Below are 57,671 nucleotides of genomic sequence, written 5' to 3' on the forward strand. Positions count from 1 at the left end.
ATCACCACCGAAGCAAGGGGCAACGCGGCGAACCATGCCAAGGACATGGGAGAGACGGTTCAGCGACTAAAAGCGGCACAGGACCAGCACGACGCACTGGCCGAAGCAGCTCAAGTGCACAAGGCGCAAGAGCAAGGCACCGATCAAGACATCGTGCAGAAGGCCTTGAAGGCGCAGAACGACGCGATTCAAGGCAAGGAAGGACAGGACGAGGATGGCCGCTTTCCTGAACTAAACGAACCACACCTCGTGCTCGCCAGCCCCGCGGGCATCGAGGCCAGCACGCCCGGCAGCATTCACTTGCACACCGGAGAGCACACAGCCTTCACGAGCCAGGGGCACACCTCCATCGGCACCGCCAAGTGCTGGCTGGCCAGCGCAGCCGAGGGCATCCGCGCGTTCACGCACAAGAAGGGCGTCAAGCTCATCGCGAGCGAAGACCCGATCGAGATCCAGGCGCACAGCGACGAGGTGGTTCTTGTTGCGCACAAGGACGTCGTCATCAAGAGCGTGGAGGGCGAGCTACACATCGCCGCCAAGAAGAAGGTCGTGATCATCGGCGGGGGCAGCTACTCGGAGTGGAGCGAGAGCGGCATCAAGCATGGCACTGCCGGCACCTGGCAGGAGCATGCGGCGCTGCATGCGCAGGTCGGGCCTATGAGCCTCGACGCGCTGTATCCGGTATTTCCCCAGGCAGGCTTTGCCGAGAAACAGAATCTGATCGAAGAGCACTTCGTGTTGATCGAGCACGCGGGTGGACTGCGCTTGCCAGAGCAAAAATACCGCATCACCTTCCAAGGCGGCAGAACCATCGAGGGCAAGTCCAACGACCAGGGCGAGACCGAGGTCGTACAGAGCATGGTGCGTCAAATCACAACCGTGGAGGTGCTGCGAAATTCAGAAGATGGCGTGCTGGCCAGCTACACGCCCTTTGTGCAAACGCCCGCGACACAGACCTACGAGCACGATGGTGGTATGGTGGCCGAGCAGCGCACGCCAAAGAAGAAAATTGGGGGCAAGGACCACGAGGCCAATGAAGACAAGGCCACCAGCGAAGGCAAAGCACCGGTTCACACCAGTTGCGATCCGAACAACTGGGGGTTGCGAAAGAGCGAGCCGAAGGCCAAGGATGCGACGCGCTGGGAGTACCCAGTGATTGGCGCCTATGTGAAGGCCATCAAACCGGCGTTGATGGCGCTCAATTGGAAGGAAGCGACTTGGCCGTTGGGTGAAGAGGATTTCAAGAGCCTGCTTGGAACACTCAGGGCGAATATCGGGGGCGCACTCGCCACAACGTCGTTCGGCCTGCCAGAGGGGGCGATGCCGACATTTTTGATACCGAGAGACTCCGAGGCCATTGCGCTTGGCATGAAGCCCGACGACAAGGATCTCAAGGGGCAGATGCGCACCAACGACTGGTTGCTCGTGGCCTGCAAACGCGGAGTCACGTTCATGATCGATGCTGCAAAGAGCGGTGACTCCACAGAGTTGACGGAGTGCGTTCGAGAATTCGCTAGCACCATGTACCACGAGGCACGCCATGCGCAGCAGTTCTTCTGGGTGGCAGCCATGGCGCAGCAGTTCCCCGATGACTACAAGAATCTGCCCAGCATGCGGGGATTCTGGAAGAGCGTGATGCCTTCCAGAATATTCGAATTGGCCGGCACAACCCCCGTGCCCAATGAGCCCAGCGCTCGCGCGGGACTACACCGCATGGTCATCGGCATGTACTACTGGCAACTGACCCGCATCGCGGCGCATGTCAAACGCGACCCTCCCACCGTGAACAAGCCCATCGCGTTCTCCGACATTCTTCCAATCGAACTTCCCCTGGCACGAAAGGCTGCCTATGACCTCCTTGAAAACGTGGGCCTCGGCGGCCTGTCCATCGACGTGGATGCGATGGCCAAAGCCGAGGGAGGTGGCACCGGCTACCGCATGCAGCCTTGGGAAGAAGACGGCTTCGCGTGCGACGAACTGGTCAAGCGCCTTTGGGTCGGTGATTCTGACAATCATCTACCTGAACCCGGCTTTTGCACAACTGCGCTCCGCTACGCCCTTAGAGGTCGGGGTAGCGGCACCTCAGAAGCAGCCAGCCATGCGAACTGAAGCCGAGAAGAAATCCCAGCGCGAGGCCTACAAGGAGGAGGCTCAAAGAGCCCAGGATGCCTATGACAACTTCCGCTACACCGACGCGCAGCGCGAGCAGACGATCGAGTTCATCGCGGCGGCGATGAGGGTGATTCGTGGCGAGGTCGAGTTCGACAGCTTGAAACGCTTGCTGCCTGTCCTGCGCACGGGCATCGGGCTGAAGCCAAACACCAGCGCCAGATTTGATTTCGATTCGAGTTTCTTGAATAAGTGGACCGGCATCGACATGAGCACGATTCCGAAGCGGGATGGCAGCGCGGGCTTCGAACCTGTGTGGTTCCAGATCGACTTCGGCCCCGAAATGAACATCCCGCGCGAGCGCCTGGAGACGCTGCTGCAGCTCAAGGTCGTACATGGGTGGACCATGGACGGGGGAAATCTTCGGTGGGAGATGGCTCCGCTCCATGGCTTGCCATATTTCAATGGCGGCTCATTCCTGTATTCACCCCTGAAGCAGCCACAGGAGGATTTTGATGTTGAAGTCAGATTCACCTACCTGAACGGCCCGGACAAGGATCCCTGGACAGCGCAGAGGCTTGTGCGTCTTCAAATCATCCGCGACTACTTGACGCCCGAGCAGATCAAGAAGCGCAACGACCAGAAGCTCCGCCATCTGCCTCAGGCCGGTGAGCGCGCCCCGAAGGACGGGCACTGCGCGGCGGTGTTTGCAGACGACGCTTTGACCGCTTCGCCCCCTTGAGCAGCGCACATGCACCTATAGCGAAGGCCAGTGGCTAGGAGTGATGGATGCCCCAAACCCCACGACCAGGCAGCGGCAACCTGTGTACGCGTGGTGGCAGTTGCTGGGGTCCGATCGACTGGCGACCGAACTGAACAGGCTTTTTCCATCGAGCGGACAACAGAGGCTTTGAACAGAGCCGCAGTGCACGAGAGGCCGCAAATGACCTTTAAGACGTCGGCCTTGGCGGCCTGTCCATCGACCTGGATGCGATGGCTAAAGCCAAGGGAGGCGGCTCTGGCGACCACATGCCCCCCTGGGAAGAAGACAGCTTCGCATGCGACGAGTTGGTCGAGCGCCTTTAGAGCGGTGATCCTGACAATCTGCTGCCTGAACCCGGCTTTTGCACAACTGCTCTCCGCTACGCCGTCCAGGCCCGGGAGAGCGGTACCCCGGGAGGAATCAGCCATGCAAACTGAAGCCGAGAAGAAAGCTCAACGTGCGGCGTACAAGGTAGAGGCGCAGAGGGCTCAGGCTGCCTATGACAACTTCCGCTACACCGACGCGCAGCGCGAGCAGACCATCGAGTTCATCGGTGCGGCCATGCAGGTGATTCGCGGCGAGGCTGAGTTCGACAGTCTGAAGCAGTTGCTTCCTGTCACCGGCACGGGTATGGGGTTGAGGCCGAACACCAGCTCCAGATTCGATTTCGATTCGGATTTTTTGAACAAGTGGACCGGCATCGACGTGAGCACGATCCCGAAACGGGATGGCGGCGCGGGCTTCGAGCCAGCGTGGTTCCAGATCGATTTCCGTCCCCCAATGAACATCCCACGCGAGCGCCTAGAGGAGCTGCTGCAGCTCAAGGTCGTGCATGGGTGGAGCCCGGACGGGGGTAACCTTCAATTTGAAATGGCCCCGCTTCATGGCTTGCCCTATTTCAATGGCGGCTCATTCTTGTACTCACCGCTGAAGCAGCCACAGGGGGATTTTGATGTTGAGGTCAGGTTCACCTATCTGAACGGCCCCGACAAAGATCCCTGGACCGCCACGAGACTCAGTGATATTCAAATCCGTCGCCAATATCTGGTCTCAGAGCCCGTCAAGCTGCGCTGACCAGTAGTTCGACTTCCATCCCCGACGGTGATCCATGGCAACTCCTGGCCGATTTCAATCGACATGAGGACTGAAGACCCTTCCTTTGGATTGCGCCGCACAAGGCACCTGCACAAGCGCCCAAGCACGCGCGGCGCTGCATTGACAGCTACCTGACTCCCTTCGTCAGGTGCAGGTCGGGAACCCCGACCTACCCTTGGGCCCACAACACCGCCCCAGGGGACACACCATGACTTCCGCGCCTGCCAACGCGCATTCCTCCTCGAAATTCGCCACCGTCCTGCGCGTGACCGGCGGCAACTTCATGGAGATGTTCGATTTCTTCCTGTTCGGCTTCTACGCCACGCAGATCTCGAAGGCCTTCTTCCCCGCGGGCAACGAGTTCGCGTCGCTGATGCTGACCTTCATGACCTTCGGCGCGGGCTTCCTGATGCGGCCGCTGGGCGCCATCTTTCTCGGCGCGTACGTCGACCGCGTCGGCCGCCGCCAGGGGCTGATCGTCACGCTCGCGCTGATGGCCGTCGGCACGCTGCTCATCGCCTGCGTGCCGAGCTACGCGACCATCGGCGTCATCGCGCCGCTCTTGGTGCTGGTCGGACGGCTGCTGCAGGGCTTCTCGGCCGGCGTGGAGCTGGGCGGGGTGTCGGTGTACCTGTCGGAAATGGCCACGCCGGGCCGCAAGGGCTTCTACGTGAGCTGGCAGTCGGCCAGCCAGCAGGTGGCCATCGTCGTCGCCGCCGCGCTCGGCTACTGGCTCAACGTGACTTTCACGCCCCAGGAGATCGGTGACTTCTACTGGCGCATTCCCTTCTTCGTCGGCTGCCTGATCGTGCCGGTGCTGTTCATCATCCGCCGCTCGCTGCAGGAGACCGAGGAGTTCATGGCGCGCAAGCACCGCCCCGACGTGCGCGAGATCTTCCGCTCGATGGTGGCCAACTGGGGCCTCGTGGTCGCCGGGATGATGCTGGTGTCGATGACCACCGTGTCGTTCTACCTGATCACCGTCTACACGCCCACCTTCGGCAAGGCCGTGCTGCACCTGAGCACGACCGACGCGCTCATCGTCACGCTGTGCGTGGCCATTTCCAACTTCTTCTGGCTGCCGGTCATGGGCTCGCTGTCGGACCGCGTGGGGCGCAAGCCGCTGCTCGTGCTGTTCACCGTGCTGACCATCCTCACGGCCTACCCGTCGCTCAAGTGGCTGGTCGGCGCACCGAGCTTCGCGCGCATGCTCGAGGTGGAGCTGTGGCTGTCGTTCCTGTACGCCAGCTACAACGGCGCGATGGTGGTGGCGCTCACCGAGGTGATGCCGGTCAGCGTGCGCACCGCCGGCTTTTCGCTGGCCTACAGCCTCGCCACGGCGCTGTTCGGCGGCTTCACGCCGGCCATTGCCACGGGGCTGATCGAGATGACCGGCGACAAGGGCGCGCCCGGCCTGTGGATGACGGCCGCCGCGGCCTGCGGGCTGATCGCGACGCTCATGCTGTACCGCCGCAACGTCGACCCGGCTGACGCGGGCCGCGTGCCCGTCGTCTGAGAAGGTGTGAACCGCGGGCATTGACCCAGCGCGCACCGGTCGTTGACCGGGAGCGCACCGCCCCTGCCGCCCCGGGTGGAAGTACCGATGATGGCGCGCGCCGACCTGCCTATCCTGCACCAGCGCTTCCGGCGCCCCCTGGGAACCACGGCATGAACGCACACCACTTCAGCACCCGGCTCGAACACCCGGCCGACCGGCAGGCCTGCTGGGGCCGCATCAACGAGTCGTACTTCGGCGCGCTGCGCGTGCAGTGCCTCGACCCCGGCCCGTTCGACGCCCGCATGGACGCCTACGAGCTCGGCCCCCTGGGCATGTTCATGATCGAGGCGCCCTCGCACCGCGTGGCGCGGCCCGACACGCACCGCGAGATCGCGCTCGACGAGCACTACAAGCTGGTGCTGCAGCTGGAAGGCCACGGCCACATCTCGCAGCGCGACCGCGAGTTCCACCTGCACCCGGGCGACTGGAGCCTGTACGACCCGCGCGTGCCCTACGCCATCACCAATCCCGAGCGCTCGCGCCTCTTGGCCATCACGATCCCGCGCCAGCAGTTCAAGGGCATGAAGATGCCCGACCTGCACACCTGCGAGGCCCACACGCCGGCCATGCAGGGGCTGTACGCGGTGCTTGGTTCGTTCCTCACCTCGCTGGCCGACCAGTTGCCTTCGCTGCCCAATGCCGTCGGCCGTTCGGTCAGCGACACCGTGCTGGGCCTGCTGGCCTCCACGCTCGCCACGCACGCCGACGAGCAGTTCGGCGCGCAGCCGCTGCCCGGCGTGCTGAAGGCGCGCGTGAAGCAGTTCGTGCACGCCCACCTGGCCGATCCGGCCCTGTCGCTCGACCTCATCGCGCAGCAGCTGCGCTGCTCCAAGCGCTACCTGCACCGCGTGTTCGAGGACGAAGACCAGACGCTCGACCGCTTCATCTGGCAGATGCGCCTGGAGCGCTGCAGCGAGGCGCTGCGCCAGGCCGCGGGCGGCCGGGCCTCGGTGTCCGAGATCGCCTTCGCCTGGGGCTTCAACAGCAGCGCGCATTTCTGCCGCGTGTTCAAGGCGCAGTACGGCGTGTCGCCGCGCGAATTCCAGCGGCGCGAGGCGCAGCGGGCGATGTCGCCGGCGCTCACACACTAGGCAACGCCTTTCAGGGGCTGCCCACGATCCCCGACACGTCGACGATGTACATCTGCCGCTGCGATTCGTGCACCGAGTCGATGCACACCTGCAGCCCGTCGCGGCGCCAGCGCGGGTGCAGGTCGCACCGGTTCTCCTTGCTCAGCGCCGGCGAGGCGTAGAAGCTGCCCAGGTCGTGGCGCCGGCCGGTGGCCATGTCGAACAGGAACAGCACGCGCTCGTGCGTGCGGGCGTCGGGGTAGGTGTCGCTCAGCAGCCAGCGCGTGTTCACCGGCGAGAAGGTCATGTGGCCGTTCTCCACCAGCACGCCGTCGCCGATCACGCGGACCTCGCCGCCCACGCGGTCGTGGTACAGGTGGTAGTGGATCTTTCCGGCGTGCGGGCCCCACACGATGATGTGCTCGTCGTCCTGCCACAGCGGGTGCGAGATCTGGTACTCGGACTTCTCGTAGTCGAAGGTGCCCACGGCCGTCGGGTCGAAGTCGTCCGCCAGCTGCGGCAGCGGGTGGTCGGAGCACTCCAGCAGGCGCAGGTCGGAGCCGTCGGGATTCATCGTGAGCAGGCGGTGCAGGAAGCAGGTCTCGTCCTCGACGCGCTCGGTCCAGCGGTGCAGGAACAGCACGCGCGACGACGATGGGTTGACCTCGATGTGGCTCACCCAGTGGATCGCCTTGTCCATCGACGCGCGCGGATGAAACCGGCGCAGGTCCTCGTAGCTCAGCAGCAGCCGCGCCGTGCCGGTGGCCAGGTCGGTCGCGTGGATGCCGTCGTCGGCCGGTGCCAGCGGCAGCTCGAACGGCCCGCCGGCTTCGCTGTAGCCGATGGTGCGGTGCGTGATGTACAGGCGCCGGTAGTCCACGCTCAAGGCCCAGCGGCTGTCGGGCGCCACCACGTAGATCGGCAACGGCAGCAGGCGTTTCGCGCCGGTGTCGACGTCGAGCACCGTGGCGCCGAAGCCGGGGTAGAACGCATCGGCATCGCCGGTGCGGCTGTTGTAGACCAGCTGGCGCCCCGGCGCGCCGTCGAGCCACTGCAGCTGGCTGCCCATCTGCCAGTTCCACGCGGTGGTGTCGCCGACTGCATAGAAGCGGTCGTTGTCCTGGAGGTCGAAGTAGCCGATGCGTGCTGCCGCCGCCGGCGTGAGTTCGGCGTCCATCCAGGGCACCTGCTGCGCCAGCAGGTAGCGCCCGCTGCGGTCCCAGGCGCTCTTGTTGTAGTAGCCGAAGAAATGGTGCTGCGCGCCATCGCCCACGCGGCGGCAGGGCACGGGCGCGAGGCGGGGTTGTTCAAGAAGTGGGTTCGACGACATGGGCTCACTCCGCTGCAATGCGGCCTTGCTGGATCACCTTGTCCCAGCGCAGCTTCTCGGCGGCGATGAAGCGCGTCGCGGCGTCGCGCGTGTTGGCCACCGGCGTCATGCCCTGCTCCGACAGGCCCTGGCGGAACTCCGGCGCGGCGACGATCTTGCGGATGTCGGCATTGAGCTTGTCGGCGATGGCATCGGGCACCTTGGCGCTCACCGCCACCGTGGTCCACGAGGTGGCCTCGAAGGCCGCAAAGCCCGACTCGATCGCGGTCGGCACTTCGGGCAGCGCCGGCAGGCGTGTCTTGCCCGTCACGGCCAGCGCCTTGAGCTTGCCGCCGCGGATGTGGGCCAGCGTGGTCGGCGGGTTCTCGAACATCAGCTGGATCTGCCCGGCCAGCAGGTCGTTCAGCGCGGCCGTGCTGCCCTTGTAGGGCACGTGCACGAGCGGTGCGTTGGCCGTGAGCTTGAACAGCTCGCCGATCATGTGCACCGACGAGCCCACGCCGGCCGAGCCGAAGTTGATGGTGTCCGGCTGCTTGCGCGCCAGCGCCACCAGCTGCTTCAGGTCGTTGACGGGCAGCGCGGGGTTGGCGACCACGACGTGCGGCATCTCGGCCAGCACCGTGACCACCTTCAGGTCGGTCGCGGGGTCGTAGCTCAGCTTCTTGAACACGCCGTAGGTCGCGTGCAGCCCGATCGAGCCGAGCAGCAGCGTGTAGCCGTCGGCCGGTGCATCGGCCACGAACTTGCCGCCGATGTGCCCGCCGGCGCCGGGCTTGTTGTCGACCACCACCGACTGCTTGTACAGCTTGCCCAGGCGGTCGGCCAGCATGCGGGCCTGCACGTCGGAGCTGCCGCCGGCGGTGAAGGGCACCACGAGCCGGATCATCCGGTCGGGGTAGGCCTGCGGCTGCGATGCCTGCGACATCGAAGCGACGCCCAGGGCCAGTGCGAGAAGGCCGAGGCCGGCGACCCTGCGGGGCCAGTGCTGTGTCATGCGTCTTCCTTGCTGTGCGCCGCGACGGCGCGATGGAGGGGGTGGATAGGGCGCAGTCTAGGAACGCAGCATCATTCTGAAAAATTCATTTTCATTCGCAGGCTATGCAGAAAAGATATGCCATGCTTTCTGCCTTGCACCGTGCAGCCCCAGGAGCCCCCGCATGTCGCGCCCGTTGAACTTCCGCCAGATCGAGGCCTTTCGCGCCGTGATGCAGACCGGCACCACCACCGCCGCCGCGGCCCTGCTGCACACCACGCAGCCGTCCGTGAGCCGCCTGCTCTCGCAGATCCAGCATGCCACCGGGCTCAAGCTATTCGACATCCACAAGGGCCGCCTGCGCCCCACGCACGAGGCGCGCCAGCTGTTCGACACGGTGCAGCGCCACTTCCTGGGCCTGGACCGCATCGAGCAGAGCGTGGCGGTGCTGCGCAAGTCGGGCGCGGGCTCGCTGCGCGTGGGCTGCACGCCGGCGCTCGGGCTCGGTGTGATGCCGCAGGTGATCCATGCCTTCTCGCGGCTGCACCCCGAAGTGCACGTCAACCTGCAGACCGTCGGCACGCACGCCTTGCGCGAAGGCCTGCTCTACGGCCTGTACGACGTCGCGCTCAGCACCGCCGCCTTCCACGACCCGCAGCTCGACGCGGTCAGCCTGCACAAGGCCAGTGCGGTGTGCGTCGTGCATCCCGGGCATGCGCTGGCGCACCGCGACGCGATCCATGTGCGCGACCTGAAGCAGCAGGTGCTGCTCACGCTGAATGCCGACGACGAGATCCACCAGCAGTTCCAGCGCACGCTGCAGCAGCACCGCATCGAATGCGCCGCCACGGTCGAGACGACCTACTCGGTCACCATCTGCATGATGGCCGCGCAGGGCACCGGCGTCGGCATCGTCAACCCCTACGTGGCCTCCGTGTTCGCACGCGACCTGAAGATCCTGCCGCTGTCGCCGCGCTGCCCGGTGGAGGTGTCGATGGCGTTCTCGCCGCAGTCGGCGCCTTCGGCCATCGCCGAGGAGTTCACCGCGCGGCTGCGCGACCACTTCCAGGCCTTCGTGATGCCTACCGCACGGAAGGCGCAGAAGGCGCAGAAGGCGCGCGCCTAGGCCGCCGCGAGGTAGCTGCTGTGCAGGATCTCCGGCCGGCTGCGCAGTTCTTCCGACGAGCCCGCAAAAGCCATGCGCCCGCGCTCCAGCACATAGGCGCGGCTCGACACAGCCAGCGCCACGGTCGTGAACTGCTCGATCAGCAGCACGCCCACGCCCTCGCGCGCGACCTGCTGCACCACCTCGACCAGCCGCTTGACCACCGCGGGTGCGAGCCCCAGCGAGAGTTCGTCGATCGCGAGGTAGCGCGGCTTGCCGATGAGCGCCTGCGCGATGCAGACCATCTGCTTCTGTCCACCCGACAGCGAACGCGCGGGCAGCGCGAGCTTCACGCGCAGTTCTGGGAACACGCCGAGCACACGCTCGACCGCATCGGCCACACCGGCCGCGGGCAGCGCGGTGGCGGCGGCGCGCAGGTTGTCGAGCACCGACAGCTCGCCGAGCACGCGATGCCCTTCCGGCACCACCGCCACGCCCAGCGCGCGCACGCGCTCGGGCCGCTGGCCGTGCAGTGCGTGGCCCTCGACCTCGATGCGCCCGCCCGCGAGCGGCAGCACGCCGCCGATCGCCATCACGGTGCTCGACTTGCCCGCGCCGTTGGCGCCCAGCAGCGCCGTCACCTCGCCCGGCGGCACCTGCAGGTCGATGCCGTGCAGCACGGCCTTGCCGCCGCGCTGCAGGCGCAGATCGGTCACGTTCAGCATGGGGTGGTCACTCCGTTCCCAGGTAGGCCTTGCGCACGGCCGGATCGTCGAGCACTTCGCGCGTGGGGCCGAGCGCGAGGCGGCGGCCGAAGTCGAGCACCAGGGTCTGCGTGCAGGTCGCGGCGATCAGGTCGACGTCGTGGTCGATGAGCAGCACCTGCGCGCCGCAGAAGGTGTGCACCGCGCCGATCGTGCGGCGCAGCACGCCGGCCTCCTGCTCGGTGAGGCCGGCGCCGGGCTCGTCGAGCAGCAGCAGCTTGGGCGCGCCGACCAGCGATTTCGCGAGCTCGAGCATTCGGCGCTGGAACAGGTTGAGGCGGTGGCCCATGACAGTCGCCACGTCGAGCAGGCCCGTGTGCGACAGCGCGCGCGCCACCTGCGACGCGGCCTCGCCGCGTGCGTGCGGCACATGGTCGAGCAGCGCGCGCACGTTGTCCCACACGCTGAGGTCTTCCACCACCTGCTCGGTCTGGAACGAGCGGCGCAGGCCGAAGCGCACGCGCGCGATGGGCTTCAGGCCCAGCAGGTCGGTGCCGTCCACCGCCACGCGGCCGGCGCTGGGCGACACGAGGCCGCTGAGCACGTTGACCAGCGTGGTCTTGCCCGCGCCGTTCGGCCCGATCAGGCCGCACACGGGCGCATCGAGCTGCGCCGTGAGCGCGTCGATGGCCTTGACGCCACCGAAGGCGACGGTGAGATCGTCGATGCGGATCATGGCGCGGCGTCCTTGTCCTTCGATGCAGAAAACCGCTTGCGCACCGCCTCGAACACGCCCATCAGCTGCCCCGCGATGCCGCTCGGCGCGGTGATGAGCGCATGCAGCAGCGCCACGCCGAAGAAGATCATCGCGAGGTAGCCGTTGACGCCGAAGTCGGTCAGCAGCGCCGGCACCGCGCGCAGCAGCAGCCCCGCGATGAGCGCACCGGCCCAGTGGTACACGCCGCCCACCACCGTGAGCGCGAACAGCATCACCGATTCGCCGGCCGTGAAGGCGCGCCCGTCGAGCTGCCCTACGCCGCCCGCGAGCAGCGCGCCGGCCACGCCGGCGCAGAAGCCCGCGAGCCCGAAGGCCCAGGTCTGGTAGCGCAGGATGTTCACGCCGGCCGCCACGGCCGCCGCCTCGCCGCGCCGGATCAGCGCCCACGAGCGGCCCGCGCGCGTGCGCCGGTGCAGCTCGATCAGCGCCAGCACCGCCGCCAGCCACACGGCCACGTAGCGGAAGTACGCGGCGTCGGACAGCGCCAGCGCGGGCCGCGGCATCATCAGCCGCTCGCTGCCGAACACGCGGCCCAGCCAGCCCGCGCCGCCATCGGGAAAGCCCGTCACGTTGACGACCACCTGGAAGCCGCCCGCCATCATCATCGTGACGAGCGCCAGGTACAGCCCCTTGAGCCGCAGCGCCGGCAGCCCCGCGAGCATGCCCACGACGCAGGACAGCAGCCCGCCCGCGAGCACCGACAGCTCGAAGGGCCAGCCCAGCCCGTGCCCCGCGCGCAGCGCGACCCAGCCGCCCGCGCCGAGCAGCGCGTACTGGCACAGCGACACCAGCCCGAGCTGGCCATAGAGCAGCGCCACGCCGGCCGCCGCGACCGACAGCGCGAGCGACGACGTGAGCGTCTTGATCCAGTACGCGTTCGCGAACCACGGCACGGCCCAGCCGATCAGCAGCACGCAGGCCACCATGAGCACGAGCGAGCGGCGGGCGCGGCGCGTGGCCTGCGCGAGCGCGGCGGGCGCCGCGTCGGACGCGGGCATGGCGCCTTCGAGGATCGACGCGTTCATGCCGACCGCGTCCCCGCGCGGTAGAAGACGATCATCGCCAGCGCGATGAGGAACGGCGTCGCCGTGCGAAAGGCCGCGAAGCCCGGCACCGTGATCGCCAGCGCCTCCAGCACGCCGATGGCGATGCCGCCCGCCACCGTGGCCGGCAGCGAATGCAGGCGGCCGATGATGGCGGCGGCAAAGGCCGGAATCACGAGGAAGGTCAGCAGCGTGGCCTGCAGCCGCACGATGTTGGCCAGCAGCAGCCCGCACACGCCCGCGAAGGCGCCGCTCAATATCCACGCCACCGTGTCGACGCCGAGCACGCGGATGCCGAGCAGCGCGCTCAGGTCGCGGTCGTTGGCCAGCGCGCGCATCTTCAGGCCCACGCGCGTCTTCGACAGCAGCAGGCCGACGCCGCCCATCATCAGCACCGCCAACGCCAGGCCCAGTGCGCGCGTGTGCGTGAGCCGCACCTCGACCTCGCCCAACACGAACTCGAGCGCGCCGCCGTCGGTCGGCAGCACGAGGCGGCGCGGCTGCTCGCCCCAGGTCCATTCGGTGAAACCCACCACCACGAGCGCGAAGCCCAGGGTCGCGATGCTGCGGATGGTCGGGTCGCGGTGCGACAGGCGCGGCGCCAAGAGGCGCCCGTAGGCCAGCGACAGCGCCATGGCCGCGAGCACGGCCGCGCACCACGCCAGGCCCTGCGGCCAGTCGGCTTCGAGCAGCGTCCAGGCCACATACGCGCCGAGCGCGCCGATGGCCCCGAAGGCGAAGTTCAGCACGCCCGACGAGCGATAGAGCACCACCAGCCCCACGCCCGAGAGCGCGTACACCGCGCCCAGGCCCAGGCCCGAGATGACGAAAGGCAGGTAGTCCTCCATGGCCCGGCGCGCTTACTTCAGGCCCATCTTCTGCTCGTCGGCGCGGATGTCGACCAGCTCCGGGTCGTCCGCCGTGAGGCAGCCACCGGGTGCGAAGCGCCAGCCGTTGCCGTCGGGGCTGGCCATGGGGCCGCTGTTGTTGGCGTTGTGGCGGTTGCCGTTGCCCACGTAGAAGGGCTTGCACAGGATGTCGCTGCGGAAGTCGCTCACCTTGCGCAGCGCGTCGGTCACGCTGGCACGGTCGAGCTTCTTCGGGTCCATCTTCAGCATCGCCTGCGTGGCCAGGCGCGCGGCCAGGTAGCCGGCCTGCGAGAAGGTGTCGCGCGGGTCGCTCTTGGCACCGTGCTTGTCCATCACGGCCAGCCAGTTCTTGTTGTCGGGCCCGGCCGATTCGAGCGGGTTGAACTCGAGGTTGACGTCGAAGTTGCCCTTCCAGTACGGCCCGATGGCCTTGGGCACGTCGACGTTGTAGGCCGGCGCGGCCGACACGAAGTGGATCTTCTTGCCCAGGTTCTGCTGCTCGGCGGCGGCCAGCATCGGCACCAGGATGCCCTTGGGCACGTTCATGATGATGGTGTCGGGCTTCTTCGCGGCGGCCTGCAGCATGGTCGAGGTGGCATCGGCCGAGCCGGGGTCGATGGTGAGGGTCTCGACCGTCACGCCGTTCTTCCTGCCCCATTCCTTCGGCCCCTCGCAGGCCCAGTTGCCCAGGCTCGGGATGTTCGGAATGATGCAGACCATCTTCTTCGCCTTGTACTTCTGCGCGGCGTACATCGCGGCGATGGTGGCCGACACGCGCGGCCCCGCATTCACCGGCACGTAGTTGCGCGCGTTGAAGCACTCGCGCGGCACGCCGGTGCCGGCGATGACCATCACGCCCTCGTCGGCGTACATCTTGGCGTTGGCGCCGCACTCCACGAAGCTGGTGCTGCCCACGAGCGCGACCACCTTGCGGTCCTTCACGAGCTTGGAGGCCACCTGCGCGGCCGTCTCGGGGTTCCACTGGTCGTCGAGCACGAGGTAGTCGACGGGCCGGCCGTTAATGCCGCCGTTGGCGTTGACGCACTTGAAGTACGCGGCCGCCGCCTGCCCCGAGGCGCTGAAGTCGTCGGGGCCGGTCTTGCCGACCACGGCGCCGATGGGAATGGGCTCGCCCGTGGCGGGCTTGCCGGTGTTGAGGCCGCAGTCGGGGCCCGCTTGCGCCCAGGCGCCGCTGAAACCGGCCAGGCCCAGCGCGCCGGCAATGGCCGACAGCGCGATTCGTCTTTTGCTTTGCATGAGGTGTCTCCTTCTTTCTGGGTGATCGAAACCGGGGCGGGGCTACACCGCCATGCACACGCTCTTGAGTTCGGTGAAGCTCTCCACCGCCGCGCGCCCGAGGTCGCGTCCGCTGCCCGACTGCTTCACGCCGCCCAGCGGCAGCGCGTTGTCGAGCACGTTGTGCGCGTTGACCCAGACCACGCCCGCCTGCAGGCGCGGCACGATGCGGTGCACGGCCGAGAGGTCGTTCGACCAGACGCTCGCCGCCAGGCCGTAGGCGCTGTCGTTGGCCAGGCGCACCGCGTCGTCCACGTCGTCGAAGGGCACGACCGTGGCGACCGGACCGAACACTTCCTCGCGCGCGATGCGCATCGATGGCTGCGCGTCGACGAACACGGTGGGCTGCACGAAGCAGCCACCGTCGAAGGCCTGGCGCCCGCCGGTGACCAGCGTGGCGCCCTCGGCCACCGCGCCGTCGATGTGTGCCATCACGCGCGCCAGGTGGCGCTTGGACACGAGCGGCCCGAACTGCGCCTTGGGGTCGAAGCCCGAGCCGATGTGCAGGCCTTCGGCGGCCTGCGCGAGCCGGCGCACCACCTCGTCGAACAGGCCGCGCTGCACGTATACACGCGAACCCGCGGTGCACACCTGGCCCTGGTGAAAGAAGATGCCGTTGGCCGCGCCCTGCGCCGCCGCCACCGGGTCGGCGTCGCCCAGCACGATGAGCGGCGACTTGCCGCCCAGCTCCAGCGTGAGGCGCGCCATGCTGTCGACGGCCGCATGGCCGATGTGCCGGCCCACCGCTGTCGAGCCGGTGAAGCTGATCTTGCGGACATCCGGGTGCGCGGCCAGCGCCGCACCGGCCGTGGCGCCGCGCCCGCACACCACGTTGAGCGCGCCCGGCGGAAAGCCCGCCTCCAGCGCCAGCTCGGCCAGCCGCAGTGCGGTGAGCGGTGTTTCTTCCGACGGCTTGAGCACCACGGTGCAGCCGGCCGCGAGCGCGGGCGCCACCTTCCACAGCGCGATGGCGAGCGGAAAGTTCCACGGCACGATGGCCGCGACCACGCCCACCGGCTCGCGCCGCGTGTACGTGACCCACTGCGCGCCGGGGATGCCGATGGAGTTGTCGAGCGTCTGGCCTTCGAGCTTGGTGGCCCAGCCCGCCATGTAGCGCACGAACTCCGCGCCCGCGCCCACGTCGACCATGCGCGCGATGCCGCGTAGCTTGCCGCTTTGCAGGGTTTCGAGCGCGCTGAGTTCGTCGGCGTGCGATTCGATGAGCGTCGAGAGCGTGTACAGCATGCGCTCGCGGTCGGCCGGGCGCAGCGACTTCCACGCGGCACTCTCGAAGGTGCGGCGCGCGCCGGCGACGGCGGCGTGCACGTCGTCCACGTCGCTGTCGGGCGCCTCGGCCACGGTCATCTCGGTGGCCGGGTCGACCACCGGCAGGTACTGCCCGTTGCGGGGCACGACCTCGTGGCCGTCGATGTGGTTGCCGCGGCGGCGCTGCGCCAGCAGGCCCACCTGGCCGAGGTGTTCGATCGAGAGGTCGCGCAGATTCATGGGCGGGCTCCGGGAAGGGATGCGAGGGATGCGAAAGAAAGCGGCGTCACGGCTGCATGGCGCGCGCGACGAGCAGCGTGTCGGTGAACTGCTCGAAGCGCCGCACCTTTCCGCCCTGCACCTGCCACACATGCGTGACGCGGGCCTGCATCGGCTTGCCGGTGGTGCGGTGGCGCGCGTGGTAGTCGCCGATGCCGACCACGGTGTCGCCGCCGTCGACCAGCCGCTCGAGCACGAAGCGGTAGCCCTCCCACTCGGCACCGAGCACCTGGAAGACCTTCTCGACCACCTGCGCGGGGCCGACGTGCGTGCCGGCGCAGGGAAAGCCGGCCATCTCGGTCCACTGCACGTCGTTGGCCACGTCGGCGAACATCGCGGCGAGGTCGTGGCGGTCGGAAGCGGCGTAGTGGTCGGCCACGATCTGGTAAGGGGTGCGCATGAAAAAGCTCCTGGACAACGGTGAGGTCAGACGGGCCCGAACTCGGGCGGGTAGAAGGTCTGCGAGGCCTTGCGCATGAAGGCGCCGGCGGGGTTGTTGGCGATCGCGCCGGTGCCGGTGAGCCCGAGGAACTTGCCGGTCGAGCGGCCGTTCGCGAAGTCGAAGAAGAACACCGACGCGACCGGAATCAAAAACTCGCGGAAGGTGAAGACGTACTGGTCGTCGTCGAACTTCCAGTAGCTCGCGAGGTCGACGTCGCCGTGGCCGCGCTGCACGCCCACGAGGCACTGCCAGGCGTAGCGCTCGGCGCTCAGGTAGGTGTGCTCGTAGGTGTGGTTGGGGCTGTAGGTCTGCCAGGTGCGCAGGCCGATGAGGTCGCGCGTGGCGTGCGGCGCGCTCCCCGTTGCAGTGCCGCCTTCGAGCGTGCCGGGCCAGAAGTCCTGCGGCACGCGCGGCTGGCCCGCGGCCTCGTCGGCGCCGATGATGCGGCAGCGGATCGCGAGCACGCGGCGCGTGCGCGTGTTGACGACCACGGTCAGCGCCTCGGTCGGCCGGCTGGCCTGCGTGATGTCGAGGAAGAAGGTGTCAGGCGCGACCTCGATGGCCTCGTACCAGTCGCCCTGGCCTTCGCCGCCGCGTGCGCCGTCTTCATGCCAGTCGAGCGTGTGCTGCGCGCGCGGCTGCAGCGTGAGCTTGAAATCGGGCAGCGCGAGCTTCAGCGTCTGGCCGGCGAGTGCATCGGTGGCGGGCAGGCGGTTGGTTGCGATGCCGAGGGCGAACTGGTCGTAGGTCTTCCAGTCGGCGGGCTTGGTGGTGTCGGTGCTCATGAAATCTTTCCCTTCTTCAGGCGTCGTGCGCGAAGGCGATGGTGGGCAGGTCGACCGCGGACGCGCCGCCATCGACCATCAGCGAACTGCCGCTGACCATCGCGGCCAGCGGCGAGGCGAGGAACAGCACGGCGTTCGCCACGTCGTCGGGACTCGCGGCGCGGCCCATCGGCACGTCGCGCGTGACGAGGGCGTAGGCCGCGTCGGCATCGGCCAGGCGGTATTTGTCGACGAGCACCTGCATCTGCTCGTCGGCCATCTCGGTGCGCACCCAGCCGGGGCACACGGCGTTCACGCGCACGCCCTGCTGGCCGTAGTCGCGCGCCAGCGAACGCACGAGACCGATGAGCGCGTGCTTCATGGTCACATAGCCGACCACGCCCGGCCCCGCGAAGTGGCCCGCGAGCGACGAGAGCACGACGATGTTGCCGCGCCGCGCGATGAGCTCGGGCAGCAGCTCGCGCGCGCAGACGAAGGCGGTGTCGAGGTTCAGGCGCGTGGACAGCGCCCACGAGGCGTCGTCGGTGGCAAGCGCATCGCCCACGCCGTGGCCGCCCGCGTTGGCGACCAGCACGTCGACGCCACCGAAGCGTTCGCGCGCGGCGGCCAGGGCGCGCTGCACGTCGGCAGTGTTCGCTGCATCGCCCGCCACCGCGAGCCCGCCGAGCTTCGACGCCACCGCTTCGAGCTGCGCGAGGCGGCGCCCCATCAGCACCACGCGACCGCCCGCCGCGACGAACTGCGCGGCCACCGCCGCACCGATGCCGGTGCCGCCGCCGGTGATGAAGGCGACCTTGCCGGCCATGGAATTCGGGGAACTCATTCGCTGTGTCTCCTGGTTGGGAAGGACTCTAGGTTTCAGTGCGCTTCGGCGATTGACCGACCGTGCAGTCTCAGTTGCCTGACAGCGCGAAGTCGGCGCAGCGCTCGGCCAGCATCACGGTCGGCGCGTTGGTGTTGCCGCTGACGAGCGAAGGCATCACCGAGGCGTCGCACACGCGCAGCCTGGCCACGCCGTGCACGCGCATGCGCGCATCGACCACGGCCATGGCGTCGCGGCCCATGCGGCAGGTGCCGCTCGGGTGGTAGACGGTCTTGGCGCGCTCGCGCACGTAGGCCTCGAGGGCCTCGTCGGACATGTCGTCGGCGGCTGACGGCGCCAGCTCTTCGGACACCACCTCGCGCAGCGCCGGCGCGCGCAGGATGCGGCGTGCCAGCTTCACGCCGCGCACCAGCGTGTCGACATCGGCCTGCGCCTGCAGGTAGCCGCCGTCGAACAGGATCGGCGCCATCGGGTCGGCGCTGCGCAGCGCCACGCGCCCGCGCGACTGCGGGCGCAGGAAGCAGGGGTTGATCGACAGGCCGTGGCCGGCCAGCGGTGCGCGGTCGACATCGCCCACGAGCACGGGCAGCACGTGGAACTGCAGGTCGGGCCGGCCCTCGCCGGTGGTGTCGACGAAGCCGCCGCTCTCGACCACGTTCGATGTGAGCAGGCCGGAGCCGAACATCATCCATTGCAGGCCGTGCTTCAGCGCCGCCAGGCCGCGGTCGTTGCCCAGCAGGCTCACGGGCTCGCGCGTGCGGCCGTAGACCGACACCTCCAGGTGGTCCTGGAAGTTCTCGCCCACGCCGGGCAGGTCTTTCACCACCGGCAGGCCCAGCGCCTGCAACTGCGCGCCGGGGCCGATGCCCGAGAGCAGCAGGAGCTTGGGCGAGGCGAGCGCGCCAGCCGAGAGGATCACCTCGTCGCGCGCGGTGGCGACCACCTCTTCGCCGCTGCCGTTGCGGCCCGTGCGGTAGACCACGCCGGTCGCCGCGCCGTCCTGCGTGAGCACGCGCAGCACGTGCGCGCCCGTCACCACGGTGAGCTTCGGGTCGTCGCGCACGGCCGCGAGGTAGGTGGCGGCGGTGCTCGCGCGCCGGCCTTCGAAAGTCGTGGTCTGGTAGAAGCCCACGCCGGCCTGCGCGGCGCCGTTGAAGTCGTCGTTGTAGGCCAGCCCGCTTTGCTGCGCGGCGCGCAGGAAGGCCAGGCTCAGCGGATGGCGAAAGCGCGTGTCGCTCACCTTCAGCGGCCCGTTCGTACCGTGCAGCTCGCAGGCGAAGCGCGCGTTGCTCTCGGCCTTGCGGAACCACGGCAGCACATCGCGCCAGCCCCAGCCCTCGCAGCCCTGCGCCTCCCAGCCGTCGTAGTCGGCGGGCGTGCCGCGCACGTAGACCATGGCGTTGACCGAACTGCCGCCGCCCAGCGTGCGGCCCTGCGGCACGAACATCTTGCGGCCGGCGGCGGCGGGTTGCGGCTCGCTCTCGTAGGCCCAGGTGCGCTCGGTGCCGATCACGCGCACGAAGGTGGCGGGCATGTGGATGAAGCGGTCGTCGTCGGGCGGGCCCGCCTCCAGCAGCAGCACGCGGCGCCCGGCGCGCACCAGCCGGTGCGCCAGCACGCAGCCGGCCGAGCCGGCGCCCACCACCACCACATCGAAAACCTGCTGCGCCATGTCTGTTCCAGACTGAAGTTGAGTCGGGAACGGATGCTCGCGGCTGGCGCGCGCCCTGGCGCATCGGGGCGGGTTGATGCAACGCAAAGTGCGCTGTCGGTCAACTCACGGCGAACGCGGGGGGCCCTGCGACAATCGGGCCATGCCTTTCGCCCCTTTGCAAAACGACACCTTCCTGCGGGCCTGCTGGCGCCAGGCCACCGATCACACGCCCGTCTGGCTCATGCGCCAGGCCGGCCGCTACCTGCCTGAATACGTTGCCACGCGCGCCAAGGCCGGCAGCTTCATGGGGCTGGCCACCAACACCGACTACGCCACCGAGGTCACGCTGCAGCCGCTGGCGCGCTACCCGCTCGACGCGGCCATCCTGTTCTCGGACATCCTCACGGTGCCCGACGCGATGGGCCTGGGCCTGTCGTTCGAGGCCGGCGAAGGCCCGCGCTTTGCGCGCCCGGTGCGCGACGAAGCGGCCGTGGCCGCGCTCGAAGTGCCCGACCTGGACAAGCTGCGCTACGTGTTCGACGCCGTGGGCTCGATCCGCAAGGCGCTGAACGGCCGCGTGCCGCTGATCGGCTTCTCGGGCAGCCCGTGGACGCTGGCCTGCTACATGGTCGAAGGCGCGGGCTCGAGCGACTACCGCCTCGTGAAGAGCATGCTGTACGGCCGCCCCGACCTGATGCACCGCGTGCTCGCGGTCAATGCCGATTCGGTGGCCGCGTACCTCAATGCCCAGATCGACGCCGGCGCACAGGCCGTGATGATCTTCGACAGCTGGGGCGGCGTGCTCGCCGACGGCGCGTTCCACGAATTCAGCCTGGCCTACACCGCGCGCGTGCTCGCCGGCCTGAAGCGAAACGGCCCCGACGGCCAGCCGGTGCCGCGCATCGTCTTCACCAAGGGCGGCGGCCTGTGGCTGGGCGCCATGCGCGCGCTCGACTGCGAAGTGCTCGGCGTCGACTGGACCGTGAACCTGGCCGCCGCGCGCCGCCTCGTGGCCGAAGGCACCGAGGACAAGGCCAAGGCGATCCAGGGCAACATCGACCCGAACGTGCTGTTCGCCCCGCCCGCGGCCATCGAGGCTGAGGTCGGCAAGGTGCTGCAGGCCTTCGGCAAGCCCCACACCGACCGCACCACCACGGGCCCGACGCACATCTTCAACCTGGGCCACGGCATCAGCCAGTTCACGCCGCCCGACCACGTCGCGGCGCTGGTCCAGGCGGTGCACGACCAGTCGCGCGCGCTGCGCACTTGAGCTAACAAATGTGAACTGCCGACCGCCCGGTTGGCAGACTCAGCGCCCCCCGAAAGCCAGTCGCCCGGCGTTTGTCAAGCCCTAAAACGGCCCCGGACGCCCGACTTATGCACAAAACGCGTGTTGCACTGCGCAAGATTATCTGAGGGGGCATTGGTTCTGCTCCTAAACCAATAGCGACGCTAAGTGGTTGATTTATATAGGTTTTGATTTTTGCTTTTTTTACAGGCATTCCAGCGGAAGCCTTGAAAATCAAGGCTTCGGCGACTATCCAGCCGTCTTGTCAACAAAGTTATCCACAGAAACTCTGGATGACCGCCAAAGCGCTGTGAAATCAACAACTTAAGCGGTCTTGCTCCAAAACGCATTAACAAACCTTGCCAAAAAGGACGCCCAGCCCCTCCGCCGAATCGCCGCCCGAAGCCGGCGCGCCACCGGTCACATCCGCCACAAACGTCTCCTGCCCCTGGCGACTCGACATCGCGGTGCAGACGCCCGCGCATGCGGCGCTGGGTGACCTGCTGAGCTACGCCGGCGCCGAACCGCTGGTGCCGGGCACGCTGGTGCGGGTGCCGCTGGGCAAGCGCGAGGTGCTGGGCGTGGTCTGGAACGAACCGACCTCGCTGGAGGGCGCCGAGCCCGACATGGCGCTCAAACCCGTGGGCGCGGCGCTCGACGCGCTGGCGCCGCTGGGCGAGGCCTGGCGCGACCTGGTGGCGTTTGCCGGGCGCTACTACCAGCGCTCGATCGGCGAGATCGCGCTGGCCGCCCTGCCGCCGCAGCTGCGCGACCTGAGCACGACCCAACTGGCGCGCCGCCTCAAGCGCAAGACCACGGCCGGGCCGGTGGCCGAGACGGCCGAATCCGCGAACCTGATCGCCCTCTCCGACGAACAGACGGCCGCGCTGGCCCGCATCGAGGCCGGCACCGGCACCTTCCTGCTGGTGGGCAGCACCGGCAGCGGCAAGACCGAGGTCTACCTGCGCTGCGTGGCCGACCTGCTGGCGCGCGACCCCGAGGCGCAGGCGCTGGTGATGGTGCCCGAGATCAACCTCACGCCGCAGCTCGAGGCCCGCTTCAAGGCGCGCTTCGGCGACGAGGCCGTGGTGTCGCTGCACAGCGGCATGACCAACCCGCAGCGGCTGGCGAGCTGGCTGGCGGCGCACAGCGGCGCCGCGCGCATCGTGCTGGGCACGCGCATGGCGGTGTTCGCGTCGATCCCGGGGCTGAAGCTCATCGTGGTCGACGAGGAGCATGACCCGAGCTACAAGCAGCAGGAAGGCGCGCGCTACTCGGCGCGCGACCTCGCCGTGTGGCGCGGCCAGCGCGAAAAGGCCAAGGTGATCCTGGGCTCGGCCACGCCCTCGCTCGAGAGCTGGCACCAGAGCCGGCCGCCCGAGGGCGACGACCCGGGCGGGCGCTACGTGCGGCTGGCCATGCCTTCGCGCATCGGCGCGGGCGCGCTGCCGGCCGTGCGGCTGGTGGACATGAACCTGCAGCCGCCGAAGACGGTGATCTCGGGCGCGCTGCTCGACGCCATCGGCCAGCGCATCGCGCGCGGCGAGCAGAGCATGATCTTCCTGAACCGGCGCGGCTATGCGCCGGTGCTGGCCTGCGGCGACTGCGGCTGGAAGAGCGAATGCCCGCACTGCAGCGCCTACCGCGTGTTCCACAAGATCGACCGCACGCTGCGCTGCCACCACTGCGGCTTCACCGAGCGCGTGCCGCGCGCCTGCCCGGCCTGCGGCAACCCCGACATCGCGCCCGTGGGCCGCGGCACCGAGCGGCTCGAAGAGCACCTGGCCGAGCTGTTCGCGGGCGTGAAGCATGCGGATGGCAGCGCGGTGCGCATCGCGCGCATCGACGCCGACAGCACGAAGAAGCAAGGCGCGCTCGAATCGCAGCTCGCCGCCGTGCACGCGGGCGAGGTCGACGTGCTCGTCGGCACGCAGATGATCGCCAAGGGCCACGACTTCCGCCGCATCACGCTGGTGGCCGCGGTGAACCCCGACGGCGCGCTGTTCTCCAGCGACTTCCGCGCGCCCGAGCGGCTGTTCAGCCTGTTGATGCAGTCGGCCGGCCGCGCGGGCCGCGATGCCGCCTACCTCGCGGCGCAAGGCGCCAAGGCCGAGATGTGGATCCAGACGCACCACGCGCCGCACCCGCTGTTCGCGGCGCTGCGCCGGCACGACTACGAGGCCTTCGCCAAGCAGCAGCTCGAAGAACGCCAGGCCGCCGCCATGCCGCCCTTCGCGTTCCAGGCGCTGGTGCGCGCCGACGCGCGCGAGCAGGCGGTGGCGCAGGGCTTCCTGAACCTCGCGGCCGACCAGGCCGAGGCGCTGCCCGGTGCGGACCTGGTCACGCGCTACCCGGCGGTGCCGCTGGCGATCCAGCGCGTGGCGAACGTGGAGCGCGCGCAGATGCTCATCGAAAGCCCCTCACGCGCCGCGCTGCAGCGCCTGCTGGCCGCCTGGCAGCCGCTGCTTCACGAACTGCGGCGCACGCCCGAGGGCAAGGGCGTGATCCGCTGGCTGGTGGACGTGGACCCGCACAGCATCTGAGCGCGGCGCGCGGACGCCTGCTTCAGCGCGGACGCAGGATGCGGTTGCGCAGGCCTTCGGGCTTGTGCAACAAGGGCGCGGCGGGGCCGGCGACGGCACGCTTGGCGAGGCGCCCGGCCGGTGCGGCGGGGCAGGCCCCCGAGACCTGGTGCGCCAGTGCGGCGGCCAGGCGCGCCTCCTGCGGATCGCCGAGCGCACGGCTGAAATCGTCGGGCACGAAGCAGGTAGGCACGATGCCGTCCGGGTAGTCGCCGAAGCCCTTGGCGTTCACGCCCTGGAACTGCACGCTGAAGTAGGTGGTGCCGCAGTTGTCCTCGGGATAGAAGCCGTAGGGCTTGCCGCAGGTGGTGTCGCCGATCTGGACCACGTCGATGTCGATGCCGCGCAGGCCGTTGATGAACGCCTCGCTGGCCGAGCAGGTGTCGGGGCCCGTGAGCACGTAGACGCGTCGCAGATCGAGGCTGGGCAGCGGAAGGGGCGGGTCGATGGGAGAAAGAAAGCCCAGGGTGGTGGCCCAGAACGGCGTGGGCGCGAGCGTGTTGCCAGTCACCGGATCGCGCTCGGTGTGCTTGTTGTTGAACCGCACGGTCTCGAAGGTCTTGCCGCGCGTCTGCGTCTCGCCGGCGACCATGAAGCCCAGTTGACTGGCCAGGTCCAGATAGCCGCCGCCGTTGTAGCGCAGGTCGACGACCAGCTCGGTGGCCCGCTGCGCGCGCAGCCACTCCATGGCGGCCTTCAGTTGCAGTTCCGCCGTGCCGATGTGGTCGTTGAATTGCAGGTAGCCGACCGTGCGGCCCGCGTTCGGGAGCGTCTTGACGTTCTGGACGGGGGTCGAGATCACCGGCACCGCCGTCAGCGTGATGTCGCGCGGGGTGTTGCTGCCCGCGTCGACGACGGTGAACCGCGTGGACGTCCCCGGTGCAGCGCCAAAGAGCGCCGCGTTGATGACATCGACGCCTTCCTGCGTGGGGTCGTTCACGAAATCGACGCCGTTGACCCCGAGCACCCGGGCGCCGCGCGACAGGCCGGCGCCCGTCGTGGCCGCGGGAGAGCCGGGCTCCACGTACGCCACGCGCAGATCGCGCGGCGGGGAGAGGGCAAAGAAAGCCCACTGCGCGCCGTATCCGACGGACGAGCCGGCGCCCGAGAGCGCATTCCACTCCTCGGTGGTGTAGGTGAAATGGAACTGGTCCTTGTCCCTGCCCGAAGGCGTCACGGCGTGGGTCTTGAGCAGGTCGAAATAGTCGGCCGTGGCGTACAGCGCCGGGTCCAGGTCCGGCACCTCGTCGTACCAGAGGTAGGTGTCGTTGGTCCACGACCGCAGCCAGTTGTTCTCGTCGAGCGTGCGGCCGGTCTTGTCGGCGAAGGGCTTGCCGTCGGGGTCGGTGCCGGTGCGCGGTGCCGCGCAGCGGTCCTTGTAGAGGCTCGCGGTGCGGAACACGCCCTCGACCCAGGGCGTGTTGCGCAGGGCATCGCCGTCGTCGGGCACGTCGGGCGGTGCCGTGGGTGGGGTGGTGGCAGGCGGCGGGGTGGCCGTGCCGCTGTTCGGCCAGAAGCCGACAGCCGAGCCGCCGTCTCCCCCGCCGCCGCAGGCGACAAGCACGGCCGTCGGGACGGCCAGCAGCAGAAGACGGGCGAAACGAAAACGCGGGGAGGAAAGAGACACGGCGAGATTCCTGGAGGGCGGTAAGGCGCCGCCATCCTAGGAAGCTCTGCGTCGTTGCGCATTGGACCAAAGTCCTAGGCGCTGCACGAACGCGCCGCGTCGGTCTTCAGTGGTAGCCGGTGGGCTCCTTGCCCATGTCGACGTAGCGCAGCTCGTTGTGCCGTCGCCGCGCAATGCTGTTCGGCCAGGCGAACACGACGAGGCTCAGCGCGGCCAGCGCGAGCGCGGCGCCCGTGCCGATCGTGCCGGCATGCCAGAACCAGCCCACCGCAGCGAGCCAGGCCAACCACATCAGGATGCGAACCAGTATTGCCATCGCGCGCCCCACTTGGACCCTTCACACCTTGGACTCGGAACCACTGTAGCAGTGCAACTGCATACGCAAGCATTCATCTGAAGAGATAACGCACGGTATGCCTTTAGACATGCCCTGGGATTACCCCGAAATAATCTGCAAAAAGAGTTGACGGTACCCCCGCCCTTGCACAAGCTGTGCCTGTGCGGTTCCATCGCTGGGTCCGCGGTGTTTCGTGCCCGCTCGCTTGATGCAAAGGTCGCCGTGAAATCGTCGTCTCTTCTGGCTGGGGTTGCTGTGGCTGTCGCCGTGTCGCTTTCGTACCTTGCCGCTGCGGGGTCCGCGGGTGCGGCGGAGCTCGAACTGCAGGGTCGGCGGCTGGTGGTGTCGGGCACGCTCGACGGCAGCAAGGTCAAGGCCTTCACCGAACTCCTGAGCAGCGGCACGGTGCGCACCGTGGTCTTCGAAGACTCGTTCGGCGGCACCGCCGAAGCGGCCGGAGCGTACGCCGACGCGATCCGCGAGAGCGGCGTGCAGACCGAGGTGCGCGGCCATTGCATGGCGGCCTGCGCCTACGCCTTCCTGGCCGGCAAGACGCACCGCTTCGGTCACGGTCTGCAGGTCAACGGCATCCTGGTGCCGGTGGCGACCCGCCCCACGGCGGCCGAGCTGGCGGTGCGCTGGCGCGGCGAGGAAGCCCGCAAGACGCTGGCCGATTTCACGCCCGCCCCCGGCGCCACCGACGCGGCCCGCCCGATGGAAGCCACCGCGCCCGCGCCCAAGGACAACTGGCAGCCCGACCACGGCGTGCTCTTCACGGCCAGCCCGACGCTGTTCGGCCGCATCTACAACACCTACTACTGCGACGGCACGCAGGGCCGCGACTTCTCGAAGTGCGAGCGGCTCTCCGACGCCGACCCGTACAAGCTCGGCGTGCTGACCGAGTGACGCCCCCGGTCAGCGCAGCGCGCCGACCGCCACCGGGAAGGTGAAGAACGCCGCCACCGTCGTCCACAGGATGATGCGTGCGATGCGGCCGTTGTCGGCGCCGAAGCGCTCGGCCAGCATCGACACGTTGCTCGCGCTCGGCAGCGCCGCAACCAGCACGATCACCGCCAGCGCCGAGGGCGCGAGCGGCAGCCCCAGCGCGATGGCACCGCGCCCCAGCGCCCAGACCGCCAGCGGGTGCAGCACCAGCTTCACGAGCACCACGGGCAGCACGTCGGCCAGCGGCGCTTTCGGCGTGGGCCCGGCGCCGGTGCCCATCGCCGCCGCCACCATGGCGCTGGCGCCGTGCTCGCGTGCCAGCAGCGCCGAACGCGCCAGCACCGCGCCGATGGTGAAGAGCGCCACCGGCGAGGCCGCGTCGGCCAGCATGGCGATCGTGCGTTCGACCGGCCCGGGCAGCTGCCAGCGCACCGCCGACAGCAACACGCCCAGCAGGATCGACCAGGGCATCGGGTTCACGAGGATGCCGCGCAGCGCCTTGCGCGCGGCCAGCGTGGCGCCGTGCCGGCCCGCACTGCCGGCCCCGTCGAGCCGCGACAGCGCGATGCACAGCGACGAGGTCACGACCAGGTCGAACGCGATGGTGATGATGATCGGCCCGGCCGCCTGCGCGCCCAGCAGCGCCACCAGCAGCGGCACGCCCATGAAGCCGGTGTTCGGAAAGGCCGCCACCAGCGCGCCGAAGGCCGCGTCGTTCCAGCCGATGCGCGCATTGCGCGTGAACAGCACCACGCCCGCCACCACGGCCAGCGCGCAGATGCCCCAAATCAGTGCAACGCTGCCGTCCAGCAGCTGCGCGATGGGCGTGCCGGCGCCGAAGCGCAGCAGCATGCAGGGCAGCGCGAAATACAGCACGAAGGTGTTGAGCCCCGGGATCGCCTCCAGCGGCAGGATGCGGGTGCGGGCGGCGGCATAACCGGCCGCGATCAGGGCGAAGAAAGGAAAAGTAACAAGGAAAACAGGCAGCACGCCGGCATTGTCGTCCTCCTTCGCGGCGCGATGCCCGCTGACACGGACGGCCGCAGCCGGGCCCGTATCATTGCCCGCTTTGCGACGGCCGCGCCCTGCGGCCCCTCCTGCCTTTTTCGCGTTCCCGCTTTCCCGGTTCCCCCTCCCCCATGTCCCACGGTCTCAATCTCGCCCAGCAAGAAGCGGTCAACTACATGCACGGTCCCTGTCTGGTGCTCGCAGGTGCGGGCTCGGGCAAGACGCGCGTGATCACGCACAAGATCGGCCGGCTGATCCAGTCGGGCCTGAAGCCCGAGCGCATCGCGGCCATCACCTTCACGAACAAGGCCGCCGCCGAAATGCGCGAGCGCGCCAAGGACCTGATCGGGCGCGACGCGCGCAAGGTGGTGGTGTGCACCTTCCACGCGCTGGGCGTGCGCATGATGCGAGAAGACGGCCACGTGCTGGGCCTGAAGAAGGCCTTCAGCATCCTGGACGCCGACGACGTCACCAAGATCTTGAAAGACTGCGGCGGCACCGTCGACATCGCCACCGCCCGCATCTGGCAGTGGACGATCAGCAAGTGGAAGAACATGGGCCTGAACGCTGCGCAGGCCGCGGCCGCCGCGGTGGACGACAACGAGCGCATCACGGCCGAGATCATGGTCCAGTACGAAGAGCGGCTGCAGGCCTACCAGAGCGTGGACTTCGACGACCTCATCGGCATGCCGCTGAAGCTGCTGTACGAGTTCCCCGAGGTGCGCGCGAAGTGGCAGGCCATGCTGGGCCACATCCTGGTCGACGAATACCAGGACACCAACGCCACGCAGTACGAAGTGCTCAAGGCGCTGGCCGGCGAGCGCGGCCAGTTCACGGCGGTGGGCGACGACGACCAGTCGATCTACGGCTGGCGCGGCGCCACGCTGGACAACCTGAAGAAGCTGCCGGTCGACTACCCGACGCTCAAGGTCATCAAGCTGGAGCAGAACTACCGCTCCACCAGCGCCATTCTTCGCGCGGCCAACAACGTGATCGGCCCCAACCCCAAGCTGTTTCCGAAGACGCTGTTCTCCGAGCTCGGCGAAGGCGAGCCGGTGCGCATCGTCGATGCCGACACCGAGCTGCACGAGGCCGAGCGCACGGTGGCGCGCATCATCAGCCTGCGCGCGGGCGACACGGTGTCGCAGGGCAAGCAGTACAAGGAGTTCCGCGACTTCGCGATCCTGTACCGCGCCAACCACCAGGCCCGCATCTTCGAACAGGCGCTGCGCAAGGCGCAGATTCCCTACAAGGTGTCGGGCGGCCAGAGCTTCTTCGACCGCGCCGAGATCAAGGACCTGTGCGGCTGGTTCCGCCTGTGGGTCAACAACGACGACGACCCGGCGTTCCTGCGCGCCATCACCACGCCCAAGCGCGGCATCGGCCACACCACGCTGGCCAGCCTGGGCAGCTTCGCGAGCCAGTACAAGCTGAGCCTGTTCGCGGCGCTGTTCAGCCCCTCGCTGCCGAGCGTGATCCCCAAGCGCACGCTCGACGGCGTGCACGAGTTCGGCCGCTACATCAACGACCTGGAGTACCGCGCGCGCCGCACCATGGGCGCCGAAGCCTCGCGCGCCTTCATGCTCGAGTGGCTCAAGGAGATCGACTACGAGCGCCATCTGTACGAAGGCGAAGACAGCGAGGCCGCAGCCGCCACGCGCTGGACCAACGTGCTGGAGTTCGTCGACTGGATGTCGCAACGCGCCGGCGGTTCGCTCGACGACGCCTCGGGCGCCGACGACACGAACCCGAACGAACACAAGAGCCTGCTCGAGGTGGCGCAGACCATCTCGCTGCTGTCGACCATCAGCGAGCGCGAGCAGGACCAGAACGTGGTCACGCTCTCGACGCTGCATGCGTCCAAGGGCCTCGAGTGGCCGCACGTGATGCTCATCGGCGTGACCGAGGGCCTGCTGCCCTTCAAGCTCGACGACGACAACGGCCGCCAGAAGGTGGTGAGCGACGAGACCACGCAGCGCCTGCAGGAAGAGCGCCGCCTGATGTACGTGGGCATCACCCGCGCGCAGCGCAGCCTGGCCGTGAGCTGGACCAAGAAGCGCAAGCAGGGCCGCGACATGGTGCCCTGCATGCCGAGCCGCTTCATCGCCGAGATGGGCCTGGACAAGGCCACGACCAAGGAAGACCCGCGCGAGAAACTGAAGGCGCTGCGCGCCGAGTTCGCACGCAAGGCGCTGGACAGCGCGGCCAAGGCCGCCGCCACGCCATGAGGACGACGGCGACGGTCGCAGTCGCGCTGCTTGCCGCCGCCCTGGCGGCCGGTTGCGCCGCACCCCGCGACCCCAACTGCCCCGCCGACGCGCGCGAGCTGCCGCTGCAGGCGCTGTACGGCCAGTGGGACGCCCGCTTCGACGACCTGCCCGGCTCGGCCGTCGTGCAGCTGGGCAAGCACCCCGAGTACGCCGGCGTGCGCGGCACCATCACGCGCCGCGCCGATGCCTCAACGAAGACGACCGTCGCGCAGCTCGCGGGCGATGTCGACGACGAGGGCGCGCTGTCCATCGACGAATCGCTGGACGGCCGCGCCATCAGCGGCATCTGGTCGGGCACGCTGCAACCCGGCGCCTGCGGCCGCGAGTTCCGCGGCACGTGGCGCGATGCCGCGACCGAGCGCACGCACCCGTTCGTGCTGCGCAAGACCGTCGCACAGGAAGGAAAGCCATGAAGACGACACGACGACACCCTGCTTCTCTGTTCACGCTGCGCACCGTGGCCGCCGTGGCCGCGTGCCTCGGCGCCGCATCTGTCGCACAAGCACAAGCCGTCGACAAGCCCGCCAGCCCGCTGGCCGACGCGCAACTCACCTGGCAGCAGTGCGCCGCGCTCGGCGCGAACAACGAAGCGCGCCTGGCCTGCTACGACCGCTGGTCTCAACAACAGACGCTGCCCTCGGTGTCGGTGCCCGTGGCGCCGCCGGTGCTCGCGAGCACGCAACCGCCGGTGGACGGCACGATCCCGGCCACGCGCGTGGTCTCGGTCGCCACCACCGAAGGCTGCCGCGACCGCCAGTACTCGACGCTGTCGCGCTTCTGGGAACTCGAGAACGCCACCGACTGCGGCACCTTCGGGTTTCGCGGCTACCGCCCGCTCACGGTGTCGGCATCGGCCGCGACCGACAAGCCCCAGCCGCCGACCTCGCCGTCGGCCGGCCACACGGCCGAGCCCGTGGCCTACCAGGCGAATGAGATGCGCATCGGCCTGTCGGTGCGCACCAAGCTCGCGCAGGGCATGCTCACGCAGAACGACCCGATCAAGAAGGACTCGCTGTGGTTCGCCTATTCGCAGCAGTCGACCTGGCAGCTGTTCAACGGCTCGATCTCGCGGCCCTTCCGCACCACCGACCACGAGCCCGAGCTGATGTATGTCTACCCGACCGACGTCCACCTGCCCGGCGGCTGGCGCTGGCGCTATGCGGGCGTGGGCATCGTGCACCAGTCGAACGGCCAGAGCCTGCCGCTGTCGCGCAGCTGGAACCGCGTGTACCTGATGGGCGGCGCCGAGCTCGACGACCGCTTCACCGTCACGGGCCGCGTCTGGCAGCGCATGTCCGAAAGCGCCGCGAAGGACGACAACCCCGACATCGCCGACTACATCGGCCGCGCCGAAGTCACGGGCCGCTGGAACCTCAACCGCGACAACCAACTGGGCATCACGGTGCGCAACAACCTGCGCGACAGCGGCCGCGGCTCGGTGCGCCTCGAATGGCTGAAGGCCATCGGCGACCCGACCAAGAGCAACCTGCGCTTCCACACGCAGCTGTTCCATGGCTACGGCGACACGCTGGTGGACTACAACCGCAAACGCACGGTGCTCAGCATCGGCCTCAGCCTCGTCGATTTCTGATCTTCATCCTCACATCCAGGCCCCACAGATGAGTGCAGACCTCACCCCCGTCGATGCCACGCAGCGCGAGATCATCGCGGCCCTGCACGTGGCGCCCGTCTTCGATGCCGCCGCCGAACTCGCGCGGCGCACCGACTTCCTTGCCGACTACCTGCGCAGCACCGGCCTGAAGACGCTGGTGCTGGGCATCAGCGGCGGTGTCGATTCGCTCACGGCCGGCTGCCTTGCGCAGCGCGCGGTCGAGAAGCTGCGCGCCGAAGGCCGCGACGCCACCTTCATCGCGATGCGCCTGCCCTACGGCGTGCAGCGCGACGAAGCCGAGGCGCAGGCGGGGCTGGCGGTGATCCGCCCCGACCGCCTGCTGACGGTGGACATCCGCCCCGCCGCCGATGCGATGCTGGCCGCGCTGCACGCCGGCGGGCAGGCCTTTCGCGATGCGGCGCACGAAGACTTCGTGCTCGGCAACATCAAGGCGCGCCAGCGCATGATTGCGCAGTTCGCGGTGGCCGGCGCGCACGACGGCCTCGTGATCGGCACCGACCACGCGGCCGAAGCGCTGATGGGTTTCTTCACCAAGTTCGGCGACGGCGCGGCCGACATCACGCCGCTCACCGGCCTCAACAAGCGCCGCGTGCGCGCCGTGGCGCAGCTGCTCGGCGCGCCCGATGCGCTGGTCTACAAGGTGCCCACGGCCGACCTCGAGTCGCTGGTGCCGGGCAAGCCCGACGAAGACGCCTTCGGCGTGAGCTACGAGCAGATCGACGATTTCCTCGAAGGCAAGCCGGTGTCGGCCGCAGCGCGCGCGGTGATCCTGTCGACGCACCGCAAGAGCGCCCACAAGCGGGCGCTGCCGGTCGAGCCGCCTGTACTTGGGTGACAAACGGATCACATTGAAGTCCCCGAAAGGGATGCTTCGATGCATGTGTAAAGCATCGGACGAAAAAAAGTCGCGAAATACCAGCCTGAGAGGGACTTGATTAACCTTTAGGTATCAATTGGTGCGCTTTTGTCTGCAAGAATTTTGGACGACCGGACACACAGTCCGGCCTTCTGGAACCTCATGCTTGACGTAGTGAAACCCGAAATCCTGGTGGTCGACGACGATCCCGAAGTCTGCGAGACGCTGGTCGACCTGCTGGAGTCGTCGGGCTTTCGCGCACAGGCCGTGCCGGACGGTCTGGCCATGGCAGCCCGCCTCGACCAACGCGCGTTCTCGCTCGTGATCATCGACCTGCGTCTGAAGAAGGAAGACGGCATCGAGCTCGCACGCCAGCTGCGCACGCGCTCGCGCATCCCGATCATCATCCTCACCGGCCAGGGCACGGCCGCCGACCGTATCCTGGGCCTCGAAACCGCCGTCGACGATTTCATCGCCAAGCCCTTCGACAACCGCGAACTGGTCGCGCGCATCCGCGCGCTGCTGCGCCGCTCGGCCGAGACCGGCATGCCGCGTTCGCTGCGCACCGACCGCCTGAGCCACGAGCGCTACCTGTTCGGCCCCTGGACCCTCAACATCACCGCGCGCGAGCTGCTGCACGGCGACGGCACGCCCTGCGACCTGACGCACGGCGAGTTCGCCCTGCTCGAGGTCTTCGTGCTGCATGCGAACCGCGTCATCGACCGCGAGCAGCTGCTGCTCAAGACGCGCAGCGCCCAGTCGGACGCGGTGAGCCGCACGATCGACGTGCTGGTGTCGCGCCTGCGCCGCAAGATCGAAGAAGACCCGGACCATCCGCGCTTCATCTGCACGGAACGCGGCGCGGGCTACCGCTTTGCCGCGAACGTGGTGCGCTGCTGAGACAGCAGCGCCCGCACCCGCAAGCCCCATGCAAGGCTCCCGCACCTCCTCGAACGCGAACGCGCCTGCGCACGGGCGCAAGCGCTCGTGCAGCCTGCGCGGGCGATGGCTCTCCGCGTTCGCCGTACTGGCCATCACCACGCTGGTGCTGGCCGCCGTGGCGATGGTGGCGCTGTTCAACGCCAAGGCCGCGATCCAGGGCTTCGACGAGCGCATCCTGCCGTCGGTGGCGAAGTCGCTCGCGCTGTCGGAACGCGTCACGCACCTGGCGGCGGCAGCGCCGTACGTGGCGGAAATGTCGATATCGGCGCGGCTCAACCAGGAAAAGGCCGATCTGCTGAAGCGACAGGAGGAGGTGCGCGTGCTCGCGGCGCAACTGCCGCCGGCGAGCGGCGCAGCCACCGGTGTGCCGAAGGTGCTCAGCGCCATGCAGGTGGTGCTGGACGATCTGATCGAGTTCAAGCGCCTGGACCTCGCGCTGCGGGAAGAAGGCCGCGGACGCATTCACGCGCTGAGCCAGATGGAGCACCGCATCGCCGATCTGCCCGAGCGTTCCAGGTTCGTTGCAGACCACACGCTGCATCTGCTGCGGGTTGCCTTGTACGCCCACAACACGCTCGACCTGGACGAGGCCGAGCGGGTCTATCTCGCCTACGCCGGCTCAGCCAACGCCTTGCGCATCGATGCGGCGATCCGCGCCCAGATCACCGCGCAGGCCGACAGCATCTTCGCGCTGCGCAGGCAGCACCTCGCGTTGCGCGATCGCAAGACCCTGCTGCTGACCTCCACGCGCGTGCTCTCGGAAGAGCTCACGCGCTCGGTCGACCGCCATGTGGCGGCGCTCAGCGCCGAGGTGTCCTCGCGCGAACATTCGGTGAGCCTGATCGTGCGCTCGGGGCTGATCGCGGTCACGCTCGCGCTGCTGGTCGCGGCCGCCGCGCTGGTGCTCGGGTACTGGAGCCTGCGCGAATCGCTGCGCGACCTCACGCGGGTCACCTCCGCCATCACCGAGCTGTCGCACGGCAATGCCAGCGCGCCGCCCGATGTCTCACGGCGCGACGACGAGGTCGGTGCGCTCGTCGGTGCATTCAACGTGTTCCGCGACAACACGCTGTCGATGCGTCGGATGGGCGCGGACATTTCGGAGCAGCGGCGCCTGTTGCGCACGGTGCTCGACAGCATCGACGACGGCCTGGGTGCATTCGACGCCGAAGGCCGCCTGGTGGCCTGGAACCCGCGCTTCGCCGCGCTGCTGCGCCTGCCCTCGCAGGCGATCCATACCGGCGCGACGCTCGACACGCTGCGCGCGGCGCTGCCGGCGCTGGCCGACGGCCGCCCCGCCGTCGACCTGCTGGGGCCGCCCAATGCGCAGCGGCGGCGCGACGACTACCTGCTCGACAACGGCCAGGTGCTGGCCGTGCGCAACCACCCCATGCCGGCCGGCGGCTTCGTCACGCTGTACAGCGACCAGAGCGAGAGCCGCGCGCTCGAACGGCAGGTGCGGCAGGCGCAGAAGATGGAAGTGCTGGGCCAGCTCACGGGCGGCGTCGCGCACGACTTCAACAACCTGCTGGCGGCGATCTTCAGCAACCTGCAGCTGCTGCAGTCGCGCGACGACCTGTCGCCCGACATGCGCCGGATCGTGGACCGGGCGTTCCGGGCTTCGGAGCGCGGCGCCGTGCTCACGACGCGCCTGCTGGCCTTTGCACGCCGCCAGACGCTGCGCGCCGAAGTGATCGATGTCGACCAGATGCTGGCCGGGTTGCAGGACCTGATCGAGTACTCGCTCGGCCAGGGCATCCGCGTCGAGCTCGACCTGCAGGCCGACGGGGCGTGCGTGCTGGCCGACGGCGGGCAGCTCGAGAACGCGATCCTCAACCTGGCGCTGAACGGGGGCGCGGCCATGCCGCGCGGGGGCGTGCTCACGCTGCACAGCGCGTGGCACGCGGCGGCGGCCGGCACGGTGGCGCATGGCGTGAATGGCGCGCAGGGCAGCCCCGGCCCGGTGGTCGAGATCCGCATCAGCGACACGGGCCACGGCATGCCGCCGCACGTGCTGGAGCACATCTTCGAACCCTTCTTCTCGACCAAGGAGAACGAAGGCAGCGGATTGGGCCTGAGCATCGTCTACGGCTTCGTCAAGCAGTCGGGCGGCGACCTGCGTGTGCGCAGCACCGTCGGCCAGGGCACCGCGTTCACGCTGGTGCTGCCCGAGGCCGCACCGTCGGCTGCGCCGGCTTGCGCACCGCCACCGCCCGCGCTGTCGCTCGAGGCCTTGCAGGTGCTGCTGGTGGACGACGACACCGACGTGCGCGACGCCACCTTCGAATTTTTCAAGGAGCACGGTGCGCGGGTGCAGGCGGTGGCGTCGGCCACCGACGCCACCGCCGCGCTCGAACGCCAGGCCTTCGACCTGGTGCTGTCGGACGTCAGCCTGGGGCCCGGCGGCGACGGCCTGCAACTGATGCGCGACGTGCAGCGCCTCTACCCGCGCACTGCCGTGGTGTTGATCTCGGGACTTCCCTCCGACCTGCTGGCGCACCGCTACGCCGTGCCGCCGCGCACGCGGATCCTGCGCAAGCCCTTCCTCACGGCCGACCTGGTGAGGGCCATTGCGCAGGCCCTGGCCCACCACCGCACCGACGCACCAGCGACCACGGCCCACGCGGCCTGACCGAGTTACCTGAGCGGGCGCCCCCGGGCCGCGGGCCTCCGCATGCGCCGAACACTTGTTTGCATTGCGCGTGTTTCTTTGCGCTTTTGAATTGTTTACTTTTTATTTACAGAGCTACGCCCCAATAGGTCTTGAGCGCCGACCGTTCGCCTGCCGCGAATCCGGACGGCCCGGCAACCGCCACAAGACACACACAAAGGGGAGTGCTCGATGCCAGGACGAGGGACACGCAGGAAGACCGCACGGGGCGCCGCCGCGCCGCATCCGCGATGAGGAGCGCCATCAAGCCGCAAGGCGTGCGCCGCAACCCCGCGCCGGAGATCGAGCACAGCTTCATGCACCATCCGCAGACCGGTCCGGTGCCTTCGGGCCAGCGTGGCTTCCTGCACAGCCTGCAGCACGGCAGCCCGTCACCGCAGGAGCGCTGGCACTGCCATGACGCGTACGAGCTGCACCTGATCGCCGACACGGGAGGCTGGGCCTTCGTCGGCGACCACGTCGGGCGCTTCGAGCCCGGCCACCTGGTGCTCACCGGGCCGCGCTTGCCGCACAACTGGGTGTCGCTCAACCTGCCGTCCGAAGGCGTGGAACTTCGCAGCCTCGCCTTGCAGTTTCCGGACGCGCCGCTGCGCCAGGGCATGCAGGTGTTCGCCGAACTGCAGGAAGCAGCCCCGCTGCTCGAAATGGCCCGCTACGGGATCGAGTTCTTCGGCATCAGCGACGACGTGCGCGAACACCTCGAGCGCCTGCAGCGCAGTGAAGGGCCCGAACGGTTCTCCGAGTTTCTCGGCCTGCTGAGCCTGCTCACGCGCTGCAGGCAGCAGCGCGTGCTCTCGTCGGGCTGGCTGCCGGTCAAGGGCAACGCGGAGACGGTCGCTGGCATCGGCAAGGCCGTCGCGTACATCCGGCAGCACCTCGATCAGCCGCTGTCACTCTCGGAGGTCTGCGCGCAGACAGGCCTGAGCCAGGGCAGTTTCTCGCGGCTGTTCAGCCAGGCCACGGGCGTGCCGTTCACCGATTTCGTGAACCGGCTGCGCGTCGGCAAGGCGTGCCAGCTGCTGATGGAAAGCGACCAGCAGATCTCGAGCATCTGCTACGCCGCCGGGTACAACAACATCGCCAACTTCAACCGACGCTTCCTGGAGATCAAGGGCATGACGCCCAAGGAGTTCCGCCTGCGGATGGCCATGCGCCACAGCCAGAGCCAGACGCTGCCGATCTCGCGGCTCGACATGGCGGGCGTGGGCGTCGGTGCGATGGCCGCCACCGACACGGTTCACGCCAGCGCCGCGATATCGCAGCGTCAGTCGTAGGCGAGCGTCACCAGTGCGGCCGATGGGCCGCCCGCTTGCGGCTGCGCCAACGCAAGCAGTGACAGCGTGCCGCCCTGCTGACCGATCGCATGCCACTGCGCGGGATCGATGGCCTGCGTGCGCCCCCGGCTGTCCACGAAGCGCGCCGACACCGCCTGCGTGCGCGCCATCTCGACCTTCATTCGCGCGCTGGGCCGGTCCACGGTTTCACGGGAAAAGGCCAGCTCGGCCTGACGTTCGCCCGTCGATGCCGCCGTCATCCGCTGCGGCTGTTGTCGTTGATGTTGCTGGGGTTGCACCAGGGCCACCTGGTAGGGCGCGGCGACGATGGCGCCGGTGAAATGAATGGTGCCGTCCCCGGCGTGGCTGCCAAGCGCCAGCCCGCCCAGCCAGGAAATGCCAACCATCGCTGCCAGCCGACGAAGAGAAACCGTGCGTCGTTCCATGGGTGCTCCCTCCTTGCCATCTGCCGTCGAAGCGGCACGTTCAAGAGCGCCTTGGGCAAGGCGAAGGAGCCATGTTAAGCGTGCAATGTGACGCGTTTCTCAGTGCATTCACTCCACCTGACGGCGCTGTCTGCGTGCAAGATGGCGGGTTGTGCCGAGGGCGTGCGGACCGGATGCGCAAGGGGCGCGTTAAGGGCCTGCTACTGGTAGTTCAACGTGAATGTCATCACGGCATTGGCAGTACCGGGCCCGACCACTGCTCCGGTCTGGTAGTAGGCGGCCTGCAGCTTGACGGAATGGGTGCTACCCGAAGTAACGTTGTAGCCCGTCAGAGGATAGTTCTTTCCGAACTGTAGGACTGCGGACGCTGCGTCCTTCAGTTGCACGCCGATCCCCGAGGCGGTCGCCCCCGGAGACAACGCGATCACACCGTTGGATGGCACCAACACACCAGCGGGCGCAGCAAATTGATATCCGATGTTCAGCGGCCGTGAGATGCCGCCGACGGTGACCAGCATGCCCGAAGGGCACGTGACCGTGATCGCGAACGCCTTCGCGGGCCCCGTGGCTCCAATCCTGCTGAAGGCCGAGCTCTTGTGTGATCCCAGGGCAACGGCCACATCCTGCACAGTGCAGGTCGGAGGGCCTTGGATGACAGTGGGTCCCACGGTCACTCCCCATGCTCCCTTGCTGAGAACGCCATTGATGCTGTACCTCGATTCCAGCATCGACGCGGAGGGAGTGACGGTGCCACCGCTGATCGGGCCGGTTTTCACATACTGCATGCGCAGGCCAATCCCCAGCGTGGTCTTGGTCGACGACGCCAGCCCGCACTGGAACCAGACGCCGTATTCAGGCGCCGACTGGACCGTTCCTGCAACGCCTGCCGAAGGCAATCCACCGGGATCCAGTACACCACTCATGCAAGCAAGCCCTTGCACTGAAAGGCCGATGGCAAATGCGACGCCGACCCCTGGAACATTGGTTTCGAAGACACTGACCGCTGCCCCCGAGTAACTGGTCTGAATGCCTGACTTGGACAGTCCTGCGACCCTGATTGCTGCGCCGAAAACGGCATTCCCGGTGCACTCATACATGGAAGTCGTCGCTGAAGACAGGCCTCGCCAATCCATCAGGATCCCGCCAACCGGCAGGTCACGAGGCACAGCGATCGTGGCTGGCACAACAAGTATCTGATTGGCCATCGGAGCACATTTCGTTTGCGCAAGGGTCATCGAAGGCACCCCCAGCAAGCACATGACGAGACACACCAGTGCCGCGCGCATGATGCGACTGCCCGATCTCGATAGCCATCCCTTGCAGTTCATCGCGTGTCCTTGTTTGTCCGTTGTCTTGAGGCAGGCTCGCCCCTCACTGGGCGCACTGAGCGTCCACCGCCTGCCACGGCGACGCAGGGGCATCGGTCGGCGCCGCGCCCGACAGAAGCGGCAAGCTGCAGCGCTGCCCCTTCTCCTCGCCCCACGCCAGTTCGTACTGCGCGGCGTCGGCGATCACGCTGCGCAGCAAGAGCCGCCCGTCCTGCGCCACCGTGCCGACCTCCTGCCCCGCCGTGTCCGTCACCCGCGCACCGAACGGCACCGGCGTGCCGTCGGCCAGGGTGACGCGCACGAGCACCGAGCGCCCGCCGCCCGAGGTCTCGAACTTCAGCTTGACCACGGCGCCCGCCGTGGGTGCGACGCGCTGCGTGCTCGACTTCAGCTCCACGCTCATCGGCAGGCCCTTGGGATCGAGCTCGACTTCGTTGCTCGCAAAGGGCGCGAGGTTCGACACCACGGCCTGCCCTCCTGGCCCGACACGCAACCCGCTTGCATTGGCGACGCGAGCGCCGTTCGCGCCCGTCGCCTCGACGATGGCGAGTGTTTCGCCCATCGCAGGCGCGAGCACCACGCCACCGCCGTGGGCCACCACACCGCCCGACACGCCCACGCCCAGCTGCGAATAGCCTTCGCCGGCCGATGCGCTGCCGCGCCAGGTGGCGACGGGCGAGACATGGGCCACCGTGGCGCCGCCGCCGGTGCGTGACGACGTCGACACCCCGTCGCCCCCGCGGCTGTGGCTCGCGTTGAGGCTGTAGCTCCACGCGTTGTCTTCGCCGAACACGCCGCCTGCGGAGGTGCGCATGTCGATCGCGCCGCTGGAATCGCGCTGCACGCTCGACGTGGTGTAGACCTCGCGCGACCCGGCGTCCAGCGGAATGCCGAAGGTCAACATGACCGTGTTGTTCCAGCGCTTGCGCAAGGGGTCGAACTGCCGGGCGGCCGAGAGCCCGAGGTTCACGCGACCGAAGCTCTTGCTGTAGCCGGCCTGGAACTGCGTGTCCCGGCCCTCGCGGTTCCAGTAGTCCTGGGTCGAGCCACTCAGGTAGAACGACCCCATGTTGCCCGGCAGGTTCTGGTTGAGCATGAGCTGAAGGCGGCCGCGCAGGTGGCCGCCCGGCAGGCCGCTGCCGTCGCCGCGCGAGGGCCCCGGGGCCTCGCCCAGCGCCACGGCTTCGCGCAGGCCCAGGTAGCCCTTGCTCGAATAGCGGTAGGCCGCAAGCGTGACGTGGGTGTCGGTGGGCGCCAGGATCTTGGTGTAGGCCAGCCGCACGCTGTGGCCGCTTCGGCGCTCCTGCCCGGGCAGGCTGGCCGCGGTGCCGGTCAGGTCGACGCCGAAGGCACCCCAGCTGGTGTTGAGCGCAGCCCCACCCACCAGGGCGCGATAGCCGCGTGCAACCAGCACGCCGCCGTAGCCCGTGAGCATGTTCGTGAAGCCATGCTGCACCGTGCCCTGGAACAACGCGCGCCGGCTGTGCAGTTGTGAATCGCGCAACTGGCCCGCCGTCACGCGATAGCGCGTGATGCCGGGACGCAGCGCGTTCACCGCGGCGGCATAGGGCACCTTCGACACCTGCACGCTGCCGTCGGCTTCGGTGACTTCGACGTCGAGGTCACCGCCGTAGCCCGTGGGGTACAGGTCGTCGATCACGAAGGCGCCGGCCGCCACCGTGGTCTCGCGCAGCAGGTTGCCGTTCTGCCTGACGCGCACCACCGCATTGCCGCGAGCGATGCCGGTGATGCGCGGCGCATAGCCGCGCTGAGACTCCGGCACCATGCGGTCGTCGGTAGCCAGCTGCACACCGCGAAAGCCGAAGCTGTCGAACAGCGCGCCCTCGGTGAAGGCGTCGCCCACCACCAGCTGGCTGCCCCAGGGCTCGACGGCGCGCTGCACGTAGGTCTGCGTGCCCTGGTAGTGGGTGCCGCGCGCCGAGCCGGTCGTGAGGCTGCCGTGGTGCCGCAGCCGCCAGGGGCCGATGTTGCCGCCCGCCACCAGGCCCACGTAGCCCTGGCTGTCCGAGCGTCCTGCGGTCTTCGAGCGGTAGTAGTTGGCGTCGTACTGCAGCAAGGCGGCGGGCACGCCGTCGTCCCATTGGCTCGGGTCCACATGGCCGCGCGCCTGGCGCCGAAGCGCCGCCTGCGGCACGCCGATGTCGAGCCGCTGTTCGCCGTTGTCGAAGAACGCGGTCGCGTCGGGCACCAGCTGGGCCAGCGCCACGCAATCACGTGGCGAAGGAACGGCACCAGGCAACAGAGCCACGGCTTCGGGCGACAGCCGTTGCAGATCGATGCCCACACGCTCGAGCAGATCGCGGTCGAAGCAGGTCGCAACATCGCCGCTGCGCGCGCCCACGGCTTTCAGCGTGACAGTGCTGCGCCCGAGCCAGACCTGGTTGACGTAGAGGTCGGCGCGATAGCGCCCCGCCTCAGCGGGGTTGCCCTTGTTGTAGCGGCTCAGGTCCAGCGGCACGCCGTTGCCCAGCCGCAGGAAGTCTTCGTTGAAACGCACTTCCGCAGGCTGCGTCGCGGCGGGCGGCGTGTCGGCCCTGACCTGCGTGCCGGCCGCCATCGCCAGAAGCGCCGCCACCGCGCAGGGGGACAACCGCCGCACGGTCCGCACGGCGTTCTTCGAGGCCTTCATGCGTCGCCATCCGCTAGCGTGCGGCGCCCTTGGGGAGCACGGCGTTGCCTTGCACGGCGCCGCCGTAGTCGTTCAGCGTCTGATAGCGAAGCTGGAGGTCTGCGGCCGCACGGCCATCGAACGAACCCTTCAGCGGGAGCTCCCTGGTTTCGCCCGGCGCCACCATCACGCCATCGTCGAACCCTGCGCGCTTGCCGTCGCCTTCGAGTTCCACCGAGACGAGGTTCAGGTGATAGGGCGTCGGGTTGCGCACCTCGAGCGCCGGCGCGCCCTCGCGCCCGACCAGCCGCCAGATCGCCTGGGCCGGAGCCCCTTCGGCCTTGCCCGCCAGCCCGGGCGGACGGAAGAACAGCTTGATCCGCGAACGGAACGCCAGCTGCAGCTTGTTCGCGTCGGCCATGGCCCCCTCGGGACGGGGTGGCACTTCGAGCATGTTGAGCCAGAACACCGACTCGCGGTCGGAAGGCAGCGGTTCCCCCGTGTAGGCGATGCGCAGAGTCTGGCTGCGCGTGGGATCGATGCGGGACACCGGCGGCGTGACCAGGAACGGCGCGCCCTTCGCGGCAGGGCCGGCTTCGGCATTGCCGTCGTCGGTCCAGACCTGCACCAGGGCGGGCGACGCCCCCTCGTTCGAAAGCCTCAGCGTGACCTCGGTTTCCTTCGCGGGGTAGATGACGCGGGTGGCGGCAATCACCACCGCCGCCTGCACCCCGCCACACAGGACGAGCGCGCCGACGGCCGCCGTCACGGTCCGCATCGCAGCCGATGCATGCGCAGTCTTCATGGGTTCTCCCGAAGCGGTCATTCCGGATGCGGGCAGCCACTGGCCGCGGCCACCCGCGCAACCCGTCACTGGTAGGCGATCGAATACACGACGCTCGTCGTGACCTTGCCGACGGTGGCAGCGCCGCCGCTGGCCACATACTCGGCGGTGTAGCGCAGCGAGGCCGCGCCGTTGACGATGTCGGCGGCCCTGGAGTTCTGCGCCGACAGCGCCAGGCCGAGCTTGATCGCGCTGGCGTCGTCTGCGTTGCTCAGGCCGACCTGCACATTGGTGGCCCCACCCGGGGCGGGAATGAGGCGGCCGGTCGTGCTGTCCACGGTGGCACCCGGTTCGAACTGGACCTGCACCTTGGCGGGTGTGGCGGCGCAGCCGGTCAGGTCGATGCTGAACGGCGTCTTGCCGGCCGTCTTGCCGGTCGCGCTGAGCGTGCTGGCGGCGACGGTCGGCAAGGTCACGATGATGTCTTTGTTGCCGCCGTTGATCACGCAGGTCTGGCCCGTGATCTCGCCATTGAAAGAGATGCTCCCGTCCGCCGCCGAGGCGGATTGCGAGAGGGCGAGTGCGCCAGTGAAAGCAACGGCGGCAATGAAATGGGTACGCATATCGAGTGAACTCCTGAAGACGTGGGTTTGGATGTTGTGCGCGCGGGGTTTGTCTTCGGAGGCCCTGTCACGCCGGTGCTCCTGCGCCGGTCGCGTGGGAGTCAGGTCAATTTATGAACGACATGTGTCCCGCAGGCATACGCGTTTGGAGTCGCGTGATATTCCAATGACCTGCGGACATTCAAAGGTGAACTAAATCACTCGAAAATTAACCGTTTGGCCAAGAGCTGTTGCCGCCGGCCCGGCTCAAGCGGACCTTTGCAAAGACTCGGCTGACGGAGTGATCTGCATTTTCAATTAACAATTTGGACGCAATTTCTTGAGCGCCGACAACCCTCAATCGGCGATCTTCCTTTAAGTCACCATATTCATTCGCCTACGTGCGGTGAGTTTTTCAGCCTCACCGATCTGTATTTCACATGAAATATGTCACCATTTCTTCACAAGAACGAACAACCAAACACAACCAAAGTTAATCACTGAAAACTCCGCATTTCATCGAGAAGATTTAAGAAATAGACTCCGCCCGCCTTACAAAGGCAAAGCGTTATTCATTCTTAAAAATTCAGGGAAATCAAATGCAAAAGGGTAGTTTTTTCAAGGCTGCAGCAGTCGCGGTCACCGTGGTTCTCTCTCAAGGCGCGCTGGCCGCCGACGGCACCGTGAACTTCACCGGCGAGATCGTCGACACGCTGTGCTCGATCGCACCGAGCAGCCAGAACCTGACCGTGCCGCTGGGCAAGGTGTCGCGCACCGTGTTCGACGGCGCCACCGCCGGCACCGCGGTCGTTGGCAAGAAGGCCACGCCCGCCAGGTTCAACATCGACTTGCTGGGTTGCGGCGCCACCGCCAAGGGCGCGACCGTGACCTTCAGCGGCACCGCCGACCTCGATGACGCCAGCAACCTGCGCCTGGCCAACGCCGGGCAGGTCGGCGTCGGTGCCGCCAGCGGCGTCGCCATCGAACTCGGCGATTCCGCCGGCACCAAGCTCCCGCTGGGCTCGCCGTCGGCGGTCTACATCCTGGGCCAGGGCGACAACGCACTCAAGTTCCAGGCTGCGTACGTCGCCACCCGCTCGGCCGTCACGGCGGGTCCGGCCAACTCGGTCGCGCAGTTCACGATCGCCTACAAGTAATCGCCGCATCCGCGGTCCTCGCACGCCGACCGAAGCCCTTCGCATCGCGTCGGCGCGATACCGCCCCGGCCTCACGGCACCACCGCCCGATCGACACACGGCGGCAGGTGCCACCTCCCGTTTTCTTTTCTTGCCCGCACGCCGGGCGCACTGCGTGGTGCGCCGGCACGGTCGGGTGCGCGCGGTTCATGTGTCGGAAACGCGCCGAGGAATTTCTTCTATGTGCAGCAAGAACCGCTTCCGATGGACCCTTGCCGTCCTGCTGGCGCTGTGCCTTCCGTGGCCGGCCGGTGCGGGCATCACGCTCAGTGGCACGCGCGTGATCCTCGGCGAGAAGGACCGCGAGGCCTCCATCCCGGTGAAGAACACCAGCACCTCGCCCTACGTGGTCCAGACCTGGATCGACGCCGGCGAAGGCCAGAACAAGACCCCGCTGCTCGTCACGCCGCCGCTGTCGCGGCTCGATCCGGGCATGGAGAACATCCTGCGCATCATGCGCGTGGCCGGCAACCTGCCGGCCGACCGCGAGTCGGTGTTCTGGCTCAACGTCAAGGAGATCCCCGAGCGCTCGAAGGAGGAGAACGTGCTCCAGATCGCGGTGCGCAGCCGCATCAAGCTGTTCTACCGGCCGGGGCGGCTGGCGGGCAAGCCGGAAGAGTCGCGCGCGCAATTGCAGTGGGTGGTGAGCCCCGGCCCCGAGGGGCGCGGTGCGGTGCTGCGGGTCGCCAATCCGTCGGCCTACCACGTGACGTTCACGGCGCTGGACATCAACGACGGCCAGCAGAAGATCAACGCGGACATGGTGCCGCCCTTCGGCGAAGCCAGCTACCCGCTGACCGCCGTGAAGATGCCCGAAGCGATCCGGGTCAGCTTCACCACACTCAACGACTACGGCGGCGAGACGCCCCGGGAGCAGGTCCGCGTTCCCCAGGGCACCACGCCCGTGGCGGTGAAGGCCGAACTGCTGCCGCCGCCCGCCGCCCCGGCGGACGGCAGCAAGCAGTGATGACCCCGCGTCCGGGACGAATCGCCATGCATCACTCCTGCGTCTTTCGCGCGCCGGTTCGATCGGCACTCCACGCCGCGATGCTGGGTGCGCTCGGCATGCTGAGCGTGCCCGCGCTCGCACAGCAACCCGCGCCACGGCCGCCGTCGGGCGGTGCCGACTTCAATGCGGAATTTCTCAGCATCGGCGGCGACCAGCCGCACGCAGACCTGTCCCTGTTCTCCACGGGCAATCGCGTGCTGCCCGGGACGTACCTCGTCGATGTCTCGCTCAACGAGCGCAGCACCGGCCAGACCGACATCCGCTTCGCCGCGGTGGAAGGCCAGCTCGACGCCACCCCTTGCCTCACTCGCGGCATGTTCGACACGTGGGGCCTGAACGTGCCGGTGTTTCCCGGCCTGGCGAACCTCCCGGACGACGCCTGCGTCGACCTGGCCTCCGCCATTCCCGAATCCGCCGTCACCTACGACGGCGGCAAGCAGCGCCTGACGCTCAGCATTCCGCAAGCGGCCTTGAAGCGGTCGGCACGCGGGGCCGTCGACCCCGAAAAATGGGACCGCGGCATCACCGCCGCGATGCTGGACTACCAGCTGAACTTCGCGCGCTACAGCGGCAACAGCACGCGCGACACCGCGCCAATGCCGACGGCGCCGCAGAACATCTTCGACGGCAATCCGTTCGCCGACAGCGCGCGCAAGCCGCAGCGCAACACGCTCTTCGCCGGACTGCGCGCGGGCTTCAATGTCGGCGACTGGCGCTTTCGCCATTTCTCGACCTACAACCGCGGCCTCGACGGCCACAGCCGCTGGCAAAGCGTGAGCACGTATGCGCAACGCGACCTGGCATCGATCAACGCCTACCTGCGCATCGGCGACGGCAACACGCCCGGCAACTTCTTCGACAGCCTGCCGTTCCGGGGCGTGCAGCTGGCCTCCGACGACGCGATGCTGCCCGACAGCCAGCAGGGCTACGCCCCCACCATCCGCGGCGTCGCCCAGACCAACGCGCGGGTCACGGTGCGCCAGAACGGCTACATCATCTACAGCACCTACGTCGCGCCCGGCCCGTTCGTCATCGACGACCTCTACCCCACCTCGTCGAGCGGCGACCTCGAAGTGAGCATCGCCGAGGCCGACGGCCGGCAGACGCGCTACACGCAGGCCTTCTCAGCCGTGCCCACGCTGCTGCGCGAAGGCACGTGGCGCTTCTCGGCCGCCGTCGGCAGGTACCGCAATGGCGAAGGCGTGGAGACCTCGCCGACCACGCCCGCGGCGGCACGACCGGCCTTCCTGCAAGCCACGCTGGCGCGCGGGCTGGGCAACGAGCTCTCGCTGTACGGCGGGCTGATGGGGGCGAACATGTACCAGTCGCTGCTCGTCGGGGTTGGCAAGAACCTGCGTGATTTCGGCGCCGTCTCGGTCGACCTGACCCACGCGCGAACCACCGATCGCACGCCCCTGAACGGCGCGTCGGTCTACAACGGGCAGTCGCTGCGTTTCCTGTATTCGAAATCCTTCCTGGACGCCGGCACCAGCTTTCGCGTGGCGGGCTACCGCTATTCGACCAGCGGCTACCGCACCTTCCAGGAGGCGGTGCAGATGCAGGACCTGCAGCCGCAGGAGTCGTTCCACAGCCGGCGCAACGAGCTGCGCTTCGAGCTCTCGCAGCAGCTCGGCGAGTGGGGATCGGTGTACGCCTCGGCGCGCCAGCAGAGCTACTGGGGCACCTCCGCCCAGGACCGGCTGGTGCAGGTCGGCTACTCGGGCAGCTACAGGCAGTTCGGCTACAGCCTCTTCTACAACCACAGCACCAGCCTGAACCGTGCGCCGAACCGGCAGATCATGTTCACGCTGACCATCCCCCTGGGCGACACGCGCGCCCACGCGCAGTACGCCGCCACGCGGGAGATCGGCGGACGACTGGTGCAGCAGGCGAGCGTCTACGGCGCGGCGTTCGACGACAGTCGCCTGACCTACAACCTGACCGCGGCGCATGCCAACCAGGGTGGCGACAGCAGCGGCAGCGCAAGCGCCAGCTACCTCTCGCCCGTGGGCCGCTTCGACCTCGGGCATTCGCGCGGCCCGGGCTACGGACAGATCACGGCGGGCGTGGCCGGCGGCCTGCTGGCGCATGCGGGTGGCGTGACGCTGTCGCAACCGCTGGGCGAGACCGTGGCCTTGGTGCAGGCACCGAAGGCGCAGGGCGTCGGCCTCGAATCGCGTCCGGGCGTGAGCACCGATTGGGCGGGCGACGCCGTCATTCCCAACCTCAGCCCGTACCGGCTCAACCGCGTCGCGCTTCGCACCGGCGACCTGGGTGACACCGTGGAAGTCAAGAACGCCGCCATGGACGTGGTGCCCACGCGCGGCGCCGTGGTGGCCGCGCGGTTCGAGACCTCGGTGGGCTACCGGCTGCTGATCACGCTGACCAACGGCAAGGGACGCGCACTGCCGCTGGGCGCTCGGATCGAGAACGAGAGCGGCCAGGAAGTCGGCGTTGTCGGACCGGACGGCCAGGCCTTCGTCACGGGCGCGGGCGACAGCGGCCAGCTCACGGTGCGCTGGGGCCAGGACGCGGCGAACCAGTGCAACGTGCCCTACCGCCTGCCGGTCGATCCCAGCCCCCCGCCCATCCGCGAACTGACCGCGCAATGCCAGCCGACAGACAGCGCGCCACCGAAGGGAATGAAATGAGCAGACGCCCCCTGTTGAATGCCTGCACGGCCGCCTCGGCCCTGGGCCTGCTGCTGTGCGCCTCGCCAGTGCTGGCCGAGTGCTACGTGACCAAGGGCTACGTGGAAAAAATCGTCAACATGAACATCGGCCGCGTCGTCATTCCCAACGACGCCACCGTGGGCACGGTGTTCAAGCAGCAGTTCTTTCCCCTGCCCCTTTCCGGCACGACCGACAAGCCATGGACCTGCAAGAAAGGCGGCGTCGTGAAAGGCGTGATGCTGCAGGGCACCCCCGTGCCAGGCTACGACCACGTGTTCACCACCAGTGTCCCCGGGGTGGGCATCCGCCTGTCGCGCTACTTCGACCAAAGCTCGGTCTCCTACTATCCGCACGAGCGCTCGACCACCGACGACTTCGGCGATTTCAACGCGGCGTCCCGCTTTCAGGTGGAACTGTTCAAGACCGCGCCCGTCACCGGCAACGGCCCGCTCGCGCAGGGCACCTACACCCAGTACTACAGCGTCGCCGACACGCAGTCGGTTCTCACGACGAACCTGCTGGGCGAAGGCATCACCATCATCACGCCCTCGTGTTCGGTCGACCTGGGCTCGCGCAACATCCTGGTGCAATTCGGCAAGGTGCCCAAGGACGGCTTCAAGGGCCGCGGCAGCACCACGGCCGAACGCAAGTTCAGCATCAAGCTCAACTGCAAGGCGGGACAGAACGCGCAGAACACGGTGTACCTGCGCATGGACGCGGCACAAGACCCGTCGAACGAACTAGGCGTGCTGCGACCCACGCGAGGCACGCCGAACCTGGCGACCGGCGTGGGCATCCAGGTGATCGACGCGAAGAACGTGCCCGTGAAGTTCGGGGAAGAAGCGCTGGTCGGCACCTCGATGAACGGCGACTACGTACTGAACTACACCGCGCGCTACTTCCAGACCGGCAACCAGGTGACGCCGGGCCGGGCCGACGGCACCGCCACGTTCAGCATCGAATACAAGTAAGAGCCCATGGAGAGGCTCGCTCCGTACCAAGAAGCGGGCAAGGAAGGATCACCCAGCGGCAGGATCGGATCAAGAAAAGCACACCCCCTGACCAGAATCAAGATTCTTCGCGCACCGCGGAGGCAGCTTCGGCGCCTTGCAAGCAGGTTCAAGGTCGCTGGCTGATTCCGCTGTGAGTTACCGCCGTCTTTTGGAATCGACCCATCCCATGACCCTCGAGGGAAAACTGTCCCTGGCCCTGCTGGACAACAGCAGCTCGCGCAGCACCTTGCTCCAGGAGCGCCTGCGCACCATGGGTCACCGGCCCGTGATGTTCAGCACCATCGGAGAGCTGCTGTCCACCTTGAGCCGCGGCAGCCGCTTCGACCTGCTGCTGGCCGCACCCGATGCCATGGGCAGCGAGAGCCTGCTCACGGTGTGCTGGGTACTGGGCATGCCCGCGCTGCCCATCACCGCGCAGGGCGAACCCGACGTGGTCGCGCTGCCCTCTTATTTCGACGACATGCCCCTGCTGGGCAGCGGCACCAACTTCGACTTGCGTCGCATCTCGAACGAGGCGCTGGTGCAGCACATGCACACGCTCTACACGGAGCAGGACACGAGCGCCGCCACGCGCCAGGCCCCCTCCACGGACCGCTGGACCTGGGGCGAGTACCGCTTCGTGGACGGCAACAACACCGTGCTGCACCGCGACCGCGAAATCGCGCTCCAGCCGCGGCAGTTCTCCTTCGCACTCGAGCTGTTCCGCAACCTCGGCAACGTGCTGACACGCTCCTGGCTCATGAGTTCGGTGTGGAAGCTCCCGCCCGAACGCCCCGTCACGCGCTCGCTCGACGCCTGCGCCACGAACGTGCGGCGCAAGCTGTCGCTGCAGCGCGAAAACGGGTACGTGCTGCGCGCGGTCTACGGGCAGGGCTACCAGCTGGTGCCTGTCTCGTCGCCTGCGCCGTCGTATCGCATGTGAGATCCAGGGTGCGACGGCACCCTCGCGCATCAAGAGAAAAAAGCGACCGCTTCGGACGGTCGCTTTTCTTTTGGGGATGCAACTTCTTGCGGGTCGGAGGTCTGCGACAGAAGTCGCAAGCCCCCCAAACGCTCAGGACCGCGGTGCCCCACCCTCGCGCTGCCGCATGCGCCACTCCCCGACGAAGTAGTCGGCGCGAAACTTCAACCGCTCGATCACGGCCTCGCGGGTCGGCTGCTGCGCAATCACCAGCACGCACCGCGGCTCGTTGCCCTCGCGAAGTTCCGCCTTGCCCGAACAGGCGCCTTCGGCGGATTGCTGCAGTTCGAACCAGCAACTCCACCCTTCGGGCAGATCGAGATCGATGCGTGTGGCGGTCATGGCGACCGCAGGATAAGTCGGCGCGGCGCATCCGCTCAATACCCTGGCATTGACCCTGCTGGCCATGGGTGGGATGCCGCGGTCGTCGGTCGCGATGTCGGCGTCGACCGACATCGCTGCGCGCCGTCTGTCCTCACGACCGCCCCGTCGCGCGATCTAGGCTGACGCCCACGAATTGAAGGCGCTGCGTCGTGCATGACGCACGCAGCCCCCTCTTCAAACACTCCCGATCCCGCACGACCATCCCAAGGACATCAGCCCGTTGACGACCGCCACCGCCCCCGTTCCCGCCGACCTTCCCGGCACCCACTCGCCAGGCCCGACACCGCACCGCTGGCAGTTCATCCGTGCGGGCGGCGTGGACCAGGTGGTGTTCCGCAGCGGCGAGGACATCGCACGCATCGCCGAGCTCGACCAGAAACTGTGGGTCGCACTCGCCTGCCCCACGCGCGGCATCGACTTCGATGCTCGCACGCTCGACCTCATCGACACCGACGGCGACGGTCGCGTGCGACCGCCCGAGGTCATCGCGGCCTGCCAGTGGGCCTGCGAGCGGCTGCGCAGCGCCGACGTGCTGCTCGCGGGCGGCGGCACGCTGTCGCTGGACGACCTCGACGACGCGCGTGCGCCAGGTGCCGATCTCGCGAAGGAAGGCCGGCGCATCCTCGACCTGCTCGGCAAGCAGGACACGCACACGCTGACCCTCGCCGACATCGCCGATCGCGGCGAATGGCTGGCCGCGATGCGCTTCAACGGCGACGGCGTGGTCACGCCGGCCACGGCCGGCACCGACGACGCGCTGCGCGCCACCATCGAGGACGCGATGCGCACGCACGGCAGCACGCCCGACCGGCACGAACAGACGCCCGGCCTCGATCGCGCACGCGCCGAAGCCTTCATGGCCGAGGCGCAAGCGGTCCGCGACTGGCATGCGCAGGGCGACACAGAGGCGCTGCTCCCGCTGGGCGCACGCACGCTGGCTGCGGCCGAGGCCTTGCGCGCGGTCACGGCGAAGGTCGACGACTTCTTCGCGCGCTGCCGCGTGGCCGCCTACGACGTGCAGGCGGTGGCGGCGCTCAACCCCTCGCCCGAGGCCTACGACGCGCTCGCGGGGCACACCTTCGATGCGAGCGTGCAGCCGGTGGCCGAGTTGCCGCTGGCGCCGGTCACGCCCCATCGCGCATTGCCACTGAGCGGTGCGAGCCTCAATCCCGCCTGGGCCGAGGCCATGGCCGCGTTCGCGCGCGATGCGGTGGCGCCGCTGCTCGGCGAACGCGACACACTCGAAGAAGCCCAGTGGCAAGCGCTGCGCGAGCGGCTCGCGCCTTGCGACGCGTGGATCGCCGCACGCCCTGACAACGCGCTCGCGGGCCTGCCGCGCGAACGCATCGACGCCCTGCTCGCGACACGCGATGCGTTGCTCGCGCTCATTGCCGAAGACAAGGCCGCCGAGCACCACAACCGCCTGCTGACCGACCTCGAAAAGCTGCTGCGGCTGCAGCGCGACCTGCGCGTGCTGTTGCACAACTTCGTGTCGTTCAGGGCGTTCTACCGGCGCGAGGGCGCGATCTTCCAGGCGGGCACGCTCTACCTCGACGGGCGCAGCTGCGAGCTCACGGTGCAGGTGCAGGACACCGCGCGCCACGCCGCGCTGGCCGGCCTGGCCAAGACCTGCCTCGCGTACTGCGACTGCACGCGCCAGGGAGAAAAGATGAGCATCGTCGCCGCCTTCACGGCCGGCGACGTCGACTTCCTTTTCGCCGGGCGCAACGGCGTGTTCTACGACCGCCAGGGCCGCGACTGGGACGCCACCGTCACCAAGCTGATCGAGAACCCCACGAGCGTCGCGCAGGCCTTCTTCACGCCGTACAAGAAATTCGTGCGGTTGATCGAAGAGCAGGTGGCGAAACGCGCGGCCGCCAGCGAGGCCGGCTCGCAGAGCGCGTTGCAGACGCTGGCCGGACGCGTCGCCACCGCAGACCAACCGACCGACGCAGCGGCCTCGTCAACGAAGACGCCGGCCAAGCCCGGGCCGATCCTGCCCACCGCCAGCCGCATCGACGTCGGCACCGTGGCCGCCATCGGCGTGGCGCTGGGCAGCCTCAGTGCAGTGCTGGTCGGCATCTTCGGCAAGTTCGTCGACCTGGGGCAATGGATACCAGTGGCGCTCGTCGGCATCGTGATCGCGATCTCGGGACCGAGCATGCTGATCGCGTGGCTGAAGCTGCGCCAGCGCAGCCTGGGGCCGATCCTCGACGCGAGCGGATGGGCCATCAACGGGCGCATGAAGGTCAACGTGCGCCTGGGCGGCATGCTGTCGCAGACGGCACGCGTGCCGCCGGGCGCCCAGCGCATCGCGCCCGATCCATACCGCCAGCGGCACGGCCTCGCGGGCGCGCTGGCCGTCACCTGCGTGGTCGGCGCGGTGCTGCTGCTGGCCTGGCGCATGGACTGGCTCGACCCTCGGTTGCCGCCGCGGTTGCAGCATGATCGGGCGACCGCAACCACACCGGGCGCATGACACACATGACCATCGACTGGTACCTCGAACGCTTCGTGGCGGCGCAAGAGCCCGTCTACGCACAGGTCTGCGCGGAACTCGCGGCGGGACGCAAGCGCACGCACTGGATGTGGTTCGTGTTTCCGCAACTGAAGGCGCTGGGCCGCAGTGCGACCGCGCAGTTCTTCGGCCTCGACGGTATCGCCGAGGCGGCGGCGTACTGGCAGCACGCCGTGCTCGGTGAGCGACTGCGCCACTGCGCGGAGCTGGTGCGCGCCCTGCCCGGCAGCGATGCGCACCAGGTCTTCGGCTCGCCGGACGACCTCAAGCTGCGCTCCTGCATGACGCTGTTCGAGATCGTGGCGCCTGAAGCCCCCGTGTTCGGCGATGTGCTGGCGCAGTACTTCAACGGTTCGCGGGACGACGCGACGATCGCGCTCATCCGAGCTGCGTGATCAGAATCGGCCCTGGCCGTCGCCCGTGCGGTCATGCGCCCAGCGAATGGCTTGCTGCTCGGCGTGGCGCAGCGCCTCGGCTTCGCTGCCGTACGCGACGTTGTCCGTGTCGGACGGCAGGCGCTGCTCCGCGCCTTCGACGTCGCCGCCCCCATAGGCGCGGCAGAAGACCACCGGCCTGAAGGTCTGATCGTCCACCTGCTGCGCGGCGCACGAAAACCACCAGCCGAGGTAGCTGAAGGTGAGAAGGCGCTCGCCGACGCCGTCCGCAACTTCCGTCACGGACGGCGCACCGGGCATGGCGGGCGCGTGGCTGTCACCGGTCATGGAGGAAGGCATCCCGAGGTGCCGGCCGGTCAGCCCTTGGCGCTGCGGAATTGATCGCGCAGGCCCTTGATCTGGTCATGGTTGGCTTGCGCACCGTCGGCCTGGCGCTGCACCAGCATGCGCACCTCGGCCGGCAGGTCGGTCTTGAGGGCCTTGCGGTAACGCGCGAGTGCCGCGTCTTCGCCGCGCTCGCATTCCTCAAGTATCGACAGCGAGCTGTTCGCGCCAACCGCGCCCTTCACATGCACCCAGCCGCGATGCACGGCACCGCTGACCGTGCCGCCGTCGTCGGGTTTGCCGCCGAGCTGGCGGATGAGTGCGGTGAGTTCGGATGCCGCGCTGGCGCATTGCGAGGCGCGGCTTTCGAACACCGGCTTCAGTTGCGCCGAGTCGACTTCCTTCGCGCAGGCGCGAAAGCCGTACTCACCGTCGCGCGTGTTCTCCAGAAGGTCGTTCAGAACGTCGATCACCTGATCGTTGGACACCGCGTCTGCGGTGGTTGCCTGGGTATCGTTGGCCATGGGTGGTTGCTCCTTGAAGGCCGGTCGCCAAAGCGAGGGCCGGGTTGAGAAAGAAAGACTGCAATGAGCCTTCATGGTCGACACGGTGCGGGAAGCGCCCTGTCGTCTCGACCCGACGACGCGTGTAAGCCGTGTCCGAGGCCACGGCCACGCGCCGCCATGCGCCGACAGCCTCAGGGGAATTGCGATGCCATGCGAGGCGGGCCTCGGCTGACGCGCTCGCACGCACCGCCGCGGCAGCATCGCCCCGACTGGAGGACACGCGCATGGAGCGACTCTTTGATTCCTTCGCCAACACCGTCGCACGCTGGACGGGCAGCCCGGCGGCCTTCCTGGTCTGCGTGGTCGTCGTCGTGGCCTGGGCGGTCGCGGGGCCGTTTTTCGGTTTTTCGGAAACGTGGCAGCTGGTGATCAACACCGGCACCACCATCGTCACCTTCCTCATGGTGTTCCTGATCCAGAACACGCAGAACCGCGACAGCGTCGCCCTGCAGACCAAGCTCGACGAACTGATCCGCACCTCCGACGCGGAGGACGACTTCATCGGCATCGAGCGGCTCACGGACAAGGAGTTGATCGCGCTGCACGCGCGCTGCGAGGCGGCGGCGAAGCAGAGCCAGGCGACGCTGGCGAAGACGCGGGCCGAACGCAGGCGCCGCGGGCATGACGACATCAACGGGGATCGGGTCGGATAGCGGGAGCAGCATTCCCGCTACACGACCCCAGAATGCAAAAAGCCCAACCTCGGAAGGTCGGGCTTTTTGACTGAATTTGGTGGCCTGGGGCGGAATCGAACCACCGACACGCGGATTTTCAATCCGCTGCTCTACCAACTGAGCTACCGGGCCATTGTGTGCAGCCTCAAATTATACAGCGCTTCTGCGGCCTCGGGAAAGGTCCACACCCAATTGTTTGAGTTTTCTATAAAGATGGGTGCGCTCGAGGCCGGTTTTCTCGGCCACGCGGGTCATCGAACCGTTCTCCATCGCCAGATGGAACTCGAAGTAGGCCTTCTCGAAACCGTCGCGCGCGTCGCGCAGCGGGCGGTCCAGGTCGAAGCTCTGGGTCGACTGCGGACCCGCGTCGGCCACAGGCACGGCCGCCAGCGACGCCATCAGCAGGCTGTCGCCCGTGGTCGTGATGGCGGCGGCCTGGTGGGCGCCCGTGGGCGGCGGCACCACGCCGGCGGCGGTGCGGCGCGCGCTCTCGCGCGCCAGCCCCTGCTCCACCGCCTTGAGCAGCTTCTGCAACGTGATGGGTTTTTCGAGGAACGCGAAGGCGCCGATGCGCGTGGCATCGACCGCGGTGTCGATGGTGGCGTGGCCGCTCATCATGATGACCGGCATGCTCAGCAGGCCCGCGGTGGACCACTCCTTGAGCAAGGTGACGCCGTCGGTGTCCGGCATCCAGATGTCGAGCAGCACGAGATCGGGCCGGGCGCGTTGTCGGGCCGCGCGGGCTTCGGCGGCGTTTTCCGCGAGCTCCACGTTGTGGCCTTCGTCATTGAGAATTTCGAAGAGCAGGTCCCTGATGCCCAGCTCGTCATCGACCACGAGAATGTTTGCCATGAGTGCTGCTTGTTGTATGCGCTGGTGTGTATTGATCCGCTCCCGATCCAGCCCCTATGCGCTGGATTCGCCGGTACTCAGGCGGACGAAGATTTCGAATCTTCGGTGTGAGCGACCGCTGCCCGCGGTTCGCCTGCCAGCGCGAATGATAGCGAGACTTGCGCCCCCGCCACAGCCCCGTCGACGACACGGTTGGAAAGCTCGATGCGCGCGCCGTGTTCGTCGGCGATCTTCTTGACGACGGCCAGGCCCAAACCGGTACCTTTTGTTTTCGTGGTGACGTAGGGCTCGAAGGCGCGCTTGAGGATGTTTTCGGCAAAGCCGGGGCCGCTGTCCTGCACAGTGAGGCGCACGCGCTGGCCCGAATCGCCCAGCCGGGTGCGGATGACGACCTCGCCCACCCGGCCCGTGCCGCTGGCGGCGGCCTCGGCGGCGTCCTGCGCGTTCTGCAACAGGTTGTGCACGACCTGGCGGATCTGCTGTTCATCGCCGCGCACGGGCGGGCAGCGCTCGTCGAGCTCCGAGCGCAGCGTGATCGGCAGGTTCTCGGCGTGATACAGCTGCAGCACGTCGGCCAGCAACGCATTGAGGTCGACCGGCTTGAGGTCGGCCGCGGGCAGTCGCGCGTAGTCGCGGAATTCGTTCACCAGCCGCTTCATCGCATCGACCTGGTCGACGATGGTCTTGACCGACTTCACCAGGATGGCCTGCTCGGGCGGCTCCACCTTGCCCGAGAGCTTCATCTCGAGCCGCTCGGCCGACAGCTGGATCGGCGTGAGCGGGTTCTTGATCTCGTGCGCGAGGCGGCGCGCCACCTCGCCCCAGGCCTGTGCGCGCTGGGCCGAGACGATTTCGGAGATGTCGTCGAACACCAGCAGCCGCGCATCGCCCGGCAGCTCGGCGCCGCGCGCGACGATGTTGATGGCGTCGTCCTGCTGCGGCAGGTCGTTGCCGGTGGCGTGCAGTTCGAAGGCGTGCTGCCAATGGTCCAGGCCGTGCTGCATGCGCTCGACCAGGAACTCGTCGAACTGCTGCTGCACCTTGGCGCCGAAATCGGCCAGCCCCGGCACATCGACCAGCGCCTTGCCTTCATAGGCGGCGAGCGGCGCGCGCAGCACGCGGGTGGCGCCCGGGTTGGTGGACAGCACGGTGCCCTTGGCGTCGAGCACGATCACGCCCGAGGTCAGGTTGTCCAGGATGGTCTGCAGGTTGCCGCGGGCGGCGTCGAGCTGGTCCATGGTCTTCTCGACCGCGCCGCGGGCGTCGGCCAGCTGCTGGGTCATGACGGCGAACGAGCGCGTGAGACCGCCCAGTTCGTCCTTGCCCTGCAGCACGGCGGTGGGCCGCAGGTCGCCGGCGGCCACCTGGCGCACGCCGTCGGCCAGCACGAGCAGCGGCCGTGCGAGCTGGTTGCCGAACAGCACGGCCAGCAGCACCGCGCCGAACACGGCGAGGAACAGGCTCAGCGTGAGCGTGCCGATGTACATGCGCCGCAGCCCCTCGCGCGCGAGCGCGCGCTCCTGGTACTCGCGGTTGGCTTCCTGCACGGCCAGGGCGTTGGCGACCACCGCCGGCGGCAGCGGCCGCGTGACCTGCAGGTAGCGCGGCGCGGTGTCGAAATCGAAGCCCGGGCGCTGCACCATGGCCAGCGCGCGCACGCTGGCGCTCGACGGCGTGGCGCTGGGCAAGGCGGTTTCCTCCAGGCCCTCGACGTGCGCGACGGCGCGGTCGGGCCGCACCTGGCGGAACTGCTGCGCCGTCGGCCGCTCGGGGTTGAGCTGGAAGCGCGACGTGCCCGCGCTGGCCACCAGCTGGCCCGACCCGGTCCAGAGGATCACGTCGCTGGCTTCGAGCTGGTCGCGGATGCGCTCCAGCAGTAGCCCCGCGCTCGCGTCGGGCACCTGTGACAGCTGGGCGCTGGCGGTGCGGGTCTTGGCGGCGAG

The 57,671-nt window shown here is 68.3% G+C and carries 48 protein-coding genes, 1 tRNA gene and 1 pseudogene (1 of these 50 running past the window's edge); 24 read left to right on the top strand and 26 right to left on the bottom strand.

Translation table 11 applies throughout. The features are described from left to right. The 5 genes from AC07OX_RS30490 to AC07OX_RS30510 all read left to right on the top strand — a co-directional run. On the top strand, positions 1-2,109 hold a 2,109-nt coding region (locus AC07OX_RS30490), incomplete at its 5' end, for a DUF2345 domain-containing protein (RefSeq protein WP_495263235.1). Further along, positions 2,099-2,851 (top strand): MINDY family deubiquitinase, encoded by a 753-nt coding sequence (locus AC07OX_RS30495; protein ID WP_495263234.1) that lies wholly within the window; start codon positions 2,099-2,101, stop codon positions 2,849-2,851. The genes AC07OX_RS30490 and AC07OX_RS30495, both read left to right, overlap by 11 nt. A 447-nt stretch (positions 2,852-3,298) precedes the next feature. Then, positions 3,299-3,946, top strand: a complete 648-nt coding sequence (locus tag AC07OX_RS30500; RefSeq protein WP_139701516.1) for a hypothetical protein — start codon at positions 3,299-3,301, stop codon at positions 3,944-3,946. A 229-nt stretch (positions 3,947-4,175) separates the two neighbouring features. Continuing rightward, positions 4,176-5,483, top strand: a complete 1,308-nt coding sequence (locus AC07OX_RS30505) for an MFS transporter (RefSeq protein WP_495263233.1) — start codon at positions 4,176-4,178, stop codon at positions 5,481-5,483. Positions 5,484-5,635: 152 nt separating this feature from the next. After that, positions 5,636-6,616 carry an AraC-like ligand-binding domain-containing protein gene (locus AC07OX_RS30510; protein ID WP_095743481.1) on the top strand — a complete coding sequence of 327 codons (981 nt, stop codon included), beginning with the start codon at positions 5,636-5,638 and terminating at the stop codon, positions 6,614-6,616. Positions 6,617-6,626: 10 nt separating this feature from the next. Here the strand turns inward: AC07OX_RS30510 and AC07OX_RS30515 are convergent, their stop codons facing one another. Together AC07OX_RS30515 and AC07OX_RS30520 are read right to left on the bottom strand one after the other, a co-directional pair. Continuing rightward, positions 6,627-7,925: a hypothetical protein gene (locus AC07OX_RS30515; RefSeq protein WP_495263232.1), complete on the bottom strand. Its 1,299-nt coding sequence runs from the start codon at positions 7,923-7,925 to the stop codon at positions 6,627-6,629. A 4-nt stretch (positions 7,926-7,929) separates the two neighbouring features. Then, positions 7,930-8,919, bottom strand: a complete 990-nt coding sequence (locus AC07OX_RS30520; protein ID WP_495263231.1) for a Bug family tripartite tricarboxylate transporter substrate binding protein — start codon at positions 8,917-8,919, stop codon at positions 7,930-7,932. A 163-nt stretch (positions 8,920-9,082) separates the two neighbouring features. Between AC07OX_RS30520 and AC07OX_RS30525 the strand changes: the two genes are divergently transcribed. Beyond that, positions 9,083-10,024 carry a LysR substrate-binding domain-containing protein gene (locus AC07OX_RS30525; protein ID WP_495263230.1) on the top strand — a complete coding sequence of 314 codons (942 nt, stop codon included), beginning with the start codon at positions 9,083-9,085 and terminating at the stop codon, positions 10,022-10,024. On the opposite strand, the gene AC07OX_RS30530 is transcribed toward AC07OX_RS30525, so the two are convergent. The 10 genes and pseudogenes from AC07OX_RS30530 to AC07OX_RS30575 form a co-directional block, all read right to left on the bottom strand. Then, a complete protein-coding gene (locus AC07OX_RS30530) occupies positions 10,021-10,728 on the bottom strand; it encodes an ABC transporter ATP-binding protein (protein WP_095743477.1) in 708 nt (235 codons plus the stop codon). The genes AC07OX_RS30525 and AC07OX_RS30530 overlap by 4 nt on opposite strands. A 7-nt stretch (positions 10,729-10,735) precedes the next feature. Then, positions 10,736-11,443: an ABC transporter ATP-binding protein gene (locus AC07OX_RS30535; protein ID WP_495263229.1), complete on the bottom strand. Its 708-nt coding sequence runs from the start codon at positions 11,441-11,443 to the stop codon at positions 10,736-10,738. Continuing rightward, positions 11,440-12,510: a branched-chain amino acid ABC transporter permease gene (locus AC07OX_RS30540; RefSeq protein ID WP_495263228.1), complete on the bottom strand. Its 1,071-nt coding sequence runs from the start codon at positions 12,508-12,510 to the stop codon at positions 11,440-11,442. The genes AC07OX_RS30535 and AC07OX_RS30540 overlap by 4 nt, the downstream gene beginning before the upstream one ends. Next, positions 12,507-13,376: a branched-chain amino acid ABC transporter permease gene (locus tag AC07OX_RS30545; protein WP_062476232.1), complete on the bottom strand. Its 870-nt coding sequence runs from the start codon at positions 13,374-13,376 to the stop codon at positions 12,507-12,509. Before AC07OX_RS30545 ends, AC07OX_RS30540 begins: the two co-directional genes overlap by 4 nt. A 12-nt stretch (positions 13,377-13,388) precedes the next feature. Continuing rightward, complete coding sequence (locus AC07OX_RS30550; protein WP_495263227.1) at positions 13,389-14,654, bottom strand: ABC transporter substrate-binding protein; 1,266 nt, start codon at positions 14,652-14,654, stop codon at positions 13,389-13,391. 42 nt (positions 14,655-14,696) lie between these two features. Then, entirely contained in the window at positions 14,697-16,199 is a 1,503-nt protein-coding gene (locus tag AC07OX_RS30555; protein WP_495263226.1) for an aldehyde dehydrogenase family protein, read from the bottom strand. A gap of 46 nt (positions 16,200-16,245) precedes the next feature. Next, positions 16,246-16,638, bottom strand: coding sequence for a nuclear transport factor 2 family protein (locus AC07OX_RS30560; RefSeq protein ID WP_095949463.1), 393 nt, complete (start codon positions 16,636-16,638; stop codon positions 16,246-16,248). A 26-nt stretch (positions 16,639-16,664) separates the two neighbouring features. Continuing rightward, positions 16,665-17,465 (bottom strand): MoaF C-terminal domain-containing protein, encoded by an 801-nt coding sequence (locus tag AC07OX_RS30565; RefSeq protein WP_495263225.1) that lies wholly within the window; start codon positions 17,463-17,465, stop codon positions 16,665-16,667. 16 nt (positions 17,466-17,481) lie between these two features. Next, a complete protein-coding gene (locus AC07OX_RS30570) occupies positions 17,482-18,288 on the bottom strand; it encodes an SDR family NAD(P)-dependent oxidoreductase (protein WP_495263224.1) in 807 nt (268 codons plus the stop codon). A 79-nt stretch (positions 18,289-18,367) separates the two neighbouring features. Further along, positions 18,368-19,960: pseudogene (locus AC07OX_RS30575) on the bottom strand (GMC family oxidoreductase); the annotation flags it as partial. A 142-nt stretch (positions 19,961-20,102) separates the two neighbouring features. Here AC07OX_RS30575 and hemE point away from each other — a divergent pair. Next, positions 20,103-21,212, top strand: a complete 1,110-nt coding sequence (gene hemE, locus AC07OX_RS30580) for a uroporphyrinogen decarboxylase (RefSeq protein WP_495263223.1) — start codon at positions 20,103-20,105, stop codon at positions 21,210-21,212. 479 nt (positions 21,213-21,691) lie between these two features. Then, a complete protein-coding gene (gene priA / locus AC07OX_RS30585; RefSeq protein WP_493195963.1) occupies positions 21,692-23,773 on the top strand; it encodes a replication restart helicase PriA in 2,082 nt (693 codons plus the stop codon). A 22-nt stretch (positions 23,774-23,795) separates the two neighbouring features. Here priA and AC07OX_RS30590 read toward each other — a convergent pair whose 3' ends face one another. Beyond that, positions 23,796-25,439 (bottom strand): S41 family peptidase, encoded by a 1,644-nt coding sequence (locus AC07OX_RS30590; RefSeq protein ID WP_495263222.1) that lies wholly within the window; start codon positions 25,437-25,439, stop codon positions 23,796-23,798. Between the two features lie 106 nt (positions 25,440-25,545). Continuing rightward, positions 25,546-25,755, bottom strand: a complete 210-nt coding sequence (locus tag AC07OX_RS30595) for a hypothetical protein (protein ID WP_062476199.1) — start codon at positions 25,753-25,755, stop codon at positions 25,546-25,548. 288 nt (positions 25,756-26,043) lie between these two features. Between AC07OX_RS30595 and AC07OX_RS30600 the strand changes: the two genes are divergently transcribed. After that, positions 26,044-26,682, top strand: coding sequence for a hypothetical protein (locus AC07OX_RS30600; RefSeq protein ID WP_070063936.1), 639 nt, complete (start codon positions 26,044-26,046; stop codon positions 26,680-26,682). A 9-nt stretch (positions 26,683-26,691) separates the two neighbouring features. On the opposite strand, the gene AC07OX_RS30605 is transcribed toward AC07OX_RS30600, so the two are convergent. Then, positions 26,692-27,711: an AEC family transporter gene (locus tag AC07OX_RS30605; RefSeq protein ID WP_095743466.1), complete on the bottom strand. Its 1,020-nt coding sequence runs from the start codon at positions 27,709-27,711 to the stop codon at positions 26,692-26,694. Positions 27,712-27,860: 149 nt separating this feature from the next. On the opposite strand from AC07OX_RS30605, the gene AC07OX_RS30610 reads away from it, so the two are divergent. The 7 genes from AC07OX_RS30610 to AC07OX_RS30640 all read left to right on the top strand — a co-directional run bounded on the left by AC07OX_RS30610 (position 27,861) and on the right by AC07OX_RS30640 (position 37,375). Then, a complete protein-coding gene (locus tag AC07OX_RS30610; RefSeq protein ID WP_062476196.1) occupies positions 27,861-29,957 on the top strand; it encodes an ATP-dependent helicase in 2,097 nt (698 codons plus the stop codon). After that, on the top strand, positions 29,954-30,412 hold the full coding sequence (locus tag AC07OX_RS30615; RefSeq protein ID WP_495263221.1) for a hypothetical protein: 459 nt from the start codon (positions 29,954-29,956) through the stop codon (positions 30,410-30,412). Before AC07OX_RS30610 ends, AC07OX_RS30615 begins: the two co-directional genes overlap by 4 nt. Next, complete coding sequence (locus tag AC07OX_RS30620; protein WP_369644870.1) at positions 30,409-31,590, top strand: phospholipase A; 1,182 nt, start codon at positions 30,409-30,411, stop codon at positions 31,588-31,590. Before AC07OX_RS30615 ends, AC07OX_RS30620 begins: the two co-directional genes overlap by 4 nt. A 28-nt stretch (positions 31,591-31,618) precedes the next feature. Continuing rightward, entirely contained in the window at positions 31,619-32,467 is an 849-nt protein-coding gene (gene nadE, locus AC07OX_RS30625) for an NAD(+) synthase (RefSeq protein WP_495263220.1), read from the top strand. Positions 32,468-32,650: 183 nt separating this feature from the next. Beyond that, on the top strand, positions 32,651-33,388 hold the full coding sequence (locus AC07OX_RS30630) for a response regulator (protein ID WP_070063911.1): 738 nt from the start codon (positions 32,651-32,653) through the stop codon (positions 33,386-33,388). Between the two features lie 28 nt (positions 33,389-33,416). Further along, on the top strand, positions 33,417-36,062 hold the full coding sequence (locus AC07OX_RS30635) for a hybrid sensor histidine kinase/response regulator (protein WP_495263219.1): 2,646 nt from the start codon (positions 33,417-33,419) through the stop codon (positions 36,060-36,062). 269 nt (positions 36,063-36,331) lie between these two features. Continuing rightward, entirely contained in the window at positions 36,332-37,375 is a 1,044-nt protein-coding gene (locus tag AC07OX_RS30640; protein ID WP_495263218.1) for a helix-turn-helix domain-containing protein, read from the top strand. On the opposite strand, the gene AC07OX_RS30645 is transcribed toward AC07OX_RS30640, so the two are convergent. The 5 genes from AC07OX_RS30645 to AC07OX_RS30665 form a co-directional block, all read right to left on the bottom strand. Next, the gene (locus AC07OX_RS30645) at positions 37,366-37,821 is read right to left on the bottom strand and encodes a hypothetical protein (protein ID WP_495263217.1); all 456 of its coding nucleotides are present in this window, start codon (positions 37,819-37,821) and stop codon (positions 37,366-37,368) included. The two genes, AC07OX_RS30640 and AC07OX_RS30645, sit on opposite strands and share 10 nt — an antisense overlap. Positions 37,822-38,021: 200 nt before the next feature. Further along, the gene (locus AC07OX_RS30650; RefSeq protein ID WP_495263216.1) at positions 38,022-39,026 is read right to left on the bottom strand and encodes a fimbrial protein; all 1,005 of its coding nucleotides are present in this window, start codon (positions 39,024-39,026) and stop codon (positions 38,022-38,024) included. A gap of 166 nt (positions 39,027-39,192) precedes the next feature. Continuing rightward, positions 39,193-41,799, bottom strand: a complete 2,607-nt coding sequence (locus AC07OX_RS30655; RefSeq protein ID WP_495263215.1) for a fimbria/pilus outer membrane usher protein — start codon at positions 41,797-41,799, stop codon at positions 39,193-39,195. A gap of 13 nt (positions 41,800-41,812) precedes the next feature. Continuing rightward, the gene (locus tag AC07OX_RS30660) at positions 41,813-42,583 is read right to left on the bottom strand and encodes a fimbrial biogenesis chaperone (RefSeq protein WP_495263214.1); all 771 of its coding nucleotides are present in this window, start codon (positions 42,581-42,583) and stop codon (positions 41,813-41,815) included. A gap of 65 nt (positions 42,584-42,648) precedes the next feature. Further along, positions 42,649-43,185, bottom strand: a complete 537-nt coding sequence (locus AC07OX_RS30665; RefSeq protein WP_495263213.1) for a fimbrial protein — start codon at positions 43,183-43,185, stop codon at positions 42,649-42,651. Between the two features lie 578 nt (positions 43,186-43,763). Between AC07OX_RS30665 and AC07OX_RS30670 the strand changes: the two genes are divergently transcribed. The 5 genes from AC07OX_RS30670 (at position 43,764) to AC07OX_RS30690 (ending at position 49,976) form a co-directional block, all read left to right on the top strand. Then, positions 43,764-44,321, top strand: a complete 558-nt coding sequence (locus AC07OX_RS30670) for a fimbrial protein (protein ID WP_095743456.1) — start codon at positions 43,764-43,766, stop codon at positions 44,319-44,321. Between the two features lie 220 nt (positions 44,322-44,541). Further along, complete coding sequence (locus tag AC07OX_RS30675) at positions 44,542-45,327, top strand: fimbrial biogenesis chaperone (RefSeq protein ID WP_495263212.1); 786 nt, start codon at positions 44,542-44,544, stop codon at positions 45,325-45,327. 26 nt (positions 45,328-45,353) lie between these two features. Then, a complete protein-coding gene (locus tag AC07OX_RS30680; RefSeq protein ID WP_495263211.1) occupies positions 45,354-48,020 on the top strand; it encodes a fimbria/pilus outer membrane usher protein in 2,667 nt (888 codons plus the stop codon). After that, a complete protein-coding gene (locus AC07OX_RS30685; protein WP_495263210.1) occupies positions 48,017-49,012 on the top strand; it encodes a fimbrial protein in 996 nt (331 codons plus the stop codon). The genes AC07OX_RS30680 and AC07OX_RS30685 overlap by 4 nt, the downstream gene beginning before the upstream one ends. 208 nt (positions 49,013-49,220) lie before the next feature. Further along, on the top strand, positions 49,221-49,976 hold the full coding sequence (locus AC07OX_RS30690; RefSeq protein WP_095949443.1) for a winged helix-turn-helix domain-containing protein: 756 nt from the start codon (positions 49,221-49,223) through the stop codon (positions 49,974-49,976). A gap of 132 nt (positions 49,977-50,108) precedes the next feature. On the opposite strand, the gene AC07OX_RS30695 is transcribed toward AC07OX_RS30690, so the two are convergent. Further along, positions 50,109-50,471 (bottom strand): hypothetical protein, encoded by a 363-nt coding sequence (locus AC07OX_RS30695; RefSeq protein ID WP_492733701.1) that lies wholly within the window; start codon positions 50,469-50,471, stop codon positions 50,109-50,111. A 148-nt stretch (positions 50,472-50,619) separates the two neighbouring features. On the opposite strand from AC07OX_RS30695, the gene AC07OX_RS30700 reads away from it, so the two are divergent. Together AC07OX_RS30700 and AC07OX_RS30705 are read left to right on the top strand one after the other, a co-directional pair. After that, positions 50,620-52,878 (top strand): hypothetical protein, encoded by a 2,259-nt coding sequence (locus AC07OX_RS30700; protein WP_495263209.1) that lies wholly within the window; start codon positions 50,620-50,622, stop codon positions 52,876-52,878. After that, entirely contained in the window at positions 52,875-53,312 is a 438-nt protein-coding gene (locus AC07OX_RS30705; protein ID WP_495263208.1) for a DUF1810 domain-containing protein, read from the top strand. Before AC07OX_RS30700 ends, AC07OX_RS30705 begins: the two co-directional genes overlap by 4 nt. On the opposite strand, the gene AC07OX_RS30710 is transcribed toward AC07OX_RS30705, so the two are convergent. Continuing rightward, on the bottom strand, positions 53,313-53,639 hold the full coding sequence (locus AC07OX_RS30710; protein ID WP_447740800.1) for a hypothetical protein: 327 nt from the start codon (positions 53,637-53,639) through the stop codon (positions 53,313-53,315). It lies immediately after the preceding gene. A 29-nt stretch (positions 53,640-53,668) separates the two neighbouring features. Beyond that, entirely contained in the window at positions 53,669-54,160 is a 492-nt protein-coding gene (locus tag AC07OX_RS30715; protein ID WP_495263207.1) for a ferritin-like domain-containing protein, read from the bottom strand. Between the two features lie 131 nt (positions 54,161-54,291). Here AC07OX_RS30715 and AC07OX_RS30720 point away from each other — a divergent pair, with 131 nt between their 5' ends. Beyond that, entirely contained in the window at positions 54,292-54,855 is a 564-nt protein-coding gene (locus AC07OX_RS30720; RefSeq protein WP_495263206.1) for a low affinity iron permease family protein, read from the top strand. Between the two features lie 77 nt (positions 54,856-54,932). Here the strand turns inward: AC07OX_RS30720 and AC07OX_RS30725 are convergent. The 3 genes from AC07OX_RS30725 to AC07OX_RS30735 form a co-directional block, all read right to left on the bottom strand. Continuing rightward, positions 54,933-55,008, bottom strand: a tRNA-Phe gene (locus AC07OX_RS30725). Positions 55,009-55,026: 18 nt separating this feature from the next. After that, positions 55,027-55,728, bottom strand: coding sequence for a response regulator (locus tag AC07OX_RS30730; protein WP_062480363.1), 702 nt, complete (start codon positions 55,726-55,728; stop codon positions 55,027-55,029). A 77-nt stretch (positions 55,729-55,805) separates the two neighbouring features. Beyond that, positions 55,806-57,671 carry the 3' portion of a sensor histidine kinase gene (locus AC07OX_RS30735; protein ID WP_495263205.1) on the bottom strand. 465 nt of this gene lie beyond the right edge of the window, so 1,866 of the gene's 2,331 nt are visible here — the last part of the coding sequence; its start codon lies beyond the right edge, outside the window; its stop codon occupies positions 55,806-55,808.

Source organism: Variovorax sp. GW821-FHT09D07, assembly GCF_059416345.1.

Excerpts from the sequence above, each read along its gene's own strand:
- AC07OX_RS30545 (WP_062476232.1), bottom strand. The coding sequence starts at position 13,376 with ATGGAGGACTACCTGCCTTTCGTCATCTCGGGCCTGGGCCTGGGCGCG.
- AC07OX_RS30710 (WP_447740800.1), bottom strand. The coding sequence starts at position 53,639 with ATGACCGGTGACAGCCACGCGCCCGCCATGCCCGGTGCGCCGTCCGTG.
- AC07OX_RS30560 (WP_095949463.1), bottom strand. The coding sequence starts at position 16,638 with ATGCGCACCCCTTACCAGATCGTGGCCGACCACTACGCCGCTTCCGAC.
- AC07OX_RS30515 (WP_495263232.1), bottom strand. The coding sequence starts at position 7,925 with ATGTCGTCGAACCCACTTCTTGAACAACCCCGCCTCGCGCCCGTGCCC.
- AC07OX_RS30660 (WP_495263214.1), bottom strand. The coding sequence starts at position 42,583 with ATGAAGACTGCGCATGCATCGGCTGCGATGCGGACCGTGACGGCGGCC.
- AC07OX_RS30695 (WP_492733701.1), bottom strand. The coding sequence starts at position 50,471 with ATGTCGGTCGACGCCGACATCGCGACCGACGACCGCGGCATCCCACCC.
- AC07OX_RS30715 (WP_495263207.1), bottom strand. The coding sequence starts at position 54,160 with ATGGCCAACGATACCCAGGCAACCACCGCAGACGCGGTGTCCAACGAT.
- AC07OX_RS30730 (WP_062480363.1), bottom strand. The coding sequence starts at position 55,728 with ATGGCAAACATTCTCGTGGTCGATGACGAGCTGGGCATCAGGGACCTG.
- AC07OX_RS30615 (WP_495263221.1), top strand. The coding sequence starts at position 29,954 with ATGAGGACGACGGCGACGGTCGCAGTCGCGCTGCTTGCCGCCGCCCTG.
- AC07OX_RS30505 (WP_495263233.1), top strand. The coding sequence starts at position 4,176 with ATGACTTCCGCGCCTGCCAACGCGCATTCCTCCTCGAAATTCGCCACC.
- AC07OX_RS30620 (WP_369644870.1), top strand. The coding sequence starts at position 30,409 with ATGAAGACGACACGACGACACCCTGCTTCTCTGTTCACGCTGCGCACC.
- AC07OX_RS30675 (WP_495263212.1), top strand. The coding sequence starts at position 44,542 with ATGTGCAGCAAGAACCGCTTCCGATGGACCCTTGCCGTCCTGCTGGCG.
- AC07OX_RS30500 (WP_139701516.1), top strand. The coding sequence starts at position 3,299 with ATGCAAACTGAAGCCGAGAAGAAAGCTCAACGTGCGGCGTACAAGGTA.
- AC07OX_RS30550 (WP_495263227.1), bottom strand. The coding sequence starts at position 14,654 with ATGCAAAGCAAAAGACGAATCGCGCTGTCGGCCATTGCCGGCGCGCTG.
- AC07OX_RS30690 (WP_095949443.1), top strand. The coding sequence starts at position 49,221 with ATGACCCTCGAGGGAAAACTGTCCCTGGCCCTGCTGGACAACAGCAGC.
- AC07OX_RS30530 (WP_095743477.1), bottom strand. The coding sequence starts at position 10,728 with ATGCTGAACGTGACCGATCTGCGCCTGCAGCGCGGCGGCAAGGCCGTG.
- AC07OX_RS30640 (WP_495263218.1), top strand. The coding sequence starts at position 36,332 with ATGAGGAGCGCCATCAAGCCGCAAGGCGTGCGCCGCAACCCCGCGCCG.
- AC07OX_RS30645 (WP_495263217.1), bottom strand. The coding sequence starts at position 37,821 with ATGGAACGACGCACGGTTTCTCTTCGTCGGCTGGCAGCGATGGTTGGC.
- AC07OX_RS30535 (WP_495263229.1), bottom strand. The coding sequence starts at position 11,443 with ATGATCCGCATCGACGATCTCACCGTCGCCTTCGGTGGCGTCAAGGCC.
- AC07OX_RS30670 (WP_095743456.1), top strand. The coding sequence starts at position 43,764 with ATGCAAAAGGGTAGTTTTTTCAAGGCTGCAGCAGTCGCGGTCACCGTG.
- AC07OX_RS30540 (WP_495263228.1), bottom strand. The coding sequence starts at position 12,510 with ATGAACGCGTCGATCCTCGAAGGCGCCATGCCCGCGTCCGACGCGGCG.
- AC07OX_RS30665 (WP_495263213.1), bottom strand. The coding sequence starts at position 43,185 with ATGCGTACCCATTTCATTGCCGCCGTTGCTTTCACTGGCGCACTCGCC.
- AC07OX_RS30680 (WP_495263211.1), top strand. The coding sequence starts at position 45,354 with ATGCATCACTCCTGCGTCTTTCGCGCGCCGGTTCGATCGGCACTCCAC.
- AC07OX_RS30655 (WP_495263215.1), bottom strand. The coding sequence starts at position 41,799 with ATGAAGGCCTCGAAGAACGCCGTGCGGACCGTGCGGCGGTTGTCCCCC.
- AC07OX_RS30495 (WP_495263234.1), top strand. The coding sequence starts at position 2,099 with ATGCGAACTGAAGCCGAGAAGAAATCCCAGCGCGAGGCCTACAAGGAG.
- AC07OX_RS30650 (WP_495263216.1), bottom strand. The coding sequence starts at position 39,026 with ATGGCCAATCAGATACTTGTTGTGCCAGCCACGATCGCTGTGCCTCGT.
- AC07OX_RS30510 (WP_095743481.1), top strand. The coding sequence starts at position 5,636 with ATGAACGCACACCACTTCAGCACCCGGCTCGAACACCCGGCCGACCGG.
- AC07OX_RS30685 (WP_495263210.1), top strand. The coding sequence starts at position 48,017 with ATGAGCAGACGCCCCCTGTTGAATGCCTGCACGGCCGCCTCGGCCCTG.
- AC07OX_RS30525 (WP_495263230.1), top strand. The coding sequence starts at position 9,083 with ATGTCGCGCCCGTTGAACTTCCGCCAGATCGAGGCCTTTCGCGCCGTG.
- hemE (WP_495263223.1), top strand. The coding sequence starts at position 20,103 with ATGCCTTTCGCCCCTTTGCAAAACGACACCTTCCTGCGGGCCTGCTGG.
- AC07OX_RS30555 (WP_495263226.1), bottom strand. The coding sequence starts at position 16,199 with ATGAATCTGCGCGACCTCTCGATCGAACACCTCGGCCAGGTGGGCCTG.
- AC07OX_RS30595 (WP_062476199.1), bottom strand. The coding sequence starts at position 25,755 with ATGGCAATACTGGTTCGCATCCTGATGTGGTTGGCCTGGCTCGCTGCG.
- AC07OX_RS30610 (WP_062476196.1), top strand. The coding sequence starts at position 27,861 with ATGTCCCACGGTCTCAATCTCGCCCAGCAAGAAGCGGTCAACTACATG.
- AC07OX_RS30570 (WP_495263224.1), bottom strand. The coding sequence starts at position 18,288 with ATGAGTTCCCCGAATTCCATGGCCGGCAAGGTCGCCTTCATCACCGGC.
- AC07OX_RS30705 (WP_495263208.1), top strand. The coding sequence starts at position 52,875 with ATGACACACATGACCATCGACTGGTACCTCGAACGCTTCGTGGCGGCG.
- nadE (WP_495263220.1), top strand. The coding sequence starts at position 31,619 with ATGAGTGCAGACCTCACCCCCGTCGATGCCACGCAGCGCGAGATCATC.
- AC07OX_RS30565 (WP_495263225.1), bottom strand. The coding sequence starts at position 17,465 with ATGAGCACCGACACCACCAAGCCCGCCGACTGGAAGACCTACGACCAG.
- AC07OX_RS30520 (WP_495263231.1), bottom strand. The coding sequence starts at position 8,919 with ATGACACAGCACTGGCCCCGCAGGGTCGCCGGCCTCGGCCTTCTCGCA.
- AC07OX_RS30630 (WP_070063911.1), top strand. The coding sequence starts at position 32,651 with ATGCTTGACGTAGTGAAACCCGAAATCCTGGTGGTCGACGACGATCCC.
- AC07OX_RS30635 (WP_495263219.1), top strand. The coding sequence starts at position 33,417 with ATGCAAGGCTCCCGCACCTCCTCGAACGCGAACGCGCCTGCGCACGGG.